Raw genomic sequence first — 52,322 nt, forward strand, 5'->3', positions numbered from 1 at the left:
CGGCCGACGGCATGCCGAAGGGGCTGCCGCCCGGCCTCGGCGGCCCCGGCGGCGCGGGCGGCGGCCTGCCCCCGGGCCTCGGCGGGCAGCTGCCCCCCGGTTTCCAGATGCCCGACCTCGGCAAACTCCAGAACCGCAAGAACAAGTGACCGCTCCCGGCGCACCGTCCTGACGGCGGTGCGCCGGCCCACGCGAGCCTCCCACGGGCCGTCCCGCGGGCCGTCCCGCGGCAGGGCGACACGGCGTCTTGCGGCAGGGCGACACGGCGTCCTGGGGCAGGGCGACACGGTGTCCCGTCGCAGCGCAATCCAGTGTTTCGCAGCAGGACAACACCGTGTCCCGCGGCGGGGCAACACGGCGTCCGCCGATTGCGCGTTCACGGTGTCGATCTGGCAGAATGACAGGCTGGAAACCCGGACCCGCGAGGCGCCCTCTCTCGTCCTGCGCGGCCGGAGTCCATCGGGCGGCGGTGAGCCGGTGTTCCCCACCTGGCACGGGCCGCCCACCCTGTAATGAAGTCTGGAGTACACCACACCCGTGGCAGTCAAGATCAAGCTCAAGCGTCTGGGGAAGATCCGGAACCCGCAGTACCGGGTCGTCGTCGCCGACGCCCGCACCAAGCGTGACGGGCGGGCCATCGAGGAGATCGGGCTCTACCAGCCCAAGCAGGAGCCGTCGCTCATCCAGATCGACTCCGAGCGCGCGCAGTACTGGCTCGGCGTCGGCGCGCAGCCGACCGAGCCCGTGCTCAACCTGCTGAAGATCACCGGCGACTGGCAGAAGTTCAAGGGCGAGCCCGGCGCCGAGGGCACCCTCAAGGTCGCCGAGCCCAAGGCCGACAAGAAGGCCGCCTTCGAGGCCGCCGTCAAGGAGTCCATGGGCGACGACGCGGCCGAGGCCCCCGCCGCCCGCGCCAAGAAGAAGGCCGAGCCGAAGAAGTCCGAGGCGAAGGCCACCGAGACCGACGAAGCCAAGAGCGAGGGCTGACGTGCTCGAAGAAGCGCTCGAGCACCTGGTCCGCGGGATCGTGGAGAACCCGGACGACGTCCGGGTCCGCGCCCGCCGGATCAGGGGCGGCCGGGTCCTGGAGGTGCGCGTGCACCCCGAGGACCTCGGCAAGGTCATCGGCCGCAGCGGTCGTACCGCCAAGGCCCTGCGCACCGTCATCAGCGCCCTGTCCGGGGGCCGGTACGTGCGCGTGGACCTGCTCGACGTCAACGAGGTCCGCTGAGTGAGCCCCTGGCATCGCGCATGCCGGGGCACGCTCGCCCCGGCGGCGGCCGTCGCGGCCGCCGCCGGGGGCGGCTCACCGGCGGGCCTGCGGCCCGCCGGTGCTCGTGCCCTCGCCCTCCACGGGCAGGGCCGATGAGCGACCCGCTGGCCGTCGGGCGCATCGGCCGCCCGCACGGCGTCCGCGGCGAGGTCACCGTCGACGTCCGCACCGACGACCCGGAAGGCCGGTTCGCCCCCGGCACCCGGATCGCGACCGATCCCGCGTCCGCCGGCCCCCTCACCGTGGAACGGGCCCGCTGGCACTCGGGACGCCTGCTCCTGCGCTTCGCCGGAATCGACGACCGCGACGCCGCGGAGACCCTCCGCGGCACCTGGCTGGTCGTCGACTCCGGTGACATCCCCCCGTCCGACGACCCCGACGACTACCACGACCAGGAGCTCATCGGGCTCGCCGTCGTCACCACCGGCGGCGCCGACGTCGGCGAGGTCGCCGACGTCCTGCACCACGGCCAGGACCTGCTGGTCGTGCGAGGCCCCGGCGGTGAGACCCTCGTCCCGTTCGTCGCCGCGCTCGTCCCCGAGGTCGACGTCCCCGGCGGCCGGCTCGTGATCGACCCGCCCCCCGGACTGCTCGACGGATCATGAAACTCGACATCGTCACGATCTTCCCGGAGTACTTCGCGCCCCTGGAGATCTCCCTGCTGGGCAAGGCCCGCCGCGCCGGGCTGCTCGACGTGCACGTGCACGACCTGCGCGACTGGACGCACGACCGCCACCGCACCGTGGACGACACCCCGTACGGCGGCGGCCCCGGCATGGTCATGAAGCCCGACCCCTGGGGCGAAGCCCTGGACACCCTCGCCCCACCCAACGCCGCATCAGCCGCCGGCAACGCCGCATCGGCCGCCAACGCCGCCGGCGCCGTTAACGCCGCGTCGGCCGACGCCGACGCCGCCAACTGCGACGCCGCCGTCAACGCCGCATCGGCCGCCACCAACGCCGCCTCGGCCGACGCCGACGCCGCCGCGGCATCGCCCGCCACCAACGCCGGCGGCGACGCGGCATCGGCCGGTGCCGCCGTACCGGCCGGTGTCGTCCCTCGCATGATCATCCCGACGCCCAGCGGCCGGCCGTTCACGCAGGCGCTCGCCGCCGAGTACGCCGCCGAGCCGTGGCTGCTGTTCGCCTGCGGCCGCTACGAGGGCATCGACTCCCGTGTCGCCGAGGAGGCCCGCACCCGCATGCCCGTGGACGAGGTCAGCCTCGGCGACTTCGTCCTCGCCGGCGGCGAGGTCGCCGTCCTGGTCATGGTCGAGGCCATCGGGCGCCTCCTGCCCGGCGTCCTCGGCAACGTCGACTCCGTCGCCGACGACTCCTTCGCCCCCGGCCCGATGGAGTCGCTGCTCGAAGGCCCCGTCTACACCAAGCCACCGGTCTGGCGGGACCGCGCCGTCCCGGACGTCCTGCTGTCCGGCCACCACGGCGCGATCGCCCGCTGGCGCCGCGACGAGGCGCTGCGCCGCACCGCCCGGCACCGCCCCGAGCTGCTGTCCCGCCTCGCCTCCGGCCCCTTCGACGAGCATGATCGCCGGGTGCTGCGGGAGGCCGGTTTTCCGGTTGACGCCGAAGATATGGCAGACTGAAGCGTCCGTGCGCTCGTACGCGCGGCACGAAGACCTACTCTCCGCGGCGCGACGCCCCCACCCATGTCCATGGGGCCTCTCGACGCCCGCGTTCGACCAAGAGGAACCGCTGCGATGCACACCCTGATCCAGGAGATCGAGAAGGCCGCCATGCGCGCCGACGTCCCGGACTTCCGTCCGGGCGACACGCTGAAGGTGCACGTGCGCGTCACCGAAGGCAACCGGAGCCGTATCCAGGTCTTCCAGGGCGTGGTGATCCGGCGGCAGGGCGGCGGCGCCCGCGAGACCTTCACCGTCCGGAAGGTCAGCTACAGCGTCGGCGTCGAGCGGACGTTCCCGCTCAACAGCCCCTCGATCGACAAGATCGAGGTCGTCACCCGCGGCGACGTCCGCCGCGCCAAGCTGTACTACCTGCGCAACCTGCGCGGCAAGGCGGCGCGCATCAAGGAGAAGCGCGACTTCTGAGCCCGCCGACCGCCGACGCCCCGGGAACCCGCTGTGGTGCCCGGGGCGTTGCCCGTTTCGGACGGATACGGCGGTCGCGGTGCATGGCGACACGCCCAGCCGACCGGTGGTCGGGGCGGCTCGCCGCTAGGCTTTGTCCCTGATGACTGACGAGGACGATCGGAGAGACGTGCGATCCGGAGCCGAGGGCGCGGTGCCCGATGAAGAGGAGACCGTGACCTCCGCCGAGGAGACGGCCGACGACGACTCCGCCGAGGACGGGAAGGACTCCTCCTCCGGCTCTTCCTCTTCCGATTCCGACGACGACGATGGCGAGAAGAAAAAGAAGAAGCCGGGCTCGTTCTGGAAGGAACTGCCCGTCCTGATCGTCGTCGCGGTCGTCCTCGCCCTCGTCATCAAGGCGTTCGCGGTCCAGGCGTTCTACATCCCGTCCGGTTCCATGGAGAACACCCTCCAGATCGGCGACCGGGTCCTCGTCAACAAGATCGTCTACCACACCCGCGACATCCACCGCGGCGACGTCGTCGTCTTCAACGGCCTCGACTCCTGGGACCCCGAGACCCACATCTCGAAGCCGACCAACCCCTTCTCCAAGGCGCTGCGCGCCGTCGGCACTGCCTTCGGCGTGGCGCCCAACGAGAAGGACTACATCAAGCGCGTCATCGGCGTCCCGGGCGACCACGTCCACTGCTGCGACGCCCAGGGCCGCGTCACCGTCAACGGCGTCCCCCTCAACGAGAAGTCCTACCTCTACACCGACCCGGTCACCCACGAGCAGAACAAGCCGTCGAACGAGCCGTTCGACGCCTACGTGAAGCCGGGCCAGCTCTGGGTCATGGGCGACCACCGCGAGCTCTCCTACGACTCCCGTTCCCACCGCGGCGACCCCGGCGGCGGCACCATCCCCACCGACCGCGTCATCGGCCGCGCCTTCGTGATCGTCTGGCCGCTGAACCGCATCGACAACCTGCCGATCCCGGACACCTTCAAGCAGACCGGCTTCAAGACCGCCTCCATGGCGGCCCCCGCCACCCCCATGGCCCTGGGCATTCTCGGCACGCTTCCCCTCGCGTACCTGCGCCGCAGACGCCACCGCCGTCCCTGATCCCCACCCGGTCCTGCCGACCAGCGCGCAGTCTGCCTGCCCGTGCGCGGGCCGGGTTTGAGAGATCGCCAGTCTCCGGTGGCATCGTGCAAGATGCCACCCTGCGGCTCCTGACATGCCGCTCCCCGCGTCCTGGGCATTTGATCTCTGCCACGGTGTCCGCGCACCCGCAGCTCCTTGTCGCTGGTCAGGGCGGCCGGGTGATCGCGGACATGCCCGGAACAGTGGCATTCGGTGAGCGGCGGGGGGTTCGGGCGACGTACCCTGCGGAGCATGAAGGGTCGTCCACTTCGTTTCACGCCACGCCGTGACGCGGGGCTGCACGCCTACGAGCGCGCCCTGGAGCACGCCGGGCTCAGTCCCGTGGCGGGCGTCGACGAGGCGGGCCGCGGGGCCTGCGCGGGCCCGCTGGTCGTCGCCGCCGTGATCCTTCAGGGCGGACGCGGCGGGCGGATCGAGGGCCTCACCGACTCCAAGATGCTGACGCCGGCGCGCCGCGAGGAGCTGTACGCCGAGATCACCAGGCGGGCGCGCGCGTGGAGCGCCGTCATCATCCCCTGCCACGACATCGACCGGATCGGCCTGCACCGCTGCAACGTCACCGGCATGCGGCGGGCGCTGGCGGCCCTGGAGACTCGTCCCGCCTACATCCTCAGCGACGGGTTCCCGGTACCGGGGCTGGAGGCCCCGGGACTCGCGGTGATCAAGGGCGACCAGGTCGCCGCGTGCGTGGCCGCCGCCTCCATCGTCGCGAAGGTCACCCGAGACCGCATCATGGTGGATCTTCATGAGCGTTACCCCGAGTACGGCTTCGACGTCCATAAGGGGTATGTGACGCGCGCGCACGGCGCGGCCCTGGCGGAGCACGGACCTTGTCCTGAGCATCGGTTCTCCTACGTCAATGTCGGGCGTGCCTTGCGTAACAATGGGGAGGTGGCCTTGGGGGAGGAGACCGAAGGGGAGGTCCCCGGCGAGGGCCGTACGGAAGGGGCACGGGCGTGAGCGCCGAGGATCTCGAGAAGTACGAGACCGAGATGGAGCTGCAGCTCTATCGCGAGTACCGCGACGTCGTCGGGCTTTTCACCTACGTCGTCGAGACCGAGCGGAGGTTCTACCTCACCAACTCGGTCGACCTGCAGGTGCGCGGCGCCGACAACGGCGAGACCTACTTCGAGGTCACGATGCAGGACGCCTGGGTCTGGGACATGTACCGCCCCGCACGCTTCGTCAAGAACGTGCGTGTCGTCACCTTCAAGGACGTCAACGTCGAGGAACTCGCGAAGAGCGACTTCGAACTCCCCTCCGACCAGTGACCCCACCCCAAGCCCCACCCGCCCCCTGAACCGCCCAGGGCAGGACCTACCTGCACGTTCGGGACGGATGTCCCACTTCAGGGGCGCGGCCCCTCTACGGGGAGAGCGCACAGGGCGTCGAGGCTCCCCATCTCCTTCGCCGTCTCTACGTGGCCGTGACGACCCCCGAGCGCGCTCATGGCCTGCCCCGGCGCGGCTGCCTCTCCTGGACGCGGCGGTGCTGCCCGGGACGCGGCGGTGCTGCCCGCGGCGCGGCGGTGCTGCCCGCGGCGCGGTGGTGCTGCCCGCGGCGCGGCGGTCCCTGGCCGGGGCGCGGTGGTGCGTGTCCGGGCGTGGTGGTGCCGGCCCGGGGCGTGGTGGTGCCGGCCCGGGGCGTGGTGGTGCCTGCCCCGGGCCCGGTGGTGCCTGGCCGGGGGCTTGGCAGGTCCTACTCGGGGCGTGTCGGGTCCTACCTCGGGCGCGGTGGTGACTGGCCGAACGCGCCAGGGCCTGGCCGGGGCGTGGTGATGCCTGCCCAGCGTGGTGGTGCCTGGCCGGGGCGTGGTGGTGCCTGTCCGGGCGCGCCGGGGCTTGGCTGGGGTGTGGTGGTGCTGGCCGGGGTGTGGCGGGTCCTACCCGGGGGCGTGTCGGGTCCTCCCCGGGGAGCGGCGGGGGACCTGGCCGGGCGCGCCGGGGCTTGGGTGGGGCGCTGTGGTGACTGGCCGAACGCGGCGGAATCTGGTGTGGGGGTTGTCTGGCTGCTCGGGATGTTCTTGGGGGGCATGGCTTCTCCTGGTGGGACGTGGGTGTTAGCGGGGGGACTTGGCGGATTTGGTGAGGCGCCAGCCGTTGGCGGCCCGTTCTATGAAGCCGGACGCGGCCAGCAGGCCGAGCTTGGCGTTGATGGCGGCCAAGTCCATGCCCGCCTTGGCGGCCAGGGCCGCAGGGCCGGTCGTGCCCCGGGCGGGGAAGGCCTCCAGGACGGCGCGGGTGACCGGTTCCAGCCGGTCGCGGGGGAGGACGGGCGTCTGCGGGGGCGGGGCCAGGTCGGCGCCCAGCCGCCCGACGGCCTCGATGATCTCCTCGGTGCGGCTCACCAGGACGGTGTCCTCCTGGCGGAGGAGCTGGTGGCAGCCGACCGATGAGCGCGAGGTGACAGGGCCCGGCATGGCCATCAGCACGCGGCCGAGCCTGCGGGCCCATGCGGCGGTGTTGAGGGCGCCGCTGCGGGCCTCCGCCTCGACGATCACCGACCCGCGGGAGAGGGCGGCGATCACCCGGTTGCGGACGAGGAAGCGCAGCCGGTGCGGATGCGTGCCGGGCGGCGACTCGCTCACCAGCAGGGATCGGCGTGCCATCTCCGCGAACAGGCCCTCGTTCGAGGCGGGGTAGGGGACGTCCACGCCGTTGGCGAGGACCGCGACCGTGCGGCCGTCGGCGGCGAGGGAGCCGCGATGGGCGGCGGCGTCGATGCCGAGCGCCCCGCCGGAGACCACCGTCCAGCCGTCGTCGGCGAGTTCGGAGGCGAAGTCGGAGGCCATCCGCTGCCCGTACGGGGACGAGGCGCGCGAGCCGACCATGGCGACCGATCTCAGGCAGGCGTGGCGCAGGTCCTCGGGGCCGCGGAGCCAGAGCGCGTAGGGGCGCTCGCCACCGAGGTCGTCGAGGGTGGTGGGCCACTCAGGTTCCCCAGGGCAGACGAGGCGGCCGCCGAACTGCGCGCAGACGGCCAGGTCGCGGTCGGGTTCGGCGGCGGCCAGGCGGATGCGCCAGTGCTCCAGCCGCTGGATCTCCTTGGGCGCGGCGGGAAGGTCGGCGGGGAGGGTGCCGGAGCGGATCACGTCGAGCGCCCCCTCGGCGCCGCAGTGGCCGACGACGCGGTTGAGGAACGCGTCGCCGGGCTCGGCCACGGCGGTGAGCGTGGCGCGGGCCTCCCGCTCCGGCGTCATGGGGATCGTGGTCATGACCGCCCCGCGTGCCAGAGCGCCAGGGCGCCGCCGATGTCGTCCGCGTCGGGCTCGTCGTGGCCGCCGAGGTCGGCGATCGTCCATGCGACGCGCAGGACGCGGTCGAGGCCGCGTGCGCTGAGCGTACCGCGCTGCAGCGACTCGTCCACCATCCGCATTGCCTCGGGGCCGGGCGTGAAGCGGCGTCGTAGCTCCGGGCCCGGGATCTCGGAGTTGGTGCGCCACGGGGTGCCGGTCAGGCGTTTCAGTGTGCGCTCCCTGGCGAGCATGACCCGGTCGGCCACCACCTTGCTGGCCTCGGCGAACTCCAGGTCGTAGCGGAGCTCGGCCCTGGTGGCGGGCGCCAGCTCCAGCTTGAGGTCGATGCGATCGAGGAGCGGCCCGGTGACGCGGGTGCTGTACTTGCGGCGCACTCCGGGGGCGCAGGAGCAGTCGACCTGCTTCGCGGCCGCGCACGGGCACGGGTTGGCCGCGAGGACGAGCGTGAAGCGGGCCGGGAACCGTGACGTGCCCTCGGCCCGGCTGATGCGCACTTCTCCCTCTTCGAGCGGCTGGCGGAGGGCGTCGAGAGTCCCCGCCATGAACTCGGGAGCTTCGTCCAGGAACAAGATCCCTCTGTGGGCGAGGGAGACGGCGCCCGGTTGCAGGACCCGGCCCGAGCCGCCGCCGACCATGGACGCCCGGCTGGCGGTGTGGTGCGGTGCGTGGAAGGGCGGCTGGGTGATCAGCGGCTGGCCGGGCGGGAGTGTCCCGGCGACCGAGTGGATGGCGGTGACCTCGAGCGCGGAGTCGGGCTCCAGCGGCGGCATCAGTGTCGGCAGCCGTTCGGCCAGCATGGTCTTCCCGCAGCCCGGCGGCCCGGTGAAGTACAGATGGTGCCCGCCCGCGGCGCTGATCTCCAGGGCGCGCCGCGCCTCCGCCTGGCCCCGGACGTCGGCCAGGTCGAGATCGGCCGGGACGTCGGGCCGCCGGATCGCCGCCCCGTCGGCGGCCACCGACTTGTCGTCGGGCTCCGCCTCCTCGATGGGCGGCGGCTCGTCTCGCAGGATGCACAGCAGCCCGCGCAGCGTCGCGGCGGAGACCACCTCCACTCCGGGCACGAGTTCGGCCTCGGCGGCGTTCGCCCGCGGGACGACGACGGTGCGGCAGCCGTAGTTGGCGGCGGCCAGGACCGCGGGCAGCACGCCCTGGATGGGCCGGAGCCGGCCGTCCAGGCCGAGCTCGCCGATCAGCACCAGCCCCGCGCACGACCGCGCAGGGACGACCTCGGCCGCCGCGAGCAACGCCACGGCTATGGCCACTGCGATAGTCAAGTTATGGCATGCTTAACCCATGCTTCAGCCACGCGAGTATGTCCTCTACCTGCGTAAAAGCAAGGGGCGGGCGGGCATCGCCCGGCAGCGGCGCGAGACCACCAAGCACATCGAGGACATCGGCGGCCGGATCGTCACCGAGTTCATCGACGAGGACACCACCGCCTACGCCAAGCCGGGCCAGCACGCCCAGCGCGACGACTACGCCCGCATGCTCGCGTTCCTGCGCGCCGACCAGCGGCGCGCGCCCTTGGGCGTCGCCGCCTGGCATACCGACAGACTGAACAGGTCAACGGCGGACGCCGATGAACTGATCGCGCTCGCCGCCGCCGGCGGGCACATCGTCGAGACCAAGGGCGCAGGGACGTATGACCTGTCGACGGCCACCGGGCGCAAGCGGTTCCGCCAGGACGCGGTCGACGCGGCATACGAAGTCGACCACATGACCGAGCGGATCGAGTCGGCGAAGCTGGAGGCCGTCGCCGAAGGCGCGTGGCTCGGCGGCCGGCGCCCGTTCGGCTTCAAGAAGGACGGGGAACGACACAAGCGGACCGAGGCCGCGGCGGTCGACGCCGGCACGAACGCCGTGCTCGCCGGGGTGTCGGTGAACCAGGTGGCGCGTGAATGGCGGGCGGCCGGGCTGACCGGCACCTCGGGCGGGGAGCTGTCGGAGGTGGTGGTCCGGCGGATCCTGCTGCGTCCCCGCAACGCCGGGTTGATGGTGCATCGCGGGAAGGTCGTCGGCCGGGCCCGGTGGCTGCCCGTGCTGTGCGCCGCGGAGTACCGGCCGCCGAAGGGCACACCGCTGGACGCCGAGACGGAAGAGGCGTGGCGGACGGCGGCGGAGGAGAAGCATCGTGCGCTGGTGGCGCTGCTGACCGACCCGGCCCGGACCACGACGCCCGGCCCGGAGCGCAGGTGGTTCGGCAGCGGACAGTACCGATGCGGGTACCCCCTGGACGGCGGCGAGTGTCAGCGGCCGGTCCGGATCGGGACCGGCTCGGGCGCGACGACCGGGACGCGGCCGGTGTACCGCTGCTCGGGAGAGGACCGGCATGTCGTGCGGGACGCGGTGCTCCTGGACGCGCACGTCCAGGAGCGGATTGTGGCGCGCCTTCAGCGGCCCGACGCGGCGGACCTGCTGCACGGCGATCGGAGCGACGAGGCGCCCAAGCTGCGAATCGAGCTGGCGGCGCTGAATGGACGACTCAACGAGCTGGAGGAGGCGTTCACCGACGGCGACCTCAGCCGCGAGGCCCTCAAGCGCGGCAAGGAGAAGCTGCGGACGCAGGTGGAGGAGCTGGAGGAGCGCCTCGCCGCGTGTGTGTCGGTGAGCGCGCTGGAGGGGCTCGCGGGCGAGCCGGACGCGGCCGGACGCTGGGAGGAGTTGGATCTGCATCGGCAGCGCGCCGTCCTGGCGGCCCTGCTGAAGGTCACGATCCTCCCGGCCCCGAAGGGGCGCCCGAAGGGGCACCGCCCCGGGGGCCGGTACTTCCATCCCGAGGCGGTGCGGCTGGAGTGGCTGGGATAGCCAGCTCACACGCAGGCCGACCTGACGCGCAGGACGGGCGGCAGGGCGACGTTGACCCGGCACAGCGACACCTCGACCAGAGCGGGCCCTGCGTCGCCCGGGCCTGCGGGTGCCTCGCTGGGGATGCGTGCCGGCGGCTGGTCGGCGGGAGGCGGCGCGGCATCGTCCGGCGGCTGCTCCTGGACCGGCACGGACGAGCTGGACGGCGCAGGCGTGGTCGCCGACGGGGTTGACGCCGAGACCTCCGGTGTCGGCATCGTCCCCGACGGGCTCGGGCTCGCCGACGGCGACATTGACGGCGAGGCGGTGCCGGACGGGGTGGTGCTCGGCGTCGGGCTCGGGGAGGGCGAGGGGGATCGCGAGGCCTTCGGCCGCGTACTGGTGGGTGCGGGCGTCGCCCGGCTCGGCGACGGTGGTGCGGGGCTGGTCGCGTGCGGCCGGTGGTGATCGGGACTCGCGTCCATCATCGGCAGCGTGACCGGCAGCGTCACCAGCGCGACGCCTCCGGTCACCGTCGCCGCGGTCAGCAGCAGGTGGTTCCGGGCGTGGTGGGCGACGGACGCGAGGGCGCTGCCCACGGCGCCGACGACCGCCAGGACGGCAGCGGGTGGTGGGAACCAGCGCTTGAGCGCACGCTGTACGGCGCTCTCTTGGGAGCGTTCCACGGCTTCGATGGCGGCGGTGATGGCGTGCAGGTCGGCGTCGGCTTCGGCCAGCGCGCGGGCGGCGCGCTCCTGGTTTCGGCGGGCCCTTTCCCTCAACTCCCGTAGTTCATCAAGGTCGGCGTGGTCTCCGTCCGGTTGAGTCATGCGCGCCCCCCGTGGGCTACGACGTCGTTGTCTGCGCGAGTGCCCCGGTATCTTGCGTCGGGCGAGGTTACGGGGAGATCACGTTAAGGTCACATGACCACAAGCGGTCACTGTCCGATTGCAGTGGGTTAGTGAGTTTCGCGAAGCATCCGATTCGCTGAAACTTTCAACCGGCCCGGCTCGCTCCGGGGTCCGTGCGGCCGAGCAGGCGCGCCAGCTCGGCGGCGATCTGCCGCTGCTCCTCGGCGTTGTCGTCCAAGCGCTTGGACAGTTCGGCGATCCGCTGATCGTGATCCTCCGGAAGGCCGGCGAGCGCGGCAGGCGTGACGGTCGCCTGCGCGCTGTCGGAGAGGGTCAGCGAATCGTGGGCGGTCCGGCCGAGCGGCTCGCCCAGCAATAAGCGGAGTTCGTCGGCGACGTCCGAACGGCCGGCCTCGACCATCTGCTCAGGTCGGACGCCCGCGACCTCGGCCATCCGCGCGACCGTCTGTACACCCCGGTCGGAGTCCATTGCGCCCGCGCGTCCGTCAACGATCTGCCGCCAGCGGGTGCCGGAGATCCCGGCCCGCTTGGCGGCCTCGTTCTGCGAGATCGCCGGGCGCTGGCGATCTCGCTCCTCGTCGATGAGCCGCCCCCATAGGGGCGTGTCCGTGGGAGCGTCCATGCGCGCCATTGTTCTTCGCGAAGCTTCGCGAAGTCCAGCGAAGTGGCGCGATCCACATCAGTTCCTTGCTTCCAGGTAAGAAGCTTCGCAAGGGTGTTCGAGAAGGTTGGCGAGAACCTTCGCGCAGGGGCTTGACCTTCGCGAAGGTTCTCGCGTACCTTCGCAGTCATGCGAATCACCCTCAACCAGGACCCCGAGGCGGTCACCAAGGCCCGCGAGGACGCGGGGCTGAGCAAGACCGCCCTCGCCAAGGCCGTGGGGCGGTCGCTGTCGCTCATCAGCGAGATCGAGGGCGGCACCCGCAACGCCAAGCCGGACCTGCTGGAGCGGATCGCCGACGAGACCCACGTGCCGGTCGAGCGGCTGATGGCGCGGGACGTGGCCTGATGGCCGGCGAGTGGCTCTGCCCGATCTGCGGGCACGCGAACCCGGCCGAGCTGGTCGTCTGCGAGAACACGGCGGACCACGACTGATGGAGATCTCCGAGGAGGCGCGCCGGTTCGCCGAGACCGCCCCGCCGCTGACCGACCAGCAGAAGGCGGCCATCCGCCAGGCATTCACCCCGCCGCCGAAGGCGCTGCGCCCCAAGACCGCCGCGAAGAAGGCCGCCTGACCCACGAACGCAGTTCGGGCCCGCCGGATGCGACCCGACGAGCCCGTACGGCCCCACCCGAGAACCCAGAGACAGGAGAGCGGGACCGATGAGCACCATCATTCCCGAAGAGGCGCCCGACACGCCACGCCGCCACCTGCTGACGCTGGCGCACCGCGCCCTCGGCTTCCCGAACATGTCCGTCGAGGACGAGGTCGCGCTCGCCTCCACGATCGGCGACCGCAAGGAGCGGGGGATCGTCTTCGACGCCCTGTGCAGCGCGCTGGCCCGGGGCGACCAGGAGAAGGCGGACGGCCAGCTCGCGAAGCTGACGGCGGTGGCCCGATGACCCCGGCCGAGGAGCTGCGCGCCGCCGAGGCAAAGGTACGCGAGACCGCGAGCAAGGCCACGCCCGGCCCCTGGGTCGCGGACGGCCTCGAGATCAGCGGGGAGGTCACCGATCCGGACGCGGACATGTACGCCAGATGGGTTGCCGAGTCTCTGGATGACAATGATCCGGACCATGGCTGCGACAACGCCGCGTGGATCGCACTGGCCTCCCCGGCGCTCGCCGAGCCCCTCGCGGGCCTGCTGAAGAGCGCAGGCAACGACCTGTCCGGCGCGGAAGCCGCCGCCGCCAAGCTGACCCATCTCGGCGAGGGCTTCGACCCCGTCGAGTTCTGCGACGAGCCCGCTTCGGTCCGCCGCGCCCTTGACGTCGCCCGAGCGATCAACGGGAGCACCCGTTGATCGCCCCGACGCTGGCCCGCCCCACCGGCCACGCGCTCGCCGACCGGCTGGAGCAGCTCGGCCACCTCTACAACACCGGCCTCACGCCCGAGGAGGAGATCTACGCCGAGGTGGACGCCCTGGCGTCCGGGCTCGACGAGCGCCAGCGCGCCGACTGGTTCGAGGAGCTGTGCGCGCAGCTCCAGGTGCGCGACGGCGAGGTGGAGCTGTCCGCGCTGCCGCCCGAAGAGCGCGACCCGGACCGGGTGGAGGCGGACGCCCGCGCCCGCGTGGACGAGGCGATCGCGCACCTGGCGGGGTGGGCGTGATGTTCCGCCCGCGCTCCTACCTTACTCCGGCGCACCGGGCCGCCCTGCGCCAGGGCGACGACCGGCTCATCGCCGATCTGAAAGCCGCCGCCCCGGGGTTGAGGCCCGGGGCGGCGGGGGCCGAACCGACTCGGAAGGACCCGGCCATGACCATTATCCGCCGCAAGGCGTTCGAAGTGCGCGCCGGTGACGTGATCCTCACCGACCCCGACCACCCCGACCGGGACGTCCGCTGGCGCGCCAAGGCGCCCGCCAAGCGCACCGCGTCCGACCGCACGCTCATCGACTGCACGGACCTCGCCGACGGGCGCGACGTCCTGGCCGTGTTCGTCAGCCTGGACGAGGTCTCCGTCGAGCCGGCGGGGGTGCGGTGATGGCGACGCCCTACTACGAAGGCCATGGCGTCCAGCTCTATCTCGGCGACTGCCGCGAGGTGCTGCCGACCCTGCCCCGCGAGTCCGTCGACCTGATCGTCACCGACCCCCCGTACGGGAAGAACTGGCAGTCCGGGCGCCGCAAGAACACCCTCGGCCCGATCGCCCACGACGATGGAACCCTCGACGTCGCCGCATGCATCACGACCGCATGCAAGGTGCTGCGCGACAAGCGGCACCTGTACGTGTTCGGCCCGGCGGACCTGTCGCCCTGCCCGTTCGGGGCGACCGCCGAACTGATCTGGGACAAGGAGATCCTCGGCGCCGGGGATCTGACGATTCCCTGGGGCCCGCAGCACGAGCCGATCACCTTCGCCGTGCACATCTCCCGCCCCTCCAACCGAGCCGCCGGGTATGGGCGCCTCGCCGCCCGCCTGCGCAAGGGCTCCGTCCTGCGGGTGCCCCGCGCGAACTCCGGCGCACTAGAAGACCGGCACAACCCACACCAGTCCGGCAAGCCCGTGCATCTGCTGCGGCAGCTCATCGAGTCGTCGTCGTGCCTGGGCGAGACCGTCCTCGACCCGTTCGCCGGGCACGGCCCGACACTGATCGCCGCCGCCTTGGAGGGCCGCAACGCGATCGGCGTGGAACTGGACGAGGCGTGCGCCGAGCAGGCCGCCAAGCGCCTGGAGGGGCTGGTATGACCCCCATCACCGACCGCCTGTCCGCGCTCGCCGCGCAGATGCGCGAGGACGCCCGCCAGGCCGGGATCAACGCCACGCAGGCCCGGCCTGCCGTCGAGAAGACGGCCGCCGACGTCGCCGCCGCCCGCAAGCTGCTCGCCGAGGCGGAGAAGGCGCACCGCGAGGCGCTCGCCGTCGTCGCCCGGCACGAGCTGGACGGCCAGGAGGCCGCCGACATGGCGGCGAAGCTGGACCGGCTCGCCGCCGAGCACCGCACCGCGCCGGAGCTGCCGACGCCGGACGAAGCGGCCGCGGCGGCGGGATGGGGCGAGTGCCCCGTCTGCGATCGGCCCGTGGCGCACAAGGGCGACGCCGAATGGACGCACAACGACGACGGCACGCCGATGTGCGAGATGCCATTCAACGTCACCCCAGCGTCCCCGCAGGCCGTCGCCGCCGTCGAGCAGGCCACCGGCGAACTCGTCGCCGTCCACGGCCCCGGCGTCACCGCGCCCATGACCGACCGGCTCGCCGCCGAGCGCTTCCCCGGCCCGCGCCACGAGAAGCCCAAGGAGCGGCCGAGCCTGCGCGAGCGGATCACCCGCCTCACCGGGCCGAACCCCACCGTCGACCCCGACGCCACCCGGCCCGACACCGTGCCGGACGCACTGCTCGCCGAAGGGCAGCGGCAGGCGCGCCCCGACGACCCAAAGGAGAACGACCGATGAGCGAGCCGCTGACCTACGGCGAGCTGCTCGGCAAGCTGACCGACGCGGCGGAGGAGATCCACCGCCTCAGGGGCCACGCCGCGACGCAGAACGACCAGATCGACGCGCTGACCCTGAAACTGAACCGGGCGGAGCGTGAGCGGCAGCACTCGGACGAACTGCTCGTCGGCGCCCACAACGACCTGTGCGAGGCGCTGGACGTCCGCCACCGCCCCCTCCTCGACGTTATCCAACACGCCGCCGTGGTCCGCGCCGATCGGGACCGGTTCGCCGGGTTCATCGGCCGCCTGCGCGAGCTGGCGTACATGGGCGGCCAGGACGGCGAGAGCGTCCGCCACTACGTGCAGCAGGCATTCGCCGAGTTCGACAGGGAGGCGAACCGGTGACCGCCCTGACCTGGTTCCTGGCGAGCCTCGCCGTGATCACCGTGACGGTGCTGGCCGCCCTCGGGCTCGCCGCGATCCTCACCTGCGTCGGCGGGACCCGCCTGCGCCGCGAGAAGCCCCGGCCCGCCTGCGACGAGCGCGACGGGACCTCCTACGCCCCGCTCGACCACGACGACGCCACCGGCCACGACCCGCGATGGGACGAGGAGCCCGCCCCGGGCGGCGGCTGGCCCACCGCGAAGGAGTCGCTGTGATGCGCTATACCGCCGCCTGCACGGCCGCCGGCGCCTACGTCGCCTCGGTCGTCGCCGCGAACGTCCTCACCAGCCACCTCGGCATGGTGCCGGTCGGGTTCGGCCTGACCGTGACCGCCGGGACCTACGCCGCCGGCGCCGCGCTCCTCGCCCGCGACGTCGTCCAGGACACCGCCGGCCGCCGGACGGTCCTCGCCGCGATCGCGGCCGGCGCGGTCCTGTCGGCGTGGCTGGCCACCCCGCAGCTCGCCCTGGCGTCCGGGGTGGCGTTCGCCGCCTCCGAGGTCGCGGACATGGCGATCTACACGCCGCTGCGCCGCAAGGGCTGGGCGCGCGCCGTGCTCGCCTCCAATGTCGTCGGCGCCGTCGTCGACACCGTCCTGTTCCTCGCGCTCGCCGGGTTCCCCGTCATGGCGTCCCTGCCGGGCCAGCTCATCGGCAAGGCGCTGTGGGCGACCGCGTTGCCTGTCCTGATCGTCACCGCCGCAAGGAGGGTGCGCCGTGCTGTATCTGGCGACGCCGTCGGGGCCTGAGGTGCGGGCCGCGATGCAGGAGGGGCTCCTCGGCTGCATGACGACGCCGGCGCAGGGCAACCGCGTCCCGGACGGCTGCCTGATCGGCGCCGACAACGGCAAGTTCGGCAAGGCGTGGAAGGGCGCCGATCTCTGGTGGTCCTGGCTGAACCGGACCGTCGAGCGGTACGGAGCCGGCCGGTTCGCCTTCGCCGTCGCACCCGATGTCCCGTTCGACGCCGTGGGCACCCTCGCCGAGTCGCTGCCGTGGCTGGAGCGCATCCGCAGGCTCGGCGTTCGGCCGGCGTTCGCCGCGCAGAACGGCAGCGAGAACGGGCTCATCCCGTGGGACGCACTGGAGGGCGGATGCCTGTTCATCGGCGGCGACGACGAGTGGAAGGACGGCCCCGAGTCGGCCGGGCTGATCCGCCAGGCGCGCGCCCGCGGGCTGTGGGTCCACGAGGGCCGCGTGAACACCTGGTGGCGACTGGAGGGCGCGCAGCGCCGCGGCTGCGACTCCATCGACGGGACGACTCTGGCGTTCGGTGCGGCACGCAACCTGCCGCAGCTCCTGCGCTGGCTGGAGACTCTGCGGCCCCGCGGCGTACAGGAGGCGCTCCTGTGATGGACACGATCCCGCTGTTCGGCGAGCCGGAGCCGGCCGAACCGCCGAAGCCGAAGAAGACGCCCGGCACCTCGAACGCCAAGCCGGTGTGGAGCAGGTACCGGCCCGCGACGCCCCGCAAATGCGACGACTGCATGGCGGTCCTCGCCGAGACCAAGGGCGCCGGCCCGCACAGCCGCACCGCGGTGTGGAAGCGCAAGACCGGCCGGGCGTTCCTGCTGCTCTGCTACCCGCACGCGCAGCAGCGGCGCGAGGCCGACGGCCTGCCGAAACTCAAGAAGGAGATCAGCGCGTGAACCCCCGAGTGATCGGCCTGGACCTGTCGCTGACCGCGACCGGCGTCGCCTGCTGGGACGGGCGCCCCCTGTCCACGATCCGCACCGTCGCCAGCGAGGGCGACGAGCGGCTCCGCCGGATCGCCGTGACCGTCCGCGCGGACGCGTTCGACTACCTCACCAACACCGGATGCGACCTCGCCGTCATCGAGGACTTGCCGACCCACGCGCACAGCGCCGGGATCACCGGCATGGTGCACGGCGCCGTCCGCTGCGTCCTAATGGAGCTGGGCGTGCCGTACGCGCTCGTCCCGCCCGCGACGCTCAAGAAGTACGCCACGGGCAAGGGGAACGCCACCAAACCCGACATGCGCATGGCGCTGTACCGGCGCGCGGGGATCGACGTCCGCGACGACAACCAGTGCGACGCCTGGTGGCTCCAGGCGGCCGGCCTGGACTACCTCGGTCATCCACCGGTGGAGCTGCCCAAGGACCAGCGCAAGGCGCTGACCAAGGCGAAGTGGCCCGCGATCCTGCCGTTCGCAGGCGTCGGCGGTGCGGCGTGAGCGACCTCCAGGCCGAGATGCTCGGCGTCATCGAGCACGCCATCGCCAACGCGCCCCGCTCGCTCCAGAAGGCCATCGGCCCCAGCGAGATCGGGCACCCGTGCGCCCGCCGCATCGCCTACAAGCTCGCCGGCGCGCCCGAGGTCAACACCGGACGCGTCCCGTGGAAGCCCGCGATCGGGACGGCGGTCCACGCGTGGCTGGACGAGACGTTCACCGCGGCGAACGCCCGCCAGCCGGACTTCGACACCACCGGCGGCCGGTACCTGTGCGAGGTCCGCGTGGACGTCGGCGAGATCGCCGGCCAGACGATCACCGGCTCCTGCGACCTGCGCACCCCCGAGGAGTCCCTGGACTTCAAGATCGTCGGGGACCCGACGCTGCGCCGCGTGAAGAAGGAGCAGCACCCCGGCCAGCAGTACCGCATCCAGGGCCACCTGTACGGCCGCGGCTGGCAGCGCATGGGCCGCCCCGTCAAGACGATCGGGGTCTGGTTCCTGCCGCGCAACCAGGAGTTGCGCCAGGCGTACCTGTGGACCGAGCCCTACGACGAGCAGGTGGCGATCGAGGCGCTGGCGCGCGCCGAGAGCATCGCGAGCCTCGTCCAGCGGTTCGGCGTCGCCGCGGCGGGCGCCCTGCCCATGACCGAGGCGTACTGCTCGGGCTGCCCGTTCTTCCGGGCCAATTCCACCGACCTCACGCAGGGATGTCCCGGCGTGATCAAGGCCAAGGACCCGGCGGCCGAGTTCGCCGGCCTCCTGGCCTCGTAACACCCACCCATCCGCATCGCAGCACGCGAGCACAGCAGCAAGGGAGCAAGGCAGCACATGAACGCCGACGAATTCCTCATGCAGGGCGGAGTCGCATCCGCGAAGTTCCCCGTCATCGGCACCACCGTGACGGGCACCATCGCCCGCGAGCCGGAGGTCCGCGACCAGACCGACTTCGACACCGGCAAGGTCAAGACCTGGGATGACGGCACGCCGCGCCGGCAGCTGATGGTCGTCCTCCAGACGGCCGAGCGGGACCCGGCCAACCCCGACGACGACGGCGAGCGCGCCGTCTACGTCAAGGGCCAGATGAAGACCGCCGTCCGCGACGCCGTCCGGAAGGCGGGTGCGCCCGGCCTGAAGGTCGGCGGCACGCTCACCGTGCAGTACATCGCCGACGGGCAGGCCACGCGGGGCAACCCGCCCAAGCAGTACGCGGCCAGCTACGTCCCGCCGGCGAACGCCGCGGCGAACGACTTCCTGAACGGCGGCGAGCCGCAGGCGGTCCCGGCGCAGCCGGTTCCGCAGGCGGTGCCCGCGTTCGTCCCGCAGGCGCCCGCGCCGCAGCCGATGCCCGCCCCGGCCCCGGCGCCCCAGCCGGTCCCGCAGGCCGCCCCGACGGCCCCGCCGGTCCAGCAGGCGGCGCCCGCGCTCTCCCCGGAGATGCTCGCGGCCATCGCCAACCTGCCGGCGGAGGAGAAGGCCCGGCTCGGCCTGGCCTGACCCGTCCACGCCCCGCCGCCGCGGTCTTCCCTCCGCGGCGGCGGGGCCTGTCCCATCGATCGACACGACGAACGTGAGAGGTGCCAGTGAACGACGAGGCGGCCCGCCTGTACGAAGCAGCGCAGGCGTTCGCGGCCAACGGCTTCTCCGTCGTCCCCGCCCGCGCCGACGGCACCAAGGCCCCCATCAGCGCGTGGAAGATTTACCAGACCGAGCGCCCGACCGCCGAGCAGGTGAACGCCTGGTTCGCAACCGAGGCGCCGCAGGGCATCGGCGTCGTCACCGGCGCCGTCTCCGGCGGCCTGGAGATGCTGGAGTTCGAGGGCCGCGCCGTGCGCGAGGGGTTCGTGCAGCGGCTCGCCGACGCCTTCGAGGACCACGGGCTCGGCGAGCTGTGGCGGCGGCTGGTCAACGGCTACCTGGAGTCCACGCCCTCCAACGGCCTGCACATCCTCTACCGGGTGGACGGCGAACTGCGCGGCAACACCAAGCTCGCCCGGCGCCCGGCGCGCGACGACGAGCTCACCGAGTCCGAGCGCGCCATCCGCGAGCGCCAGCCCGGCAAGCAGTTCGTCCGCGTGCTCATCGAGACCCGCGGCGAGGGCGGATACGTCGTCACCGCCCCGTCCGCCGGGCGCACGCACCCCTCCGGCGGCGCCTGGACGCTGCTGGCCGGCGGGCCCGAGACCGTCGCGGCGATCAGCGAGGAGGAGCGCGACGCCGTCCACGCCATCGCCTCGCTCCTGGACGCCATGCCCGCCCCCGCGGCGCCGCCCGCGCCCGCCCCGTCCTCCTCGGCTCTCAGCGGGCCGAGGAGGGCCGACGGGAAGCGGCCCGGGGACGACTTCAACGAGCGCGCGGACTGGCGGGAGATCCTCGCTCCGCACGGCTGGACGGCCATTACGTCCTACGGGCGCGGGCTCGCCTGGCGGCGGCCCGGCAAGGACCGCGGCATCTCCGCCACCACCGGCACCCGCGAAGGAGACAACCTGTTCGTCTTCTCCTCCTCGACCGAGTTCGAGCCGGAGACGCCGTACAGCAAGTTCGGGGCGTACGCGCTGCTGGAGCACGGCGGCGACCACGCCGCCGCGGCGCGCGAGCTGGCCAGGCAGGGCTACGGCGACCCGATGCCGCGCGAGGACGACGACATCGTGACCCTCATCGCCGACTACCGGCCGGCCGTGCACGGGCCCTTCACGGCCGACAACCCGCGGCCCGGTGCGGCCGGCGGCACCGAGGGCAACCTCGCCACCGTCCACGAGCTTCGCCCGGTGCCCGTGCATCCCGACTACGGGCACGAGCAGCACCGCGGGCAGCTCCGGTTCGCCCACCGGTTCACCGCCCGCTGGGGCGGCGAGTACCTGCACGTGCACGGCGTCGGCTGGCACCACTACGACGGGACGCGGTGGGCGCAGTGCCTCGACGGCGGCGAGCACCGCGCCGTGCTCGCGCTGGTCTCCGAGGCGTTCACCGAACTGCCGGAGATGACCGGGGACGCCCGGACCAACCTGTTCAAGGACATCGGCAAGGTGGAGTCCGCCAGCGGCGTGCGGGGCGTGCTCGACCTGGCCTCCAACATGCACCCGTGCACGCTGGCCGGCCGGGAGCTGGACGCCGACCCGCGGCTGCTGAACACCGCGACCGGCACCGTCCACCTGGAGGCCGGGACGCTCGCGCCGCCCGACCCGGCCGACCACCTGTCCAAGGTGACGCGGGCCGGCTTCGACCCCGACGCCCGCTCGGAGGTGTTCGAGGAGTTCCTGGAGCGCATCCAGCCGGACGGCGAGATGCGGGCGTTCCTGGCGCGCCAGCTCGGCTACGCGCTGCTCGGCCTGGTTCGCGAGCACGTGCTGTTCATCTGGCACGGGCTCGGCGCCAACGGCAAGGGCACGCTGCGCGACGCGATCCTGCACGCCCTCGGGGACTACGCCATCGAGGTCCCCGCGGACCTGCTGCTGGTGACCCGGAACGCCAACCTCGCGCCCGAGCGGATGCGGCTCAAGGGCGCCCGGATCGCGTTCTGCTCGGAGATCGGCGAGGGCGCCAAGCTCGACGAGCCGACCATGAAGAAGCTGACCGGCGGCGACCCCGTCAACGCCAAGATGCTCTACCGCAACCCGATCCAATTCGATCCGACGCACACCCTTTTCATGCTCACCAACCACCTGCCGCAGGTGCGCGGTGACGACCCGGCGACGTGGCGGCGCATCCTCGCCGTCCCCTTCGACGTCATCATTCCCGCCGAAGAACGCGACGGGGAATTGCCGGAAAAGCTCAAGGGCATTCCGGATGCCATTCTCGCGTGGCTGTGGAGAGGGTGGCAGGACTACCGCCGGCAGGGCCTCAACCCGCCCGCCTCGGTGCTGGCCGCGACACGCAAATACCAGCTCGACTCCGACGTTCTCGCGCGCTTTCTCGCCGACGAGGAGGCCGTGGTGCTCGGGCACGGATCGGTCAACTCGGCGGTGCTCTACAAGGCGTTCACGCAGTGGTGCAAGGAGCAAGGGGAGGACGTCCAGATGACCAACAAGGCGTTCACCGAGGCGCTGGAGGGGCGGGGGCACCGGAAGAAGCGCACCAACACCGGCGCGGTGTGGGAACACATCATGATCACGGGCAAAGACGCAGGTGAGAGCAGGAGTGACGGGTGGTGACGGGTTATCTAGGAATTCCTACACGAAGGAATCGTCTAGCAAAAGTCACATCAGACCCGTCACAACCCGTCACTCTTGCAGGTCGGCCTAGTTATCCACAGGCGGCCCGATGAGCATCCCCGCATGGCTCGTCCGCCGGCACGGAGGCGTCTTCCGCACCGCCTCGCTCGGCCGGTGCCCCCGCTGCGGCGCGCCCGTCCTGTCCGGGCTGGACGACGACATCGCCGCCCGCACCGCCCGCGCCGACCCGACCCCGATCGACCGGATGGGCGAGGCGCTCGCCGTTCTCACCGGGCGCGGCACATTCGACCTGGCCACCTTTGATGGAAAGCGCCAGCTTTGGCGCCGCGACCAATGGCATATCGCCGGGAAGCGCAAATGGCCGGTCCTGGCGGAGCACCGGTGCGGGGCGTCGCTCGCCGAGCACGCCGAGCCGCTGCCCGCCCGCGCCCGCCACGTCATTCCAGCCGAACCGCCTTTCTGAAAGGGAAACCCATGCAGAAGCTCGAAAGCCTCATAGCCGAAGCGGTCGCCGAATGGCAGATGAAGCACACCACCCTCTGTGAGCACACCCAACTCATCGAGTACGGGCGCCTCGGGGAGATCCTCGCGCCGAAGGTGTGCGAGCAGGTGCTCAACGCCGCCGCCGACCAACTCGACGCTCTCCCCAAGGACGGCACGGCACTCAAGGGGCCGTACTGGTATCGCGAGGGCTTCAAGCAGGCCGGCGACATGCTGCGCGACTGGGCGGACTACCCCGCCGCCCTCCACGCCCTCAAGGAGACCCGATGAGCGAAAAGCCCAACTGCAAGGTGATCCGCCTCGGCGCCGTCGGCGCGCTCCTGGAGTGCATCGCGGGCCGCGACGACCAGGCCGCCGAACTCCTCGCCATGCTGAACGGCGCCGAGCTCCAGGCGGTGGAGAACGGGGCGGTCGCGCTGTCCCTGCACGCGTCGCGGGCGCGCAAGGCGATCGAGGAGCGGGCGGAGGCGAGCGGCACGCACTTCCTCGTCGTTCACGAGGAACCGGACGACGGCATGGACATCGACCATCCGGCGTCGTGCCCCGTCGAAACGCTCTATGACGGTCGGGTCGAAGTTCGGACTTGCCTGGTCGCCGAGATGGAGATGCAGTTCGGCTTGGAGGACTACTTCCATCGCGACGGGGCGCCGGGCGAGGGCGAGGCCGTCGCCGTTGCCGTGGGCCGCCATCCGATCGAGTACTGGACGAACGGCGCCATCGACGACCGCTTCGAGTGCGGGCTTCGCCTTGCCACGATCAACGAGCCGAAGGAGTCCCGTTGAGCCGTCCGTGCCCCATCGACACCTGCGAGCGCCCCGCGCCCGGCGGCCAGCCCGTGTGCGGCGCCTGCCGGGCCGACCTGGAGCGCGCCCTGCGCGCCGTGCCCGACCTCACCCGCGAACTGGACCTCACCCTGTCCAAGCAGACGTCCAAGACGCCCGGCGGGCGCTCGGCCGAGATCCCCCTCGCGTTCGGCGAAGGCGCCAGCAACGCCAGCGCCCTGCTTCACAACACCCTCTGCAAGTGGGTATGCGAGCTGAACCGCGCCGAAACCGCCATCTGGCCCGCCAATGCCCCCGCGGCCATGGCCGGATGGCTCTCAGGGAGCCTCTCGCGGCTCTTGGGGCATCCCGGGGTCATCGAGGCGCACGAGGAGATAACCGGCGCCGTGCGGGACGCTCAGCGGATCATCGACCGGCCGCCCGGCTACGTCTACGCCGGCCCCTGCACCGCGTGCAGCACCGCCATGTACGTCAAGCCCGGCGCCGCCTACGCCCGCTGCCCGATCCTCACCTGCCGCGAATACCACGACGTCGCCGACCGCCGCGAATGGATGATCGCCCAGTGCGAGAACCTCCTCGGCTCCTCCGCCTACGTCGCCATGGTCTGCCGCGGCCTCGGCGTCCAGATCAGCGAATCCACCGTCCGCATGTGGGTCAAGCGCCGCAAACTCCAGCCCCGCACCTGGACCGACCCGCGCGGCAACGAAGCCATCCGCGAGCAGCGCAAACGCCCCCTCTACCGCGTCGGAGACGTCATCGACGTCGCGCTCGGCAACGTGCAGAAGTTCACAGCCTGAGCACTTCCGGTTGCGCAGGTCGCAAGGTGTGACGCATCATTGGAGTAACCGGCTTGAACTGTCGACAAGGCCCAGCCCAGCGCTGGGCCTTTCGCATGCTCGGAGGAGGTTCGATGTGCCTTCGAAGTGTGGGAATCGTTCAGACGGCCGCCCGACGCGCGCGCGACGACCGGTCACGCAGGCCGAGCGCACCGCCGTCGCCGAACTGCACGCGCAGGGGCTGAGCCGCGGCGCGATCGCGCGGAAGCTGAAGCGGTCGGCGGACACGGTCGGCCGCATCGCCGCCGACCAGGGGCTCACCTGGGATCGCAGCCGGACGGCGAAGGCGGTCGCGGCCAAGCAGGAGGACAACCGCGCGAGGCGCGCCCGCATCTCGGCGGGCCTGCTGGACGACGCCGAGTGGTTGCGGGAGCGGATGCGCGCCGAGTCGATCCAGGTCGTGTCCACGCCGAAGGGCCCGTCGCAGGTGCTGCTGGCGTTGCCGCCGGCGCGCGATACCCGCGACTTCATGGTGGCCGCCACCTCGGCGCTGAAGGCGCACGCGGACCTGGAGCGCATCGACTCCGGCAGCGGCGCCGACCAGGCCAAGAGCATGCTCGGCCAGCTCGGCGAGGCGCTCCAGCTCGCCGCCGACCAGATCAACACCACGCCCGGGGAGGGCTGACCATGGCCGACATCGTGTTCAACATCGCCCTCGGGAAGGTCGCCTACTACGCGGGGCTGCCGGCCGCCAATGACGGCCTGGTGGTGGTGCCGATCGAGGCGACCGGCCTGGAGACCGACGCCGTCCTGCGCGACTACGACAACCTGTCGGTGCTGCTCGCCGCGTCGAACAACGAGCAGACCACGATGGGCCGCAAGGCCCTCGCCAGCGTGACGGCGACCGTGGACGACATCAACGACCGCGTCAACATGGACGCCGCTGACGTCACCTGGACGGCCGCGGGCGGCAACCCGGTCGGCGCGCTGATCATCTGCTACGACCCCGACGTCTCGACGGGCACCGACGCGGACCTGATCCCGCTGTCCAAGCACGGCTGGTCGATCACCCCGGACGGGTCGGACGTGACCGCGACCATCGCCGACTTCATCCGGGCCAGCTCCGCCGCCTGATGGCCGCGCCCGCGTTCGTCGCGGCCGGGCTCGGCCCAACCACCTCCACCACCAGCGTCGCGATCCCGAAGCCGACCGGTACGGCGGCCGGGCACGTCCTGTACGCCCTGGTCGTCAACGGCGGCGCCGGTACCGCGCCGACGACGGTTCCGTCCGGGTGGGCGCTCACCAGCGGCACGGCGACCGGTGGCGGCGGCTGGGTCGGCGTGTTCGAGCACGTCGCCGGCGCGTCCGAGCCGAGTTCGTACACGTGGGACGGGTTCACCGACTCGTGCGCCGGGTCGATGATCGCCGTGTCCGGCGCCGACGGCACCACCCCGACGCATAAGGCCCATGCGACTGCGACGCTCAACAGCTCCACCCCGTCCGACAGCGGCGTCACCACCACCGTGGCGGACTGCCTGATCGTCGGCGGCTGCGGTGTCGGCGACAACGTCGGCGTGTCCGGCTGGGCGGCGACCGATCCCGCGGTCCTGACCGAGCGCGCCGAGGTCCAGTCCACGGGTGGCGCGGACACCACCAGCGCCCTGGCGACCGCACCGCAGACCGCCGTCGGCCCGACCGGCGCCCTGTCGGTCGTCCTGGCCGGGTCCCGCAACAGCGTGGTCGTCACGATCGCCGTGCAGCCCCCGCAGACCGGCGGCGGGACGACGCTCCCGGCCGGGACCGCGGCCGAGACCGACACGGCACAGCCGCTCGGTCGGGCCAAGGCGCGCGCGGCGTCGCCCGCGGCGGAGACGGCGACCGCACAGCCCGTCGCGCGCAGCAAGGCCCGCCTCATCGCCACGGCCGCCGCGGTGGAGTCCGCCCAGCCGATCGGCGCGCGGAAGGCCCGACCCATCGGGACCGCCACGGCGATCAGCGCGGCGCAGCCGACCGGACGCGCCAAGACCCGACCCGTCGCCCCGGCCGTCGAGACGAACGCGGCGCAGACGATCACGGCGTCGTCCGCGACCGAGCAGCCCGTCACGGCGGCCGTCGAGCACGACCAGGCGCAGCCGCTCACCGCGACCAAGCGCCGCGCGCTCGCCGCCGCGGCGGTCGTCGAGACGGCGCAGCCCATCGGCGCACGCAAGACCCGGCCGCTCGCCACGGCCACCGAGACCGGCGCAGCCCAACCGGTGGGCCGCGCCAAGCAGCGCGCGGCAGGGACCGCCTCTGAAGTCGACGCGGCGACCCCCGTGACCGCGCCCGGCTCCACGCTCGTCCCTGCCGCGCCCGCCATCGAGACCGACACCGCCCGCCCCCTCGGCACGGCCAAACGCCTGCTGATCGGTGCGGCCGGGCTGGTCGAGACGGCGCAACCCATCGGCCGGCGGAAGGCGTACCCCATCGGAACCGCACTGGAGACGGTGGAGGCGCGGACGCTCGCGCACGTGAAGGCTCGCCATCTGGGGGTGGCGGAGGAGACGGACGCGGCGAGGCTGCTCGGCGGCGGGCAGACGGTAGTGCAGGAGCTGCCGGAGCTGGTCGCCGCCACCGCTCACACTGGGCGCCTCGCCGCGGCCGTCACCGTGCCGGGCCACCTGACCGCGACCGCCGCGCCGTCCGGCCGGTTCGCCGCCCTCGTCGAGTAGGAGGTGCCCGTGCAGCGCACCAAGAGCCTCGACCTGTTCCAGGGCGACGACGAGCAGGTGACCGTCACCGTCTCCGACGAGGCGACCGGCGCCGCCTACGACCTCACCGGCGCCCTGGTGCACGTCTACCTGAAGCCGTCCGCCGAGACCCCGGACGGCGACGCGTCCGTGGTGGTCCTCGCGATCGGCGACGGCATCGAGGTCCTCGACGCCGCCGCCGGCCAGATCCGCGTCACCATCCCCTCGTCGTGGCTCGCCACGGCCGGGACGCGGTGGTGGCATCTGACGGTGGTGATGGCGGGTGCGACGCGCACGGCCGCGCGCGGACCCGTCCACGTCCTGGACACGTGAACCTCGACGCCGTCAAGGCGGTCCTGTCGCCCAAGCAGATCACGAGCATCGCCGAGTCCCGCCAGGTCCGCATCTCGATCTGGGCGGGCGCCGTCCGCTCCGGCAAGACCATCGCTTCGCTGCTGGCCTTCATGATCGCCGTCGCGCAGGCACCCGACCACGGGCTCATCGTCATCGCCGGCCGGACGCGCGAGACCATCGAGCGCAACATCATCGAGCCTCTCCAGGACGCGAGCCTGTTCGGGCCGCTGGCCGCGCACGTCCACCACACGCGCGGTTCCAACACCGCCGTCATCTTGGGCCGGACGGTGCACCTGATCGGCGCGTACAACCAGCTGTCCGAGGGGCGCCTGCGCGGCATGACGGCGTGCCTGGCCCTGGTCGACGAAGCGACCCTCGTCCCCGAGGCGTTCTGGACGCAGCTCCTCGCTCGCCTGTCCGTGCCCGGCGCGCGGCTGCTCGCCACCACGAACCCCGACGGCCCGAACCACTGGCTCCGCCAGCAGTTCCTCCTCCGCGCCCCGCAGCTGAACCTCGCCAGCTGGCACTTCACGCTCGACGACAACCCGAGCCTGGACCCGCAGTACGTCGCGGACCTGAAGGCCGAGAACGTCGGCCTGTTCTACCGCCGGAACATCCTCGGGGAGTGGGCGCTAGCCGAGGGCGCCGTGTTCGACATGTGGGACCCGGACCGGCACGTGGTCTCGGATCTGTCGGCCATCCGGCGGTGGATCGCGGTCGGCGTCGACTACGGCACGACGAACCCGTTCGCGGCGCTGACGCTCGGTCTCGGCGCGGACCAGTGCCTGTACCTCGGCCACGAGTGGCGTTGGGACTCGAAGACCATGCATCAGCAGCTCACGGACGCGCAGTACTCCGAGCGGGTGCGGGGCTGGCTGAAGGCGATCGGCGTGCATCCGCAGTGGACGATCGTCGACCCGTCCGCCGCGTCGTTCGTGACGCAGCTCCACCAGGACGGCCTGGTCCCCGCGCAGGCCGACAACTCGGTGTTGGACGGGATCCGCGTGGTGTCCTCGCTGCTCGGCCGGGGCCAGCTCAAGGTGCACCGGAGCTGCACGGGCTTCATCAACGAGATCCCCGGCTACTCGTGGGACCCGGACAAGGCGGCGAAGGGCGAAGACGCCCCGATTAAGGCCGACGACCACAGCTTGGACGCCGCGCGGTACGCGGTGTTCACCACCTCCGCCGCTTGGCGGTCCGACCTGAGGGAGGCCGCGTAACCCATGCCTACGCCAGGCCCGCTCGGCATCGCGCTCGACCTCGACGAGGGCGATCTCATCAGCGATGCCGTGCTCATCGCCAAGATCCACAAGGCGGACGGCGCTGTCATCGTCGCAAGCAAGGCCAGCGATGGGACCGACTGGGTCACCCGCCGCGGTCTCATCGCCGCGGCGGGTGACGTCGAGAGCGGCGGCTACCAGGAACGCGAGATCGACTGATGCCGCTCCCCAACGGCGGAGGCCCCTGGCCGCCCCGCGAACTCGACATGGTCACCGCCCGCCTCGACGTCTGGTCCGCGTGGTACTCCGGCGACCCCGACCGCCTCGCCCTCCTCTACGGCGGATCCCTCGCAGGCGACCCCGGACGCCCCCTCGGGTCCCTCGACACCGACCTGCGCGGCTGGCGCGGCTGGCTCGGCCGCCTCGCCGCACGCTGGTTCTGGGGCACCCAGACCCCGCCGAACGAGAAGCGGACCAAGCTGCACCTCCCGCTCGCCGGCGACATCGCCGCCACGTCCGCCGACCTGCTGTTCAGCGAGCCGCCGACGTTCAGCGTGGAGGACGACGACAAGACGCAGGCGCGCCTCGACGAGCTGGTGGAGGACGGCCTGCACGCCGACCTCCTCGAAGCCGCCGAGGTGTGCGCCGCGCTCGGCGGCGTGTACCTGCGGATCTGCTGGGACGACAAGGTGCGGGACCGGCCGTGGATCTCCGCCATGCACGCGGACTGCGCCATCCCGGACTGGCGGTACGGCCGCCTGAAGGCCGTGACGTTCTGGCGGGTGGTGAAGCGGCAGGGCAACGACGTGTGGCGGCACCTGGAGCGCCACGAGCCCGGCGTCATCTACAACGGCCTCTACCAGGGCGCGGACGCCGACCTCGGCACGCCGAAGCCGCTCGACTCCCTGGACGAGACCATGGGCATCCCGGACAGTATGCCGACCGGCGTGCAGGACGGCCTGACCGCCTGCTACGTGCCGAACATGCGCCCGTCGCGGGTCTGGCGGGAGATCCCCGAGGCGGCGCACCTCGGCCGCTCCGACTACGCGGGCACCGAGGGCCTGATGGACGCCCTGGACGAGGTGTACTCCAGCCTGATGCGGGACATCCGGCTCGCGAAGGCGAAGCTGATCATCCCGGAGACCTACCTGCAGTCCCTCGGCCAGGGGAAAGGGGCGACCTGGGACAGCGAGCAGGAGCTGATCTACCCCGTCGCCGCGCTCCAGTCCCCGAACTCGGCCGCCGGCGGCCTGATGGTGACGCCGACGCAGTTCCAGATCCGCGTCACCGAGCACCTCCAGTCCGCGCAGTCTCTCCAGGACCAGATCGTCCGGGCGTGCGGCTACTCGGCGCAGACGTTCGGCAGCGCGGCGGACGGGGAGCAGCAGGTCGCGCAGACCGCGACCGAGGTCGACTCCCGGACGCGCCGCTCCGACATCACCCGCGACCGGAAGATCACGTACTGGTCGCCGGCGCTCGCCGAGATCCTCCGCGTGCTCCTCGCGGTCGACGCCGCGAAGTTCCGCTCCGGCGTGAACGCCGTCCGGCCGACCGTGGAGTTCGGCGACCGGGTATCGGAGGACCCGCAGGCGCTCGCGCAGACGGCGCAGCTGCTCCGCGCCGCCGAGGCCGCATCGACGGAGACGCTCGTGCAGATGGTGCATCCGGACTGGGACGGCGAGCAGGTGGACGCCGAGGTGCAGCGGATCCAGGACGAGGCGGCCCCGCCCGCGCCGCCGGAGATCGTGCCCGGCCCGGACTCGGCTGGCATGGGGCCGGACTCCGGGCCGGGCGCCCCGGACGGTGGGGGAGCCCCGTCCGAGGACCAGGCCGCGCTGGACGCGCTCGGCTGACCTACAGGAGGAAGCATGCAACCGACCATCGGCCGGATCGTCCGCTACACCCTCACCGAGGCCGACGCGGACGCGATCAACCGGCGCCGCGCCGACTTCGAGGCGTTCCAGCGCACCATCCTCCCGCCGCGCGTGTCCGGCACGGGCGGCGCGACCGGCCACCAGGCGCACGTCGGGAACCGCGCGCAGGCCGGTCAGACCTACCCGGCCATGGTCGTGCGCGTCTTCGACCCGTCCGCCACCACGGCCAACCTCCAGGTCTCCCTGGACGGCAACGACACCTACTGGGCCACGTCGCGCACCGAGGGCGACGGTGAGGGCCACTGGGTCTGGCCGCCGCGCGTCTGACCATGTCCGGCCCCCACCACGCGTTCAAGAGCAAGGCGCAGTGCGGCTGTTCTTCGCCAACCCGCGCCTGCGCCGCTTCGCGCACGACAAGGCGCACGCCACACCGGGCGGCAAGGGCATCAGGTACCGGCGGCTGCCGCGCCGCAAGGGCGGGAGGTGACCCCATGGCCATCCCCGCCCCGGTGTCCCCGGCGCTCGCCGAAGGCCTGCCGCGCGTCGTCGTCGCCCTGCACGCGGGCTGGGAGGAGACGACGATCCGGTTCATGGCGGAGCAACTCGGCCCGCGGATCGGCTCGCCAGAGTGGGCCGCGGGGCAGCAGCGGAAGCTCGCCGCCATCCAGCGGGACCTGGACGCCACCGTCCGGCGCCTCGCGGCCACGGCGGGCCCGCAGATCGAGCAGATGATCGCCGACGCCTACCGGCGCGGCCACGGCGCCCCGCCGACCCCCGCGCGCCGCCGGGGGCTCGTGCAGCGCGTCATGGACGCTATGCGGCGCCTGTGGGGCCGCCTGCCGCGCCGCGTCTCGCGCGCGTACGCCCGCGCGGTCACGCTCGGCACCCGCGCGCCCGACGACCGCCGCCGCACCGTCGTCCAGGCCGAGCTGGACCGCATCGCCTCGCGCGGCCTCGTGGGCGGCGTCGACGACCACGGCCGTACCCTCTCGCTCGTCCCGCAGGTCGAGACCGCGCTTCAGACGGCCGCCGGGAACGCCGCGATGGACGGCTACCTCGACTCGGTCACCGCCGCCGGCGACGACCTGGTGATGGTGCTCCAGTCCGCGCACCCCTGCCCGCTGTGCCTGCCGTGGGAGCACCGCGTCCTATCGGTCTCCGGCCACACCCCCGGCCGCCCCTCGATGGCGACCGCGCGGGCCGCCGGGCTGTGGCATCCGCGCTGCCACCACCAGGTCGTGCGGTACGAGCCCGGCGTGTCCGAGCACCTGCCGCACGCCGCCCGCCACAAGCGCGGCTCGTACGCGGCGACGCAGCGGCAGCGCGCGATCGAGCGGCACATCCGCGAGTGGAAGCGCCGCGAAGCCGCCGCGATGGACGACACGGCGCGGCTCCTGGCCCGCCGCAAGGTGAGGCACTGGCAGGCCGCGCTGCGGCAGCACATCGCCACGCACGGCCTCCAGCGGTCCCGGCAGCGCGAGCGCGTGGACTTCGGGCACACACCGTCGATCCGGCACGGACTGGGGGACTGATGGCCGAGTGGAAGCACGGGTGGATCCCGCTCACCCCCGGCGCGATGGCGAGCAAGCAGCACCGCGGCAAGGGCGGCGGGAAGGGCTCGGCGAAGCCGAAGGTGTCCGCGAAGCCCGCAGCGAAGAAGACCGGCGGGAAGTCGAAGAAGAGCAGCCTCGCCGCCGTGCCGCTGCACGAGCTGGACCTGTCGACGTCCGCCGGGCGGGCCGAGGTCATGCGGCGCCAGCGGCTCCTGGAGGACAAGCGGTCCGTCATCCCGCGCGCGCAGGCGGGCGCTGCGGGGTTCCGGGGCGGGAAGCCGCACCGCAAGTCCGCGCTGAAGCGGAAGGGCCGCTGAGATGCCGTTCGACGAGGCAGCGCATCCGCGCGCGGCGGCCGGTGCGGCGGGCGGCGGGCAGTTCGTCGCCGAGACCGGGCCCGGTCGCACTGGGCAGAGCGTCCTCGGTCTGAAGGCCAAGGGTGCCAGCCTGCCCAAGGACGCCAAGGGCAAGGGCGGCGGCAAGGGCAAGAAGGGCGGCAAGGGGAAGGGCAAGGCGACCCCGGAGCAGAAAGCCAAGGCCGTCAAGGGCATCCAGACCCTGCTGAACCGGCTCGGCTTCAAGGACGCCGACGGCAAGAAGCTCGCGGTGGACGGCATCGTCGGCCCGAAGACCACGGCGGCGATCAAGCGGGCACAGCGCCGCTTCGGCCTCCCTGCCACGGGGAAGCTCACGCCCGAGCTGCTGAAGAAGCTCAAGGCGCCCCGCATGGCCAAGGACCACCTGAAGCCGAAGAAGCCGAAGGCGTTCACCCCGGTCCCGGCCCGTTCGGACTCCGGCAAGCCCGCGCCCGCGCGCAGGCGCCGCCGGACGCGCCGGTCCCTGCGCCGCCGCTCGACGCTGGAGCGCATGCCCTCGTTCCGCACCGGCCCGAGAGGGGGTGACCAGTGAGCAGCGCGAAGTTCGACGCCCTGGCCTCCAAGGTCGGGTCACGTCGGCTCGCCGGATGGATCACCCAGCACAACCCCAAGGTGAAGGCACGCGCCGACGCCACCCGCAAGAAGCACCGCAAGAGCGCCCTGATGAAGGGCGCCCGAAAGTAGGAGCCAGCCATGACGATGCCGGTCGAGCCCGACACGGGCACCCCGGCGCCCGACACGGGCGACCCGTCACAGCAGCCCACCCCGACCGACGACGCCGCGCAGCAGCCCGCCGGCCAGCCCGACACGGGCGGCTGGGACGAGCTGATCGAGCAGTGGAAGTCGGACGGCCTCGCACCCGGCCAGATCGCCGAGCGCCTCGCCGCGTCCCGCAAGCACGAGGGCCGCGCCAAGCGCTACAAGCAGCAGCTCGACAAGCTCAACGGCGGCGGGCAGTCGCCCGCCGAGCCCGAGGGCAGCGAGGACTGGCAGGCCAAGTACGAGGCCGAGCAGGAGCGCGCGAGCACGTTCGAGAGCGAGCTGCTCGAAACGCGCTACGAGAACGCCGTCAACCGCGCCGCCACCAACGTCGGCGCGGACGCCGAAGCACTCCTCGACTCGCAGGCGTTCCGCGACGCGGTCGCCGCCGAGCTCGACGAGGACTTCGACACCGACGACCTCCGCGAAGCCGTCAACAAGGTCGCCAAGGACTTCGCCAAGAAGCCGCGGTTCGCCGCGCAGCAGCCCGCCGCCGGCCGGTCCGGCGGGGACTTCACCGGCGGCCCGGGCGCCCGCGCATCCATCGACCAGCAGATCGCCGACGCGGAGAAGAACCGCGACTTCGCCACAGCGATCGCCCTGAAGCGGCAGCGCGCCGCACTGAAGTAGAGGAGAACGCCACATGGCCGGCATCACCGGTATGGGCACGACCTACAACCTGCCCAACTACGTGGGCGAGCTGTTCGCGCTCACCCCCGACGACACGCCGCTGCTGTCGGCCATCGGCGGCCTGACCGGCGGCGGCGAGACCAGCGCCACGGAGTTCGAGTGGCAGACCTACGACCTGCGCGACCCGTCGCAGCGGGTCCGGCTGGAGGGCGCGACCGCGCCGACCGCCGAGGAGCGCGTCCGGGCGAACGCCCGGAACGTCTGCCAGATCCACCAGGAGAAGGTGTCCGTCTCCTACACCAAGCAGTCCGCGACCGGGCAGATCGCGGGCCCGCAGGCCGCGCCCTACAACGCGCTGCCCGGCTCCAACCCGGTCGGGAACGAGCTGAACTGGCAGGTCCAGCAGGCACTGAAGTCCATTGCGCTCGACGTGAACTGGAGCTTCATCAACGGCACCTACCAGCTGCCGACCGACTCCTCGACCGCGCGGAAGACCCGCGGACTGCTCCAGGCGATCACCACCAACCGGATCGCCAAGGGCACCTCTGTGACGGGCGCGACGTCGGCGACCGACACGATCACCGCCACCGGGCACGGGCTGACGGCGGGCAACAAGATCGTGTTCACCGCGACCGGCGCCGCGACCGGCATCGTCGCCGGCCGCGTCTACTACGTCGTCACCGTGGTCGACGCCAACAACTTCAAGGTGTCGGCCAGCAGCGGCGGCGCGGCGATCACGCTGGGCACCGCGACCGGCCTGGCGTTCACCAAGCCGTGGGCGACCGCGCTGACCGGCGACGTCATCAACGACCTGCTCCAGCTCGCCTACGACAACGGCGGTATCAGCGAGCAGGCCACCGCGACGCTGCTGTGCAACAGCGTCCAGAAGCGGGCGATCACCAAGGCGTACGCGTCGGCGTACGGCCAGTACCGGGAGACGTCCCGCACCATGGGCGGCGTCAACGTCAACACCGTCGTCACCGACTTCGGCACGCTGAACCTGATGATGGACCGGCACATGCCGCAGGACACCATCGCGGTCGTGTCGATGGAGGACCTGATGCCGGTCTTCCTCAACGTGCCCGGCAAGGGGCACTTCTTCGAGGAGCCGCTGGCCAAGACCGGCGCGTCCGACGAGGTCCAGCTGTACGGCGAGATCGGCCTGAAGTACGGGGCCGAGAAGCACCACGCCGTCATGACGGGGCTGGTCATCTGATGGCCATCTACGCCCGCGGGACCGGCGCGCACGACGCCGAGCGCGTGCAGCCCGAGCCCGGCAGCGACGAGGAGAAGCGCCTCCAGGCGCTCGCCGACGACCCGGTCTCCGGGTGGCGGCGCGTGGACGAGCCCGAGCCCGAGCCGGTGGCGCCGTCCCGGCCGGCCAAGTCCGCCCCCAAGGGCGACTGGGTCGCCTGGGCGGTCGCCAACGGCGCCGAGCAGGCCGAGGCGGAGAAGGCGACCAAGGACGACCTGATCGCCGCCTACGGCCAGGACGAGCCCGACCCGGACGGCGGCGAGGGGAGCTGACGTGGCGTACGCGACGGTCGCGGAGCTGACGGCGTTCCTCGACGACCACGAGCCAGCGGGTGCATCCCGGCTCCTCGACCGCGCGTCCCGCGACATCGACCGGCTGCTGCTGTGCGCGGTCTACGACCCGGACGACGCCGACGTCCAGGCCGCGCTGAAGGCCGCGACGCTGGAGCAGGTCGCCTACCAGCTGGAGCAGGGCAACGCGAACGGCATCCGGCACGGGATGCAGGCCGGCGTCCCGACCGGCTCCAGCGCGGGCGCGGTGGACCTGTCGCGCGGCCAGTCCGTCGGCGGCAACACGTCGGGGCTGCCGTTGATCGGGGACCAGGCGTTCGCAGTGCTCCAAGCGGCGCGGTTCTCCTTCCAGGGGCCGATGCCGCGATGACCTCCCGCAGAGAGATCCGCGCCGGGATCGCGGCGTTCTTCGGCGGGCCCCTCGACCCGAAGAGCCAGATCTACCGGCCGACGCCGCTCGCCGACGCCGGGCTGGCCGGAGTGCGGCCGTACTGGACGACGCGCTTCGAGGATCCCGACTACTTCGCCACCCTGGCGGCCGGCCGGAACATGGGCGCCGTCATGTCCATCCACCTCGCCGGGGACAGCGAGCGGCGGATCGCGTTCGGCGGGCCAACGGCGGGCTTCAAGAGCCGCCCCCTGGCCGTCGAGCTGTGGATCTGGCACCTGGCCCGCACGGCGGTCATCGAGGACGCACAGCGCGACCTGGACGACCTGCTGGACGCGATCACCGACCGGATCCACGGGGACCGGACGCTCGGCGGCGCGGTGATGGAGGCCGGGGAGTCCCAGCGCGGCATCAACCGCGACACGGCCAGCGTCCCGGCGTACGAGCCGGGCGCCCTGCCGACCGTCCGCCAGGAGGCGGTCGTCAGGTTCGACGCGACCGTCTACCCGCAGGCATAGGAGCACGAGTGAAGTACACCTTCGGCGGCGACGTGGCCACCACGTACGCCGAGTACATCGACGTGGCCAAGGGGTCGACGCTGGTCGCCGAGCCCGGCCAGACCTACGAGATCCGGCAGGCCGCCGGCGTCACCCGCCCCGGCGCGAAGCGCGGCGAGGACGGCGAGCTGATCGAGACCGGCGAGCACGAGCCCGTCGAGCTGCCGCTGCCCCCGGACAGCCGCTGGACGGCCGCCCGGGTCCGCACGAGCAAGGACAAGGAGACCGACTGATGCCCGTGATGCCGGGCGCACGGAGCGCCTTCGGGATCGGCAGAGAAACCACCGCCGGCACGCAGGTCGCCGCGAGGTTCTTCCCGCCGTTCAGCAAGTTCGACCCGACCGACAAGCCCGACTTCCTGGTGGACGACGGGTACCGCGGCTCGATGGCCAGCGAGTTCGGCGGCGTCATGGGGCCGGAGTCGTGCGACATCGACTTCTCCGGGCCGGGGTTCATGGATGCGCTGGGGTCGCTGCTGCACAACATCCTCGGGGACTACGCCGTCGGCGCCGCGGTGTCCGGGGTCTACCCGCACACGTTCGGGCTGCTGAACAGCGGCAACGGCCAGCCGCCGACGCACACCCTGATCGACTCCCAGCAGCTCACTGCTACCGTCGGCGCCCGCGCGTACCCGGGCGCATGCCTGTCCGAGCTCACCCTGTCCGGGAACACCGAGGGCCTGTTCCAGATCGACGGGAAGGCCACCTCGTACCCGTCGGCGGCGGCGTCGGCGGCGATGACGAACACCCCGACCAGCGAGCAGGTCATCCCCGCGTGGCGGTCCACCGTGTCGATCGCGGGCAGCAGCGCCCCGAACATCAGCGAGTGGTCGGTCACCATCGCCCGCGAGCTGGCCCCGATGTGGACCGCGAACGGCACCCAGGCGCCGTACGTCATCGGCCGCGGCGCGATCAAGGTGTCCGGGAAGCTCACGTTCGTCGCGATCGACGAGTCCCCGCTGACCACGGGTCTGCTGACCAACCAGCAGCCCGCCCTGGTCATCACCGTCAACAACGGCGGCAGCACGGGCGCGCTGCGGGAGCTGGCGCTGACGATGACCAAGGCGGCGTACACCGACGCCGGCCAGAAGCGCGACACGCTGCTCGGCTGGGACGTCTCGTTCTCGGCCATGGCCAACTCGACGGACGCCGCGGCGTCCGGCGGGCTGTCCCCGATCAAGGCGGTACTGAAGAACGCCGTCACCGACTACTCCAGCTAGAAAGGAATCGACGAACCATGCGCGTCGACCTCGGCAAGGACAAGGACGGAAACGAGCGCTGGGCGGAGGTCACCGACCTCGACGACATGCCCCGCCGCGTCGAGACCGCCATCAACCGGATGCTGCCCCCCTACAAGAAGGGCGGCGACACCAGCGCGTTCACGCCCGCGCTGATGGACCGGATGCGGGATGCCCTGATCGCCCACCTGATCGAGGCGTGGTCGTTCGACAAGGCGCCGCCCAAGGGCAACGCCGACAAGATCGACTTCCTGCCCCGCAGCGCCTACCTGGAGCTGCTGGACGCCACCGCGCCGCACTGGGAGGCGGTGGGGTTTACCGACCCGGGCAAGAGCAAGCCCAGCCCGGCCCCGGATGGCAAGACCTCCTCCGGCTGAAGAACCACCTCAAGGGCCGGGACACCGGCCCTGAGCACACGCCGTCCCGCCGGATCCTCGACGCGCTGACGTACGTGCAGTTCGCCGACCTGTTCGGCTGGACGCCCCGCCAGGTGGAGGACGACGTCCCCGCGTGGCTCATCCCCTACATCGTTCCTGTGCTCAACCAGATCCGGGAGGTGCAGGCGGATGAGTCCCAGCGGCGACAGGCTCCGCCGGATGGCGGAGCTGGCAGCCCATGACGGCGGCCGGGCCGCGGCCGGCGCGATGGCCCGGGAGGGGCGGAACGCGATCCGGGAGGCGCTGAACAGGCGCAGCCACCGGCGCGGGACGCCCACCCCGGCCGCGCCCGGGCAGCCGCCCGCGCGGATCTCCGGCGCGCTGATGACCCACATCGTCGTCGTCCCGGCGGTCAACGAGGGCTCGTACCGCTGGGTCGCCACCGCAGGCAGCGACGGGATCCTGCCGTACGACCGGATTCAGAACCTGGGCGGCGTCGCCGGCCGCGGGCACCGCACGACCCTGCCGCCGCGGCCGTACATCGTCCCGCCGGTTCGGGACCTGCGTGCGTCCGGGCGGCTGTCCGAGGTCGGCGCGGAGGCGTTCCGGGCGGTCGTGCATGGCCGATAACACGACCGTCGAGCGGTTCGTCGCCGACGTCGAGAACTTCGTCCAGAACACCGAGCGGGCCGCCAGGTCCGCGGACCGTCTCGGTGAGCAGTCGCGCGAGGCGCGCGAGCGCGTAGAGGAGATGGGCCGCAAGGCCGCCGAAGCGGCCGAGCGCGCCGCCCGCGCGCAGGCCGCTGCCGCCGAGGAGGCCGAGAAGCTCGCCCGCGGCGAGGGCAACGCCGAGCGCGCGGCGCAGGCGGCTGCGCGCGCACAACGGGAGCTGGAGCGCGCCCAGGTCGCGCAGGCCCGGGCCGCCCGCGCGGCGGCACGCGCGACCGACGAGGAGGCCGACCAGTACCGGCAGCTCGCCCGCGAGGCCGCTGCCGCCGGCATCGCGGAACGGCTCGCGGCGCTTCGGGCGTCCGGGCAGCTCAAGGAGCACAACGAGCTGGTCCGCCGGCTCCGTGACGAGTACGGCAACCTCGGCAGGGACTCCGACCACGCGTTCCGTGAGATGGAGTCGCGCGGGCGCCGCGCCTTCGATGGCCTGTCCGGCATGGTCGGCGGCGTCGACATGAAGATCCAGGCCGCGATCGCCATCCTCCCGTTCGTCGCCGCGGCGGCGGCCGGCGCGATCACCCTGGCCTTCGGCGGCGCCCTGTCCGCCGTGGCGATCATGGCAGCGGCCAAGTCCAAGCAGGTCCAGTCCTCCTTCTCCGGTCTGAAGGACCACGTCGTCCACGACCTGGAGGAATGGGCGAAACCGTGGGAGCCGACGCTCCAGCGGATCGCGCGGGCGGTCCAGTCGACCTTCGACGCGTTCGGCCCCACGCTGAAGACGGTGTTCGCCGACCTAGCGCCGGTCGTCGAGCAGTTCGTCGGGCAGCTCCTCAACGGGCTCCGCGAGTTCGAGCCGACGATCAAGAAGTTCGCGGACGCCTTCCAGGCCGTGCTCGGCGAACTCGGCCCGAAGATGGACACGATCCTCCGGAACATCTCCGACGGGCTGAACGCCGTCGCGGACGCGGCAAAGGACAACCCGCAGGCCTTCGCTGACCTGATCGAGGATTTCTCGACGCTGATCAACATCAGCGGCCAGCTCATCGGGCTGCTGACCCGCTTGGAGAAGCTGAACGAGTACTTCCCGTCCGGCCTGCACATGATCTCGATGGCGACCGACCTGTGGCATCAGGCCAACGACGGCGCCGCCGGCTCGCTGAACGACGTGCACAACGCGGTCCAGGCGGCATCGAACGCCTACGAGCGGGCGGCCGCCGCGACGCAGGTCGCCAACGACGCGCAGACGTCCAGCTCGCGGTTCATGGACCTGGCGTCCAAGTCGGCGAAGGATCTCAAAGCGGCGCTGGACAACCTCACCGGCAAGGAGCTGTCCTCGCGGGAGGCCGCCGCCCAGTACGGCTCGGCCGTCCTGGCGCTGAACAAGTCACTGAAGGAGAACGGCTCGGCGCACGGCTTTGCGACCGCCAAGGGGATCGCCAACGAGCAGGCGTTGGACAGCCTGGCGCAGGCGGCCCAGCAGAACGCCGTTGCGATGCGAGACAACGGCGCGAGCGCGGCCGACGTCGCCAAGTTCATGGCGAGCGCGCGGGCCCGGATCATCAAGGCCGCCGAGTCCATGCACTACAGCCACGACGAGGCGGTCAAGCTCGCCGACAAGCTGCTCGGCGTGAAGGGCGCCGTCAACGCGATCCCCAAGCAGCACAACACCAAGGTCACGGCCAACACGAGCCAGGCCCGCGCGGACGTCCAGTACCTCATCGAGTGGATCCGCGCCCAGACCGCCAGCATCATCGTCCACACGATCGGCGGCCGGGCCATGGGCGGCCCCGTCCAGGGGCTCGCAGCCGGCGGGGCGCCGCGCCAGCAGCCCGGCAAGGTGCGAGGGCGCGGCACCGACACCTCGGACTCCAACCTGGTCCGCCTGTCCAACAACGAGTTCGTCATGAACGCCGCGGCGACCCGCAAGTGGGAGCCGGTCCTGGCGTGGATGAACCGGGCGGCTGGCGCCGGGTCGACGACGCTGAGCGCCCCGGCCCAGTACGCGACCATCAACAACGGCGGGACGAAGGCGGTGACGAACGTGACCGTCAACGTGACCGTCCAGGGCTCGGTCACCAGCGAGCGGAACCTCGCCAAGGCCGTCCAGTCGCAACTGCTGTCCGGCCGCCTGGCCGTGGCGCTCCCGGCGGGCCGCTGATGGCGATCACCGTCCCGCGGCAGTGGAAGCTGTCCGAGGGCGACGCCGACTGCGAGGTCATCACCAACCCCACCGCGGGGAACTGGCTGGTCGCCGTCGTCGCCGTCCGGGTCGTGAACCTCGCGACGACCGAGGAGATCCCCGAGATCACCGTCGGGGACTTCGCACGCGGCCCGTGGGAGCTGATCCACACCGACACCCAGTGGGCCGCCTCCACGCACGCGGGCGCGTTCATGCGCATGGAGGTGTGGGTCTGCCCGTCCGTGCGATACGAGGGCTGGCCGTGGCTCGCGGTCTACTCCGCGGCCCGGCAGATCCTCGCGTTCGACGCCGGCTCGCACGAGATCGTCGTCGCCGAGGTCGCCGGGATGACCGGCCGCCCGACCGTCGACTCGGTCACGCCCGTTACCGCGACCGCCGCGACGTCGCTGTCCATCCCGATCCCGGCGCCGTCCGGCGGGGCCGAGTGCTTCATGCTCGCCGGCGCCGCCATCGACGTGAACTCCGCGACCCTCACGGCGACCGGCAGTGGCTTCACCGCGCTCCAGCAGCTCGGCGTCGGCGCGCCGGACCTGAAGCTCGGCCCGCAGTGGAAAATCACCACCACCGCGCAGACGGCGACGTGGACGTCCTCGGCCGCCGCGGACTGGGTCGGCGTCGCGGTCGCGCTGCGCACCACCGGCACGGCCGTCGCCCAGCCCAACCCGAACTGGCCGGCGACGAGCCTCCAGATCGGGCTGGGTTACGACCTGTCCACGCCGCTCGGGAAGGTCGCCTGGACCGACCAGACGGCCCGGTTCCTCGGCATGGACGCCGACCGAGGTGTCCAGGCGGAGCTGGGGACGACCGAGCAGGGGTCCGGCGTCGTCGTCATCGACAACCGGGACGGCGCGTACACCACCCGGCCGGTCGCGACCGCGTCGGCAACGGCGGCCGGGACGACCACCACGATCAAGGTTCCGAGCACCACGGCGCCGCTGAACGTCGGCGACTTCTTCCGCATCGAGCTGGCCAACACCGACGGCGACCTGAAGGAGCTGAACGTCTTCCAGGTCACCGGCCTGTCCACCGCGGGCGGGACAACGACCGTCACGTTCAAGCGCGCGGACGGCACGCCCGGCGGCGCGAAGGTGGCCACCGCGACCGGGGACGTCTACGCCGGCGTGAAGGTCGACCTGTACACGCCGTGGCGGCTCGTCATGACGTGGCAGGGCACCGCTTACGTGGTGGCGTCCGGGTGGCTGCGGGACCTCGCCGTCTCCTACCGGGACGCCGCGTGGGCGCAGACCGAGAGCACCTCGGGGGACGCGGTCGAGTCCCTCACCGCGATCAACCCGAGTGCGCTGCGCGGGGAGATCCTCCGCCGGTTCCCGATGGCGTACTGGCCGCTGGATGACGCCAGCGGCTCCGGCTACGCCGCGAACGCGTCCGGCACCACCTCCGACGTGCTGATGGAGCGCACTTCGAAGTGGGGCGCGGGGCAGGCGCAAGCCGACTTCGGGCAGTCCACGCAGGACGTCGCGTCCATCGAACTCCAGCCGAACTTCAAGACCAGCGTGCGCGGCGACGACGGCACCGGCTGGGGGCAGACCGGCGGCGTCGCTGCCGACCTCGCCACCAAGGGCTACGCCCTCGTCGGCAGCAGCCGCTGGTTCCCCTCGCTCGCCAACGGGGTGACGATCACCGGCCTCGCCCTGGTCGTCGACCCCAACGCCGACGCCATCCTCAACGCCACCGCCGACCCGGCCGTGGTCACGATCCGCAACGCCAACGCGGGCGGCGGCGCGCGCGGCGGCGTGTTCCGCCTCCAGGTGTCCCGAACGACGCTGAAGGCGTCCATCACCAAGTGGGACAAGACGACGCACGCGCAGACCACCACCGCCGACCTCGGCGTTCTGCAGATCGCCGGTGCGGACTGGCGGTCCTGGGCGCTCGTCCTGACCCAGACCACGTGGGCGGTGTACGTGGACGGCCTGCTGCAGGGGTCGGGGTCCTGCAACCTGCCCGCGACCTGGACCGGCATCAACATCGGCGGCGAGGCCGACAGCTTCGGCGCCGGCCGGACGTGGGGCGCCACCCATGCGCACATCGCGGTCTTCGCCCGCGCGCTGACCAGTAGCGAGATCAACAACCTCCATAACGCCGGGACGGAGGGCTTCGTCTCCGGCGAGGAGGTCGGCTCCCGCATCCAGAAGAAGCTGTCCACGACGGGCTGGTCCGGCACCCGGATAATCGGGAACGCCTACTCGCCGTTCGTCGGGCCGGAAGGCTCGGCCGGCGGGACGGTCACCGACCTGGCGAACGAGGCCGTCGGCTACGAGGACGCGCTGTTCTTCGCCGACGCCGCCGGGCAACTGCAGTATCGGTCGCGGTCCATGGCGGATCAGCAGCGCACCCGTGTGGTGTTCGGCGACAACACCGCCGGTGGGGAGATCCCGTACCGGCCGGGATGGAAGCCCAGCTTCAATCCGAGCTTCGTCTACAACAAGATCACCGTCAGCCAGTTCGGCCCGTATGGATTGTCGTCGAACAACGTCATCGAGGACGTCCTGTCCAGCAGCAAGTACGGCACGCGCGGACCTCTCTCCCGGGAGACGCGCCTGGGGAACGGCGAACGGGCCTGGCATCTGGCGAACTGGCTGCTCGGCCGGTACGCCTGGCCGCAGCAGCGCGTCGAGACCATCACCATCTCCGCGCACGCCTACCCGGCCGCGTGGCCGACCGTCCTCGGCATCGAGGTGGGGGACCTGGTCACCGTGATGCGCCGCCAGATCGGCGCGCCCGCCCTCGCCGTCCCCTGCCGGGTGCTGAAGGTCGCCCCGAGCATCGAGTACGGCGCGAGCGTGGACGCCTCGGTGACGCTCACGCTCGGGTCCGCGCCCCCGCAGGTGCCGATCTGCTCCGACTCCGTCTACGGGACCGTGGGAGGGAAGGTGCTCGCGCTGTGACCCGCACCGACACGACCATGTACCTGCCGGACGGGCAACCGGTCTTCCAGCCTGTGCAGCCGCGAACGTGGGTTGACGCGGCGGCCACCGTGCCCGGCGACCCGGTCAAGGCGTGGTACCTGATGCACGACGTTGCTGGCGCCGTCGCGTGGCAGCGCAAGCCCGCGATGTTCCAGGGCGTCACGTCCGTCGCGCAGGGCATCAACTCCAGCACCTGGTCCCCGATCGGCGGCTATGACGAGCTGGTCGACACGCACGGCGGCCACAACGACGGGACGAACACTTCCCGCTACTACGCCCCGCAGTCCTCGGCGGTGTCCGCGGGCAGCGGCGGGGACTGGTATTTGGCGAGCGGGTACATCCCGTTCGACTCCTCCAGCGCGACGAACGTGTTCATCGCGGGCCTGCGCGTCAACGGCGGCACCGTCTTCGAGGGGCAGAAGCAACCCAGCGCGGCCGGGCACGCCGTCGACTGCATGGTGATGGACCTCGTCCAGCTCAACGGCCGGAACGACAACTACGTGGAGCTGTGCGCCTGGCAGAACACTGGCGTGCTGGTGAACACGCTGGTGTCCGGGAAGTCGCCCAGCTTCACCGTCCGGTGGGTCGGCGCGGACCCGGCCTGGGCCGGCATCGCCACGCCAGCGCTCCCGGCGCTCCCGCACACCTGGACCGACACCGACATCGTCACCGGGTCGGCGACCGGCGCCGGGAAAGTCCCGCTGAACACCGAGATCCGGGACCTGGTGAACTTCCTGCACAACCCGCCCCTGGCGCGCCTCACCTCGCAAGGCACCACCCAGACCATCCCGCCCGGCGCGTCGACCTGGACGTCCATCAACTTCACCGCCGCGGGCGAGACCCTCGACAACTACGGCGGCTGGGCGGCCGCCACGCCGTCCCGGTACGTGTGCAAGCGCGCCGGGCTGTACCTGCTGTACGGGCTCGCGGCCGTCGCCGAACCCGCCAGCCCCGCCGGATACCGGGCCGCGCGGCTGCTGATCAACGGCACCACCGCATACGCCGGCGGGAGCTGTTTCCCCGCGACGGGCACCACCGCCGGGACCGCGCTCCCCGCCGTCGCGCAGGTCCGCCTCGCCGTGAACGACTACGTAGAGGTCCAGATGCTCCAGACGCAGGGCGCCGCGCTGAGCGTGAAGGACGGCGTCGGGGACGCGTCCCGGCTCGTCGCGGTCTGGAAGTCGCGATGACCCTGCCCCCGGTGCCGTGGATCCCCGAGTTCAACGCGGGCGGCCCCGCCGTCGATCAGCTCAACACCATGGCCATGGCCCTTCAGTTCGTGCTCGACCGGCCGCGGTTCCGGGCGCGCCGCGCCGTCACGGCCTGGACGCTGACCGAGGGCGTCAACAACATCCCGTCCTGGGACACGGTCGACGAGGACAACTACGGCGGATGGAGCGCCGGCACTCCGGGCCGGTACGTGTGCCAGGCCGCGGGCTGGTATCAGGTCACCGCCGCCGTCTCCCTGTCTGGGACGGGCGCCGGCGGGCTCGTCCTCATTCCGGGGATCTTCGTCAACGGCGCCAGCCCGACGGGCGTGGGGACGGTCTGGGAGGGCCCGGAGATGCCGGTGCCGATCGGCGGCCCGAAGACGGTTCCGGCGGCGTGGAGCGTGTGGCTCGACGTCGGTGACTACGTGCAGCTCAACGTCTGGTACTCGTCCGAGTCGAGCATCACCGCGACCGACATCACGCCGGGGTTCGAGACGCGTATCGAGCTGGTCTGGGACGGGGCCTGAGATGAAACGAGAGGTGATCGGGTGTGGCGTGGCAGCGGCTGGCGACGGCGAGACTGGCTGAAGGTCGTCAGGGACCTCGCATGCCTGGGTATCGGCATGTGGGGTGTGATCCACGAGGAGCTGAGCGGGAAGGCCGACCTCGGCCGCCTGGGCTTCTTCGCGGTCCTGATGATTGCGCCGGGGGCGCTGGCGGGGCTGGCCCTCTTGCAGCAGTCCGGTACCGGTGGCTCGTCCTCTCCGCCACCGGAACCGCCGTCGCCATCGCTACCGCCGTCGGCGTCGCACACGGGGGGTGGGGCGTATGAGTAGCCTCACCCGGCGCCGCTACTACGTGACCATGGTCGTCATGACGGGCCTCGCCGTCGTCGCAGCCGTGATCATCAACATCTTCTACACCCAGCACGTCCAGGCCGAGTCCAGCCACCACCAGGCCGAACTGCGCCACCAACAGGACCAGCGGTGGTGCCCCCTGCTCGTCGCCCTGGACCAGCCGGACGTCCCGGCGACCACCGCGCGCGGCCGGATCATCCAGCAGCGCGTCCATGACCTTCGCATCGAAACGGGGTGCTGATGGACAGCAACATCGTCCTGCCCGACGTCCTGGCCGGCCCGACCGAACCGGACGAGGAGCAGGTGCTCCGCGCGCTGTACGGCCCGCCCTCGCCGGACGGCGCCTACCGGGCGTCCGCGCGCGCGGCGGCCGTCGGCACCAGCGGCGCGATGCTGGAGCAGGCCCGCCGGTCGCTCGGCATCGCCGGACGGCCCAACGTCATCACCCGCGAGTACGCCAACCGGCACGGCGCCGACTACCTGCGCACCTCCTGGTGCGACATGTCCATCACCTACTGGGCGCGCCACGGCGGATGCACGGCGGCCGTCCTGCCGGGCGGGGACCGGGCGTACACCGTCTGGCACGCGCAGGACTTCCAGAAGATCGGCCGCTGGCACGCCGGGACCACGGCGAACGTCAACGACTGCAAGCCGGGCGACATCGTCTTCTTCGACTGGAACGGCACCGACTCGGTCGGCGCGATCGACCACGTCGGCGTGGTGGAGAAGGTGCTCGGCGGCGGCCGGGTCCAGACGATCGAGGGCAATACCTCGGACTCGTGCGCGCGGCGCGTCCGTTCGGCGGGTGTGATCGCGGGCTACGGACGGCCGGCCTATGCGGGCGCGGCCTCGGACTGGCAGGAGGTCATGGTGCAGAAGCTCCCCGAGCTGAAGAAGGGTTCAACCGGCGAGCACGTGCAGAGCGTGCAGGGGCTCCTCCTCGCGCGCTCGCACCCGAAGATCAAGGTGGACGGCAAGTTCGGCGACTCCACCGACAAGGCGGTCCGCGCGGTCCAGAAGTGGGGCGGCGTGGACGTGGACGGCGTCGTCGGGCCGGTCACCTGGAGCGTGCTCCTGCGCGTGCACTGAAGTGCCTGCACGCTGCGAGCGGGGGCACCGCAAGACCTGGAACTCCGGCAAGGGCTGGTACTGCTGGCGTTGCGAAGAAGACGCCCGGCGGGCGGCCTGTGACCACGTCTTCGACGAGCCGCGCTTCGCCGGAATCCTCGGCTACCGCATCTACTGCGCGTGCGGGGAGATGTGCGTCGGCTCGCTCGGTGAGGACGGGCGCCCGCCGCAAGCCGCTCCCGCCTCAACCTGACCCCCCTCTCGACGCCCCGGCCAGCGGTCGGGGCTTTCCCATGCCTGGAGGCACGTTGTACCGACGCATCCCCGAACTGCCCGAGCCGGGGCGCCGGCTCGGCCGGCACGTCAACCACGACCCGCGCTCGCTGGCGTACCAGGTCGTCGCGGGCCCGCGCGGCGCCCTGGTGTCCGTGCGCCACGAGCGCTTCATCCCCGTGCTCAACCAGGGGTCCCTCGGAAGCTGCACGGGCAACGCCGCCGAGGGCGCCGTCGGCTCCGGGGACCTCTACCCGGCGCTCCCGGCGGACCTGCCCGCGCGCCCGACCGGCGACGCCGAGAAGGACGAAGACCAGGCCGTCGCGCTCTACAGCGCCGCGACCAGCCTGGACGGCTACGCCGGGGAGTACCCGCCGGAGGACACCGGCTCGGACGGGCTCAGCGTCGCCAAGGCGGCGCTGGCGGCCGGGCTGATCTGCGGCTACACGCACGCGACCAGCCTGGACGCCGCGCTGACGGCGCTCGCCCAGCGGCCCGTCATCGCCGGGATCAACTGGTACTCGTCCTTCGACGAGCCGGACCGCACCGGCCGGATCTCCATCAAGCGCGGCGCGTACGTGCGCGGCGGGCACGAGATCTGCCTCGACGAACTGGACGTGGAGCGGCGCCTGATCGGCTTCACGAATTCGTGGGGCGAGTCCTGGGGGCAGAACGGGCGCGCCTTCATCTCGTGGGACGACTTCGAGCGGCTGCTGTCGGAGGACGGCGACGTCACGGTGCTCGTGCCGCTGTCCGAGCCCGCCCCGCAGCCCACGCCGACCCCCGACCAGCCGACCGGCTGCGCCGGGCAGATCATCGCGATCGCCGAGAAGGCCATCGCGGACATCAAGGCCGTGCTCGGCCTGAAGTGAGGAGCCCCATGCTGCCCAGCATCCTGCGCACCATCGTCCCGATGGTCGTCGCGCTGATCCTCGGCCAGGCCGCCCGGATCGGCCTCGGGCTCGACGAGGGCGCCGTCACGACGATCGTGACCGCCGTCATCGGGTTCGCCTACTACGGCGTGATCCGCCTGCTGGAGGAGTCCTTCCCGAGCATCGGGAAGTGGCTGCTCGCGCTCGGGTTCACCAGCAAGAAGCCGGTGTACGTCCCGCACCGGTAGACTGAAGCCCTCTCGCCAAAGAGGCACCCCGGCCCAGTGCCGGACGGCCAGCGCGCTGGCCTGACTCCCTTCGGGGACAAGGTGCTCCGCACCAGCGCGACACGAACGCCCCGTCTCCTTCGGGAGGCGGGGCGTTCTTCGCGTTCGGGGTCAGCGCTTGCCGAGCCAGCCGCGCACGGCCATCCGGTCCACGTTCGCGCGCCGGGCAAAGCCGGACTCTGACTCGGCGGTAGGGATGAGCATGGTGGCGGCCTGCCGGAGCCCGGCCAGCGCCTTCGCCTCGGCGATGCGCGCGGCGAGCCGCTCGCGCCCCAGCTCCTCGACGATCTCCTCGACCTCGCCCGTCATGAGCCGGTAGGCGGTGGTCAGCGCGGCGTCGCGCTCCTCCTGGTCGCCCTCGTCGGGGTAGCGCTCGGCTATCTCGTCGGCCTCGCGCATCAGGTCGTCGATCTGCTCGTCGGTCAGGCCGTGGTCGTCGCCGAGCCAAGCCTCGATCTCGTGGCGCTGGGTGCTCATCTCGTCCTCCGTGGTCCGCCGTGCTGATGTAGAGGACTCTACAGGAAGATGTGTAGAGCAGTCTACAGAGTGGCACGATGCGGCCAGAGAGAAGGACCGCGGGCCGGGTGCACTCGCGCCCATGGCACGTCCCGGCCCGCGGTCGTCTATGGGCGGCGCCAGGCCCGTCCGGCTGCGGAGATGTACCTACCTCTCCCAACCTGTATAGCGTCAGGCTGGGAGAGGTAGCAATGCCCCCGCCTGTCTACGGTCGGGCTGTGGGCATCGACTTCGAGGGCGCTGACCCGATCTACGTCCAGGTCGCGGCGATCATCCGCCAGCGCGTCGCCGATGGCGTCTACAAGTCGAACCGCGCGATCCCGGCGGAGCACGACCTCGTCGAGGAGTTCGGGGTGGCGCGCAACACCGTCCGGGCCGCCATCCGCCTGCTGAACGAAGAGGGCGTCCTACGCACGGTGCGCGGGCGCGGCACGTTCGTCACCTGACATCTCAGCCTCTCCGTTCGCAGGTCCGGCGCGGCCCCGGTGCCGCCGCGCCGGACACCGAGGCCGCAGCTCTATCGGCGGTTCTGCGCCCGCATCAGCGCCTCGTACAGCTCTGCCGGGGACGTCCCGTGCAGGGCACCGGCCATGTTCTCGCTGAGCAGGGTGCGCGTGGCCCACCACAGGCCGTTTGCCTGCACGATCTGCCAGGTGGGGAACGCCAAGCGCAGCGAGTTGAGGTCGAACGCGTCGTCACCGGTGAATGGCGGCGGCTCGCTCGTCGGCCCGCTCATCGCCCCGCCCGGGCGTTCGTCAGGCGGCTGCCGATCCACATCGCGGCGTCTGTGACATGGCTGGCCTCGATCAGCGGTTCGCCGTCCACGTAGAACCACAGCTTGTCGCCGTCGCCGCCGCGGGGCTCGGCGGTGACGATCACCGTCCGGCGGCCCTCGCCCTGATACCAGATGAGCCCATATGCATCCGGGCGGGAGGTGGGCGCGAGGACGTCGATCAGGCGTGAGCCCTCGCGCTCCGCGGTCGGCGGCGCGATGACGAACAGCTTGCCGCCGATGATCCCGGCCTCGAAACCTTGCCCGTCCAGGCGGGCCCTGAGCTGCTGGAGCTGCGCATTGGCATGGGGGTGCGCGGAAGTCATGCCGTGACCGTAAGTACCGGCGCGATCGCCGGTCGAGGATGTAGCAGAATGTTGCAGCAGCTACTCCAGCGAACCGATCGCCCGCGTGATCAACGCGCGCGCGGCCGCCCCCGAGACCGCAACCGCCGACAGATCCGCGAACACCTCCAAGTAGTCCGCGACCTCCCGCGGCTGCGTGATCGTCAGGAACCCCGAGACCAGCTCGACGTTCACCTGGACCTCGTCGAACACGTAGAAGCCCTCCACCGGCCACAACGTCATGGGGCGGGGCGCGTCCAGCGGAATGATCGACAGCGCGACCGAGGGCAGCGACATCACCGTCAGCAGGTGCCCGAGCTGCCCGGCGACCACGGCCGGGTCACCGAGCCGGTACCGCAGCGCCGCCTCCTCCAGCACGAACGCGAACCGGTGGTCGCCCTCGTGCAGGATGTGCTGCCGCGCCATCCGCTCGGCGACCGCCGCGTCGATGTCGTCAACGGTGATCCCGCGGCGCGCCCGGACAGCCTCCAGGATCGCGGTGACGTAGGCGCGGGTCTGGAGCAGGCCGGGGATGACGTCCGGGCTGTACGACCGGTACAGCCGCGTCGTCTCGTAGATGTCCCGCACGGCCTCCTGCGCCTGGCGGAGCCCGGCACGCTCCATCCGCCGCCAGTCCATCCACGCCGAATCCGCGGCGAGCCGGTCGGCGAGCAGCTCCTCGACGAGGTGGTCAGCGCGGCAGATCCGGCACCACGCGCGGATGTCGTCGGCTGACGGCGCGGTCGTCGCCGTCTCCAGCTTCGACACCTTCGTGAAGTGCCAGCCGGCCTCGGCCGCCAGGCCCCGGCCGGTCACGCTCGCCGCGAGGCGAATCTCGCGGAGGCGGCCGGCGAGGGCCTGGCGGGCGCGCTGGGCGCTGGACGACGGCGACGACATGGCGCGGGGCGGGGCGAGGTCAGGCGGGGTGGTAGTCCTCGTGCGGGATGCCGCGCGCCCACACCGCCTCGAACGCCGACACGCATAGCTTCACCACCGACGCGTCCGAGGTGACCTCCTCGTCGCCGTCCGGCGGAACGCTACCGTCGCCGGCGAAGTGGTTGAACAGCACCACCTCGTCGTCGAACACCCAGAAGTCGTTCCCCGGGAGGGCGAGGTCGGACGCGCGGCGGCGCGGCAGCCACCGGACGTCCTCCCCAGCGGCGAGGTTCAGGCCGCGGGTCAGGTCGTACTCGTAGCGGATGAAGTCGGTGATCGGCTCGGACACGATCCGGGCGCGCCGCACCTGTACGCCGCGGGTGACGGTCTCGCGGACCTGCTCGTACCACTCCTGCCACGTCTCGGCCGGATCGACGGCCTTGCCGGCCTTCCAGTCCAGGAAGACGGGATCGTCGGGGGTGTAGGCGTCCCGCATCTCCAGGTGCACCGCGGTGCGGCGGCACCCGGCGAACAGGTCAGCGAACCCGGGCACTGGCCTGCACGGCGTCGGCGATGATCTGGGCCATGCGGGCGGGCAGCCGCACGATGGACTCGTCGTCGGCGATGGGGCTGTGCTCGGCGATCTTCGCCAGGACGTCGGGGTCGGTGACGGTCCAGCCCTGGAACAGGAAGTCGCCGGTGTCCTCGTCGATGGACACGGACGGGCACTTGTTGCCGGGGGTCGCGGGGTCGATTCCGATGAAGCGTGGCTGCATGGTGACACCCTTCCGGTTGCAATTCTCTGCTACACGACCATCACTCACCGGAGCGGGCGCGTCAACCGGGTCAGCCGATGTGGTTGTCGCTGCACCACGTCGCGATCGCCGCGGCGGCGTCGCGCAGGGTCAGGAGGTCCGGGCGCGTCCCGCCGGGGGCATACCGGATGTGGATCTCCCGCAGGGCGACCTGGTCGCTGTCGTCCGTCGCCTCCAGCGACCGGCGCATGACCGTCTCGGCCCGGCGCCCGACCGTCGTCCGAAGCTTCCGCACCTGGCACGCCTGGAGCGCCGCAGGATCGTAGGTGACGGGCCGGGTCGTGGTCGGGGCCGCGCCGGCGCGCGCCTTCCCGCCGCCGCGGGCGTACGCGACGCCTGCCACCGCGGCGCCGACGAGGAGGGCGGCGACGGCCGCCGTCACGAACGCCCAGACGACCGGGCGCCCGGGTCCGCGCTGCTGCTGATGCATGGCGGGTAGACGCGGCGGTCGGCCAGATGGAGTGCGCGGCGGCCGGGACCGGTCACCAGCACCAGTCGCTGACGCATACGGCCGCCGCCATCACGATGCACGGCCACGCCGTCCAGGCCGCGTCCCGAATGAGCTGACGCCAGAACCCTGGGCCGGTCGGCCGCTCGTCCTCCTGCTCGTAGTAGAAGAGGTAGCCGGCTGACTGTTTTCCCTGGCCATAGGGCGTTCTGGCGCGCATTTGTGGCGATCCTCCAAAGGTCGCTAGTAGCGCCTCATAGTGAGGTTCGCGACATCGAAGATCGA

General features: G+C 72.0%; 74 protein-coding genes and 1 pseudogene (1 of these 75 running past the window's edge). 63 read left to right on the forward strand and 12 right to left on the reverse strand.

The genetic code is table 11. From position 1 onward, the window contains the following. Positions 1-537: 537 nt before the first annotated feature. The 8 genes from rpsP to F9B16_RS09710 all read left to right on the forward strand — a co-directional run bounded on the left by rpsP (position 538) and on the right by F9B16_RS09710 (position 5,759). Complete coding sequence (rpsP, locus tag F9B16_RS09675) at positions 538-987, forward strand: 30S ribosomal protein S16 (protein WP_151539665.1); 450 nt, start codon at positions 538-540, stop codon at positions 985-987. A 1-nt stretch (position 988) separates the two neighbouring features. Further along, the gene (locus F9B16_RS09680) at positions 989-1,231 is read left to right on the forward strand and encodes an RNA-binding protein (RefSeq protein ID WP_021598307.1); all 243 of its coding nucleotides are present in this window, start codon (positions 989-991) and stop codon (positions 1,229-1,231) included. Between the two features lie 134 nt (positions 1,232-1,365). Continuing rightward, positions 1,366-1,878, forward strand: coding sequence for a ribosome maturation factor RimM (gene rimM / locus F9B16_RS09685; protein WP_151539666.1), 513 nt, complete (start codon positions 1,366-1,368; stop codon positions 1,876-1,878). Beyond that, positions 1,875-2,876, forward strand: coding sequence for a tRNA (guanosine(37)-N1)-methyltransferase TrmD (gene trmD, locus F9B16_RS09690; protein ID WP_151539667.1), 1,002 nt, complete (start codon positions 1,875-1,877; stop codon positions 2,874-2,876). Before rimM ends, trmD begins: the two co-directional genes overlap by 4 nt. 114 nt (positions 2,877-2,990) lie before the next feature. Further along, complete coding sequence (rplS, locus tag F9B16_RS09695) at positions 2,991-3,341, forward strand: 50S ribosomal protein L19 (RefSeq protein ID WP_067461562.1); 351 nt, start codon at positions 2,991-2,993, stop codon at positions 3,339-3,341. A 142-nt stretch (positions 3,342-3,483) separates the two neighbouring features. Next, positions 3,484-4,446, forward strand: coding sequence for a signal peptidase I (gene lepB, locus F9B16_RS09700; RefSeq protein ID WP_151539668.1), 963 nt, complete (start codon positions 3,484-3,486; stop codon positions 4,444-4,446). Between the two features lie 273 nt (positions 4,447-4,719). Continuing rightward, positions 4,720-5,448, forward strand: a complete 729-nt coding sequence (locus F9B16_RS09705; RefSeq protein ID WP_151539669.1) for a ribonuclease HII — start codon at positions 4,720-4,722, stop codon at positions 5,446-5,448. Then, positions 5,445-5,759, forward strand: coding sequence for a DUF2469 domain-containing protein (locus F9B16_RS09710; RefSeq protein ID WP_151539670.1), 315 nt, complete (start codon positions 5,445-5,447; stop codon positions 5,757-5,759). Before F9B16_RS09705 ends, F9B16_RS09710 begins: the two co-directional genes overlap by 4 nt. Positions 5,760-6,547: 788 nt before the next feature. On the opposite strand, the gene dprA is transcribed toward F9B16_RS09710, so the two are convergent. Together dprA and F9B16_RS09720 are read right to left on the reverse strand one after the other, a co-directional pair. Continuing rightward, complete coding sequence (dprA, locus tag F9B16_RS09715) at positions 6,548-7,702, reverse strand: DNA-processing protein DprA (RefSeq protein WP_225991513.1); 1,155 nt, start codon at positions 7,700-7,702, stop codon at positions 6,548-6,550. Then, positions 7,699-9,018 carry a YifB family Mg chelatase-like AAA ATPase gene (locus F9B16_RS09720; RefSeq protein ID WP_225991514.1) on the reverse strand — a complete coding sequence of 440 codons (1,320 nt, stop codon included), beginning with the start codon at positions 9,016-9,018 and terminating at the stop codon, positions 7,699-7,701. The genes dprA and F9B16_RS09720 overlap by 4 nt, the downstream gene beginning before the upstream one ends. Before the next feature lie 19 nt (positions 9,019-9,037). Here F9B16_RS09720 and F9B16_RS09725 point away from each other — a divergent pair, with 19 nt between their 5' ends. The 3 genes from F9B16_RS09725 to F9B16_RS09735 all read left to right on the forward strand — a co-directional run bounded on the left by F9B16_RS09725 (position 9,038) and on the right by F9B16_RS09735 (position 11,319). After that, positions 9,038-10,549 (forward strand): recombinase family protein, encoded by a 1,512-nt coding sequence (locus F9B16_RS09725; RefSeq protein WP_151539671.1) that lies wholly within the window; start codon positions 9,038-9,040, stop codon positions 10,547-10,549. A 123-nt stretch (positions 10,550-10,672) separates the two neighbouring features. After that, positions 10,673-10,996, forward strand: coding sequence for a hypothetical protein (locus tag F9B16_RS09730; RefSeq protein ID WP_151539672.1), 324 nt, complete (start codon positions 10,673-10,675; stop codon positions 10,994-10,996). Continuing rightward, positions 10,990-11,319, forward strand: a complete 330-nt coding sequence (locus F9B16_RS09735) for a hypothetical protein (RefSeq protein WP_151539673.1) — start codon at positions 10,990-10,992, stop codon at positions 11,317-11,319. The genes F9B16_RS09730 and F9B16_RS09735 overlap by 7 nt, the downstream gene beginning before the upstream one ends. A 205-nt stretch (positions 11,320-11,524) precedes the next feature. Here the strand turns inward: F9B16_RS09735 and F9B16_RS09740 are convergent, their stop codons facing one another. Further along, a complete protein-coding gene (locus F9B16_RS09740; protein ID WP_151539674.1) occupies positions 11,525-12,022 on the reverse strand; it encodes a hypothetical protein in 498 nt (165 codons plus the stop codon). A 168-nt stretch (positions 12,023-12,190) separates the two neighbouring features. Here F9B16_RS09740 and F9B16_RS09745 point away from each other — a divergent pair, with 168 nt between their 5' ends. From F9B16_RS09745 to F9B16_RS09985, 51 genes are all read left to right on the forward strand, one after another. Next, entirely contained in the window at positions 12,191-12,409 is a 219-nt protein-coding gene (locus F9B16_RS09745; RefSeq protein ID WP_151539675.1) for a helix-turn-helix domain-containing protein, read from the forward strand. Between the two features lie 85 nt (positions 12,410-12,494). Further along, complete coding sequence (locus F9B16_RS50765) at positions 12,495-12,635, forward strand: hypothetical protein (protein ID WP_192808699.1); 141 nt, start codon at positions 12,495-12,497, stop codon at positions 12,633-12,635. A gap of 88 nt (positions 12,636-12,723) precedes the next feature. Beyond that, entirely contained in the window at positions 12,724-12,963 is a 240-nt protein-coding gene (locus F9B16_RS09750; RefSeq protein ID WP_151539676.1) for a hypothetical protein, read from the forward strand. Beyond that, positions 12,960-13,364, forward strand: coding sequence for a hypothetical protein (locus F9B16_RS09755; protein WP_151539677.1), 405 nt, complete (start codon positions 12,960-12,962; stop codon positions 13,362-13,364). Before F9B16_RS09750 ends, F9B16_RS09755 begins: the two co-directional genes overlap by 4 nt. Beyond that, a complete protein-coding gene (locus F9B16_RS09760; RefSeq protein WP_151539678.1) occupies positions 13,361-13,672 on the forward strand; it encodes a hypothetical protein in 312 nt (103 codons plus the stop codon). Before F9B16_RS09755 ends, F9B16_RS09760 begins: the two co-directional genes overlap by 4 nt. 146 nt (positions 13,673-13,818) lie before the next feature. Next, positions 13,819-14,046, forward strand: coding sequence for a hypothetical protein (locus F9B16_RS09765; protein ID WP_151539679.1), 228 nt, complete (start codon positions 13,819-13,821; stop codon positions 14,044-14,046). Then, complete coding sequence (locus F9B16_RS09770) at positions 14,046-14,750, forward strand: DNA-methyltransferase (protein ID WP_151539680.1); 705 nt, start codon at positions 14,046-14,048, stop codon at positions 14,748-14,750. Before F9B16_RS09765 ends, F9B16_RS09770 begins: the two co-directional genes overlap by 1 nt. Then, complete coding sequence (locus F9B16_RS09775) at positions 14,747-15,457, forward strand: hypothetical protein (protein WP_151539681.1); 711 nt, start codon at positions 14,747-14,749, stop codon at positions 15,455-15,457. The genes F9B16_RS09770 and F9B16_RS09775 overlap by 4 nt, the downstream gene beginning before the upstream one ends. Next, on the forward strand, positions 15,454-15,843 hold the full coding sequence (locus F9B16_RS09780) for a hypothetical protein (RefSeq protein ID WP_151539682.1): 390 nt from the start codon (positions 15,454-15,456) through the stop codon (positions 15,841-15,843). The genes F9B16_RS09775 and F9B16_RS09780 overlap by 4 nt, the downstream gene beginning before the upstream one ends. Next, positions 15,840-16,097 carry a hypothetical protein gene (locus F9B16_RS09785; RefSeq protein ID WP_151539683.1) on the forward strand — a complete coding sequence of 86 codons (258 nt, stop codon included), beginning with the start codon at positions 15,840-15,842 and terminating at the stop codon, positions 16,095-16,097. Before F9B16_RS09780 ends, F9B16_RS09785 begins: the two co-directional genes overlap by 4 nt. Beyond that, positions 16,097-16,630, forward strand: coding sequence for a VUT family protein (locus F9B16_RS09790; protein WP_151539684.1), 534 nt, complete (start codon positions 16,097-16,099; stop codon positions 16,628-16,630). Before F9B16_RS09785 ends, F9B16_RS09790 begins: the two co-directional genes overlap by 1 nt. Next, positions 16,599-17,234, forward strand: coding sequence for a hypothetical protein (locus F9B16_RS09795; RefSeq protein WP_151539685.1), 636 nt, complete (start codon positions 16,599-16,601; stop codon positions 17,232-17,234). Before F9B16_RS09790 ends, F9B16_RS09795 begins: the two co-directional genes overlap by 32 nt. Continuing rightward, a complete protein-coding gene (locus F9B16_RS09800) occupies positions 17,234-17,530 on the forward strand; it encodes a hypothetical protein (protein ID WP_151539686.1) in 297 nt (98 codons plus the stop codon). The genes F9B16_RS09795 and F9B16_RS09800 overlap by 1 nt, the downstream gene beginning before the upstream one ends. Next, positions 17,527-18,075: a RuvC family protein gene (locus F9B16_RS09805; RefSeq protein ID WP_151539687.1), complete on the forward strand. Its 549-nt coding sequence runs from the start codon at positions 17,527-17,529 to the stop codon at positions 18,073-18,075. Before F9B16_RS09800 ends, F9B16_RS09805 begins: the two co-directional genes overlap by 4 nt. After that, on the forward strand, positions 18,072-18,845 hold the full coding sequence (locus tag F9B16_RS09810) for a hypothetical protein (RefSeq protein WP_151539688.1): 774 nt from the start codon (positions 18,072-18,074) through the stop codon (positions 18,843-18,845). Before F9B16_RS09805 ends, F9B16_RS09810 begins: the two co-directional genes overlap by 4 nt. A gap of 57 nt (positions 18,846-18,902) precedes the next feature. Further along, on the forward strand, positions 18,903-19,568 hold the full coding sequence (locus F9B16_RS09815; RefSeq protein ID WP_151539689.1) for a hypothetical protein: 666 nt from the start codon (positions 18,903-18,905) through the stop codon (positions 19,566-19,568). An 86-nt stretch (positions 19,569-19,654) separates the two neighbouring features. Further along, positions 19,655-22,222: a phage/plasmid primase, P4 family gene (locus F9B16_RS09820; protein ID WP_192808700.1), complete on the forward strand. Its 2,568-nt coding sequence runs from the start codon at positions 19,655-19,657 to the stop codon at positions 22,220-22,222. A 109-nt stretch (positions 22,223-22,331) separates the two neighbouring features. Next, positions 22,332-22,706 (forward strand): hypothetical protein, encoded by a 375-nt coding sequence (locus tag F9B16_RS09825; protein WP_151539691.1) that lies wholly within the window; start codon positions 22,332-22,334, stop codon positions 22,704-22,706. Positions 22,707-22,717: 11 nt separating this feature from the next. Then, positions 22,718-23,014, forward strand: a complete 297-nt coding sequence (locus tag F9B16_RS09830; protein WP_151539692.1) for a hypothetical protein — start codon at positions 22,718-22,720, stop codon at positions 23,012-23,014. Beyond that, entirely contained in the window at positions 23,011-23,526 is a 516-nt protein-coding gene (locus F9B16_RS09835) for a hypothetical protein (RefSeq protein ID WP_151539693.1), read from the forward strand. Before F9B16_RS09830 ends, F9B16_RS09835 begins: the two co-directional genes overlap by 4 nt. Then, positions 23,523-24,323, forward strand: a complete 801-nt coding sequence (locus F9B16_RS09840; RefSeq protein WP_151539694.1) for a hypothetical protein — start codon at positions 23,523-23,525, stop codon at positions 24,321-24,323. Before F9B16_RS09835 ends, F9B16_RS09840 begins: the two co-directional genes overlap by 4 nt. Positions 24,324-24,438: 115 nt before the next feature. After that, positions 24,439-24,987 carry a helix-turn-helix domain-containing protein gene (locus tag F9B16_RS09845; protein ID WP_151539695.1) on the forward strand — a complete coding sequence of 183 codons (549 nt, stop codon included), beginning with the start codon at positions 24,439-24,441 and terminating at the stop codon, positions 24,985-24,987. Between the two features lie 2 nt (positions 24,988-24,989). Next, the gene (locus tag F9B16_RS09850) at positions 24,990-25,436 is read left to right on the forward strand and encodes a hypothetical protein (protein ID WP_151539696.1); all 447 of its coding nucleotides are present in this window, start codon (positions 24,990-24,992) and stop codon (positions 25,434-25,436) included. After that, positions 25,436-27,013, forward strand: a complete 1,578-nt coding sequence (locus F9B16_RS09855; protein ID WP_151539697.1) for a hypothetical protein — start codon at positions 25,436-25,438, stop codon at positions 27,011-27,013. Before F9B16_RS09850 ends, F9B16_RS09855 begins: the two co-directional genes overlap by 1 nt. Before the next feature lie 9 nt (positions 27,014-27,022). Then, entirely contained in the window at positions 27,023-27,364 is a 342-nt protein-coding gene (locus tag F9B16_RS09860; protein ID WP_151539698.1) for a hypothetical protein, read from the forward strand. Beyond that, positions 27,361-28,605 carry a PBSX family phage terminase large subunit gene (locus tag F9B16_RS09865; protein ID WP_151539699.1) on the forward strand — a complete coding sequence of 415 codons (1,245 nt, stop codon included), beginning with the start codon at positions 27,361-27,363 and terminating at the stop codon, positions 28,603-28,605. Before F9B16_RS09860 ends, F9B16_RS09865 begins: the two co-directional genes overlap by 4 nt. 3 nt (positions 28,606-28,608) lie before the next feature. Further along, the gene (locus tag F9B16_RS09870; protein WP_151539700.1) at positions 28,609-28,824 is read left to right on the forward strand and encodes a hypothetical protein; all 216 of its coding nucleotides are present in this window, start codon (positions 28,609-28,611) and stop codon (positions 28,822-28,824) included. Then, positions 28,824-30,458 (forward strand): phage portal protein, encoded by a 1,635-nt coding sequence (locus F9B16_RS09875; protein WP_151539701.1) that lies wholly within the window; start codon positions 28,824-28,826, stop codon positions 30,456-30,458. Before F9B16_RS09870 ends, F9B16_RS09875 begins: the two co-directional genes overlap by 1 nt. A gap of 15 nt (positions 30,459-30,473) precedes the next feature. After that, positions 30,474-30,806, forward strand: coding sequence for a hypothetical protein (locus F9B16_RS09880; protein WP_151539702.1), 333 nt, complete (start codon positions 30,474-30,476; stop codon positions 30,804-30,806). A gap of 164 nt (positions 30,807-30,970) precedes the next feature. Continuing rightward, positions 30,971-32,011 carry a phage minor capsid protein gene (locus F9B16_RS09885; protein WP_151539703.1) on the forward strand — a complete coding sequence of 347 codons (1,041 nt, stop codon included), beginning with the start codon at positions 30,971-30,973 and terminating at the stop codon, positions 32,009-32,011. Then, positions 32,011-32,349 carry a hypothetical protein gene (locus tag F9B16_RS09890; RefSeq protein WP_151539704.1) on the forward strand — a complete coding sequence of 113 codons (339 nt, stop codon included), beginning with the start codon at positions 32,011-32,013 and terminating at the stop codon, positions 32,347-32,349. The genes F9B16_RS09885 and F9B16_RS09890 overlap by 1 nt, the downstream gene beginning before the upstream one ends. A gap of 1 nt (position 32,350) precedes the next feature. Continuing rightward, on the forward strand, positions 32,351-32,941 hold the full coding sequence (locus F9B16_RS09895) for a peptidoglycan-binding domain-containing protein (RefSeq protein WP_151539705.1): 591 nt from the start codon (positions 32,351-32,353) through the stop codon (positions 32,939-32,941). Further along, a complete protein-coding gene (locus tag F9B16_RS50770) occupies positions 32,938-33,093 on the forward strand; it encodes a hypothetical protein (protein WP_192808701.1) in 156 nt (51 codons plus the stop codon). Before F9B16_RS09895 ends, F9B16_RS50770 begins: the two co-directional genes overlap by 4 nt. Positions 33,094-33,102: 9 nt before the next feature. After that, the gene (locus F9B16_RS09900) at positions 33,103-33,798 is read left to right on the forward strand and encodes a cysteine--tRNA ligase (RefSeq protein WP_151539706.1); all 696 of its coding nucleotides are present in this window, start codon (positions 33,103-33,105) and stop codon (positions 33,796-33,798) included. A gap of 13 nt (positions 33,799-33,811) precedes the next feature. Then, complete coding sequence (locus tag F9B16_RS09905) at positions 33,812-35,014, forward strand: SU10 major capsid protein (protein ID WP_151539707.1); 1,203 nt, start codon at positions 33,812-33,814, stop codon at positions 35,012-35,014. After that, positions 35,014-35,325: a hypothetical protein gene (locus F9B16_RS09910; protein WP_151539708.1), complete on the forward strand. Its 312-nt coding sequence runs from the start codon at positions 35,014-35,016 to the stop codon at positions 35,323-35,325. The genes F9B16_RS09905 and F9B16_RS09910 overlap by 1 nt, the downstream gene beginning before the upstream one ends. Before the next feature lies 1 nt (position 35,326). Next, the gene (locus F9B16_RS09915; RefSeq protein ID WP_151539709.1) at positions 35,327-35,713 is read left to right on the forward strand and encodes a hypothetical protein; all 387 of its coding nucleotides are present in this window, start codon (positions 35,327-35,329) and stop codon (positions 35,711-35,713) included. Beyond that, complete coding sequence (locus F9B16_RS09920) at positions 35,710-36,249, forward strand: hypothetical protein (protein WP_151539710.1); 540 nt, start codon at positions 35,710-35,712, stop codon at positions 36,247-36,249. Before F9B16_RS09915 ends, F9B16_RS09920 begins: the two co-directional genes overlap by 4 nt. 8 nt (positions 36,250-36,257) lie before the next feature. Next, on the forward strand, positions 36,258-36,521 hold the full coding sequence (locus tag F9B16_RS09925) for a hypothetical protein (RefSeq protein ID WP_151539711.1): 264 nt from the start codon (positions 36,258-36,260) through the stop codon (positions 36,519-36,521). Next, positions 36,521-37,507: a phage tail tube protein gene (locus tag F9B16_RS09930; RefSeq protein ID WP_151539712.1), complete on the forward strand. Its 987-nt coding sequence runs from the start codon at positions 36,521-36,523 to the stop codon at positions 37,505-37,507. The genes F9B16_RS09925 and F9B16_RS09930 overlap by 1 nt, the downstream gene beginning before the upstream one ends. 17 nt (positions 37,508-37,524) lie before the next feature. Then, a complete protein-coding gene (locus F9B16_RS09935) occupies positions 37,525-37,902 on the forward strand; it encodes a hypothetical protein (RefSeq protein WP_151539713.1) in 378 nt (125 codons plus the stop codon). 189 nt (positions 37,903-38,091) lie between these two features. Beyond that, positions 38,092-38,532: a phage virion morphogenesis protein gene (locus F9B16_RS09940; protein ID WP_151539714.1), complete on the forward strand. Its 441-nt coding sequence runs from the start codon at positions 38,092-38,094 to the stop codon at positions 38,530-38,532. After that, positions 38,522-40,729 (forward strand): hypothetical protein, encoded by a 2,208-nt coding sequence (locus F9B16_RS09945; RefSeq protein ID WP_151539715.1) that lies wholly within the window; start codon positions 38,522-38,524, stop codon positions 40,727-40,729. Before F9B16_RS09940 ends, F9B16_RS09945 begins: the two co-directional genes overlap by 11 nt. After that, the gene (locus F9B16_RS09950; protein ID WP_151539716.1) at positions 40,729-43,677 is read left to right on the forward strand and encodes a LamG-like jellyroll fold domain-containing protein; all 2,949 of its coding nucleotides are present in this window, start codon (positions 40,729-40,731) and stop codon (positions 43,675-43,677) included. Before F9B16_RS09945 ends, F9B16_RS09950 begins: the two co-directional genes overlap by 1 nt. Further along, entirely contained in the window at positions 43,674-44,888 is a 1,215-nt protein-coding gene (locus F9B16_RS09955) for a hypothetical protein (RefSeq protein WP_151539717.1), read from the forward strand. Before F9B16_RS09950 ends, F9B16_RS09955 begins: the two co-directional genes overlap by 4 nt. Then, the gene (locus F9B16_RS09960) at positions 44,885-45,436 is read left to right on the forward strand and encodes a hypothetical protein (protein WP_151539718.1); all 552 of its coding nucleotides are present in this window, start codon (positions 44,885-44,887) and stop codon (positions 45,434-45,436) included. The genes F9B16_RS09955 and F9B16_RS09960 overlap by 4 nt, the downstream gene beginning before the upstream one ends. A 301-nt stretch (positions 45,437-45,737) precedes the next feature. Further along, entirely contained in the window at positions 45,738-46,007 is a 270-nt protein-coding gene (locus F9B16_RS09965) for a hypothetical protein (RefSeq protein WP_151539719.1), read from the forward strand. After that, entirely contained in the window at positions 46,007-46,855 is an 849-nt protein-coding gene (locus tag F9B16_RS09970; RefSeq protein WP_225991515.1) for a CHAP domain-containing protein, read from the forward strand. The genes F9B16_RS09965 and F9B16_RS09970 overlap by 1 nt, the downstream gene beginning before the upstream one ends. Before the next feature lies 1 nt (position 46,856). Continuing rightward, complete coding sequence (locus tag F9B16_RS09975; RefSeq protein WP_151539720.1) at positions 46,857-47,087, forward strand: hypothetical protein; 231 nt, start codon at positions 46,857-46,859, stop codon at positions 47,085-47,087. A 55-nt stretch (positions 47,088-47,142) separates the two neighbouring features. After that, positions 47,143-47,979, forward strand: a complete 837-nt coding sequence (locus F9B16_RS09980) for a C1 family peptidase (protein ID WP_151539721.1) — start codon at positions 47,143-47,145, stop codon at positions 47,977-47,979. An 8-nt stretch (positions 47,980-47,987) separates the two neighbouring features. Further along, on the forward strand, positions 47,988-48,227 hold the full coding sequence (locus tag F9B16_RS09985) for a helix-turn-helix domain-containing protein (protein WP_151539722.1): 240 nt from the start codon (positions 47,988-47,990) through the stop codon (positions 48,225-48,227). A gap of 150 nt (positions 48,228-48,377) precedes the next feature. Here the strand turns inward: F9B16_RS09985 and F9B16_RS09990 are convergent, their stop codons facing one another. Next, positions 48,378-48,743 (reverse strand): hypothetical protein, encoded by a 366-nt coding sequence (locus F9B16_RS09990; protein ID WP_151539723.1) that lies wholly within the window; start codon positions 48,741-48,743, stop codon positions 48,378-48,380. A gap of 257 nt (positions 48,744-49,000) precedes the next feature. Between F9B16_RS09990 and F9B16_RS09995 the strand changes: the two genes are divergently transcribed. Continuing rightward, entirely contained in the window at positions 49,001-49,228 is a 228-nt protein-coding gene (locus F9B16_RS09995; RefSeq protein ID WP_151539724.1) for a GntR family transcriptional regulator, read from the forward strand. Between the two features lie 71 nt (positions 49,229-49,299). On the opposite strand, the gene F9B16_RS10000 is transcribed toward F9B16_RS09995, so the two are convergent. The 8 genes and pseudogenes from F9B16_RS10000 to F9B16_RS10035 all read right to left on the reverse strand — a co-directional run. Then, a complete protein-coding gene (locus F9B16_RS10000; RefSeq protein WP_151539725.1) occupies positions 49,300-49,518 on the reverse strand; it encodes a hypothetical protein in 219 nt (72 codons plus the stop codon). Then, positions 49,515-49,880 (reverse strand): hypothetical protein, encoded by a 366-nt coding sequence (locus F9B16_RS10005; RefSeq protein WP_151539726.1) that lies wholly within the window; start codon positions 49,878-49,880, stop codon positions 49,515-49,517. Before F9B16_RS10005 ends, F9B16_RS10000 begins: the two co-directional genes overlap by 4 nt. Positions 49,881-49,940: 60 nt before the next feature. After that, on the reverse strand, positions 49,941-50,795 hold the full coding sequence (locus tag F9B16_RS10010; protein ID WP_151539727.1) for a helix-turn-helix domain-containing protein: 855 nt from the start codon (positions 50,793-50,795) through the stop codon (positions 49,941-49,943). A 19-nt stretch (positions 50,796-50,814) separates the two neighbouring features. Next, the gene (locus F9B16_RS10015) at positions 50,815-51,327 is read right to left on the reverse strand and encodes a DUF6879 family protein (RefSeq protein WP_151539728.1); all 513 of its coding nucleotides are present in this window, start codon (positions 51,325-51,327) and stop codon (positions 50,815-50,817) included. After that, positions 51,311-51,550 (reverse strand): hypothetical protein, encoded by a 240-nt coding sequence (locus tag F9B16_RS10020; protein WP_151539729.1) that lies wholly within the window; start codon positions 51,548-51,550, stop codon positions 51,311-51,313. Before F9B16_RS10020 ends, F9B16_RS10015 begins: the two co-directional genes overlap by 17 nt. Before the next feature lie 70 nt (positions 51,551-51,620). Then, a complete protein-coding gene (locus F9B16_RS10025; protein WP_151539730.1) occupies positions 51,621-52,019 on the reverse strand; it encodes a hypothetical protein in 399 nt (132 codons plus the stop codon). Between the two features lie 52 nt (positions 52,020-52,071). Continuing rightward, entirely contained in the window at positions 52,072-52,257 is a 186-nt protein-coding gene (locus F9B16_RS10030; RefSeq protein ID WP_151539731.1) for a hypothetical protein, read from the reverse strand. Between the two features lie 47 nt (positions 52,258-52,304). Continuing rightward, positions 52,305-52,322: pseudogene (locus F9B16_RS10035) on the reverse strand (magnesium chelatase domain-containing protein) (its annotated part continues 234 nt past the right edge of the window); the annotation flags it as partial.

Origin of the sequence: Actinomadura montaniterrae, from assembly GCF_008923365.1 — a bacterium.
Classification (GTDB): Bacteria; Actinomycetota; Actinomycetes; order Streptosporangiales; family Streptosporangiaceae; genus Spirillospora; species Spirillospora montaniterrae.

Bases quoted from the DNA above. Each gene is read 5' to 3' on its own strand.
- F9B16_RS10005 (WP_151539726.1), bottom strand. From the start codon at position 49,880: ATGACTTCCGCGCACCCCCATGCCAATGCGCAGCTCCAGCAGCTCAGG.
- F9B16_RS09870 (WP_151539700.1), top strand. From the start codon at position 28,609: ATGCCTACGCCAGGCCCGCTCGGCATCGCGCTCGACCTCGACGAGGGC.
- F9B16_RS09935 (WP_151539713.1), top strand. From the start codon at position 37,525: ATGCGCGTCGACCTCGGCAAGGACAAGGACGGAAACGAGCGCTGGGCG.
- F9B16_RS09745 (WP_151539675.1), top strand. From the start codon at position 12,191: ATGCGAATCACCCTCAACCAGGACCCCGAGGCGGTCACCAAGGCCCGC.
- F9B16_RS09835 (WP_151539693.1), top strand. From the start codon at position 23,011: ATGAGCGAAAAGCCCAACTGCAAGGTGATCCGCCTCGGCGCCGTCGGC.
- F9B16_RS10020 (WP_151539729.1), bottom strand. From the start codon at position 51,550: ATGCAGCCACGCTTCATCGGAATCGACCCCGCGACCCCCGGCAACAAG.
- F9B16_RS09960 (WP_151539718.1), top strand. From the start codon at position 44,885: ATGACCCTGCCCCCGGTGCCGTGGATCCCCGAGTTCAACGCGGGCGGC.
- lepB (WP_151539668.1), top strand. From the start codon at position 3,484: ATGACTGACGAGGACGATCGGAGAGACGTGCGATCCGGAGCCGAGGGC.
- F9B16_RS09990 (WP_151539723.1), bottom strand. From the start codon at position 48,743: ATGAGCACCCAGCGCCACGAGATCGAGGCTTGGCTCGGCGACGACCAC.
- F9B16_RS09850 (WP_151539696.1), top strand. From the start codon at position 24,990: ATGGCCGACATCGTGTTCAACATCGCCCTCGGGAAGGTCGCCTACTAC.
- F9B16_RS09950 (WP_151539716.1), top strand. From the start codon at position 40,729: ATGGCGATCACCGTCCCGCGGCAGTGGAAGCTGTCCGAGGGCGACGCC.
- F9B16_RS09910 (WP_151539708.1), top strand. From the start codon at position 35,014: ATGGCCATCTACGCCCGCGGGACCGGCGCGCACGACGCCGAGCGCGTG.
- F9B16_RS09825 (WP_151539691.1), top strand. From the start codon at position 22,332: ATGAGCATCCCCGCATGGCTCGTCCGCCGGCACGGAGGCGTCTTCCGC.
- F9B16_RS09705 (WP_151539669.1), top strand. From the start codon at position 4,720: ATGAAGGGTCGTCCACTTCGTTTCACGCCACGCCGTGACGCGGGGCTG.
- F9B16_RS10030 (WP_151539731.1), bottom strand. From the start codon at position 52,257: ATGCGCGCCAGAACGCCCTATGGCCAGGGAAAACAGTCAGCCGGCTAC.
- F9B16_RS09725 (WP_151539671.1), top strand. From the start codon at position 9,038: ATGCTTCAGCCACGCGAGTATGTCCTCTACCTGCGTAAAAGCAAGGGG.
- F9B16_RS09775 (WP_151539681.1), top strand. From the start codon at position 14,747: ATGACCCCCATCACCGACCGCCTGTCCGCGCTCGCCGCGCAGATGCGC.
- F9B16_RS09890 (WP_151539704.1), top strand. From the start codon at position 32,011: ATGGCCGAGTGGAAGCACGGGTGGATCCCGCTCACCCCCGGCGCGATG.
- F9B16_RS09895 (WP_151539705.1), top strand. From the start codon at position 32,351: ATGCCGTTCGACGAGGCAGCGCATCCGCGCGCGGCGGCCGGTGCGGCG.
- rplS (WP_067461562.1), top strand. From the start codon at position 2,991: ATGCACACCCTGATCCAGGAGATCGAGAAGGCCGCCATGCGCGCCGAC.
- F9B16_RS09970 (WP_225991515.1), top strand. From the start codon at position 46,007: ATGGACAGCAACATCGTCCTGCCCGACGTCCTGGCCGGCCCGACCGAA.
- F9B16_RS09830 (WP_151539692.1), top strand. From the start codon at position 22,718: ATGCAGAAGCTCGAAAGCCTCATAGCCGAAGCGGTCGCCGAATGGCAG.
- F9B16_RS09740 (WP_151539674.1), bottom strand. From the start codon at position 12,022: ATGGACGCTCCCACGGACACGCCCCTATGGGGGCGGCTCATCGACGAG.
- F9B16_RS09945 (WP_151539715.1), top strand. From the start codon at position 38,522: ATGGCCGATAACACGACCGTCGAGCGGTTCGTCGCCGACGTCGAGAAC.
- F9B16_RS09855 (WP_151539697.1), top strand. From the start codon at position 25,436: ATGGCCGCGCCCGCGTTCGTCGCGGCCGGGCTCGGCCCAACCACCTCC.
- F9B16_RS10010 (WP_151539727.1), bottom strand. From the start codon at position 50,795: ATGTCGTCGCCGTCGTCCAGCGCCCAGCGCGCCCGCCAGGCCCTCGCC.
- rimM (WP_151539666.1), top strand. From the start codon at position 1,366: ATGAGCGACCCGCTGGCCGTCGGGCGCATCGGCCGCCCGCACGGCGTC.
- dprA (WP_225991513.1), bottom strand. From the start codon at position 7,702: ATGACCACGATCCCCATGACGCCGGAGCGGGAGGCCCGCGCCACGCTC.
- F9B16_RS09780 (WP_151539682.1), top strand. From the start codon at position 15,454: ATGAGCGAGCCGCTGACCTACGGCGAGCTGCTCGGCAAGCTGACCGAC.
- F9B16_RS09940 (WP_151539714.1), top strand. From the start codon at position 38,092: ATGAGTCCCAGCGGCGACAGGCTCCGCCGGATGGCGGAGCTGGCAGCC.
- F9B16_RS09880 (WP_151539702.1), top strand. From the start codon at position 30,474: ATGCAACCGACCATCGGCCGGATCGTCCGCTACACCCTCACCGAGGCC.
- F9B16_RS09790 (WP_151539684.1), top strand. From the start codon at position 16,097: ATGCGCTATACCGCCGCCTGCACGGCCGCCGGCGCCTACGTCGCCTCG.
- F9B16_RS09965 (WP_151539719.1), top strand. From the start codon at position 45,738: ATGAGTAGCCTCACCCGGCGCCGCTACTACGTGACCATGGTCGTCATG.
- F9B16_RS10000 (WP_151539725.1), bottom strand. From the start codon at position 49,518: ATGAGCGGGCCGACGAGCGAGCCGCCGCCATTCACCGGTGACGACGCG.
- F9B16_RS09750 (WP_151539676.1), top strand. From the start codon at position 12,724: ATGAGCACCATCATTCCCGAAGAGGCGCCCGACACGCCACGCCGCCAC.
- F9B16_RS50765 (WP_192808699.1), top strand. From the start codon at position 12,495: ATGGAGATCTCCGAGGAGGCGCGCCGGTTCGCCGAGACCGCCCCGCCG.
- F9B16_RS09905 (WP_151539707.1), top strand. From the start codon at position 33,812: ATGGCCGGCATCACCGGTATGGGCACGACCTACAACCTGCCCAACTAC.
- F9B16_RS09930 (WP_151539712.1), top strand. From the start codon at position 36,521: ATGCCCGTGATGCCGGGCGCACGGAGCGCCTTCGGGATCGGCAGAGAA.
- F9B16_RS09920 (WP_151539710.1), top strand. From the start codon at position 35,710: ATGACCTCCCGCAGAGAGATCCGCGCCGGGATCGCGGCGTTCTTCGGC.
- F9B16_RS09800 (WP_151539686.1), top strand. From the start codon at position 17,234: ATGGACACGATCCCGCTGTTCGGCGAGCCGGAGCCGGCCGAACCGCCG.
- F9B16_RS09730 (WP_151539672.1), top strand. From the start codon at position 10,673: ATGCGTGCCGGCGGCTGGTCGGCGGGAGGCGGCGCGGCATCGTCCGGC.
- F9B16_RS09765 (WP_151539679.1), top strand. From the start codon at position 13,819: ATGACCATTATCCGCCGCAAGGCGTTCGAAGTGCGCGCCGGTGACGTG.
- F9B16_RS09770 (WP_151539680.1), top strand. From the start codon at position 14,046: ATGGCGACGCCCTACTACGAAGGCCATGGCGTCCAGCTCTATCTCGGC.
- F9B16_RS09875 (WP_151539701.1), top strand. From the start codon at position 28,824: ATGCCGCTCCCCAACGGCGGAGGCCCCTGGCCGCCCCGCGAACTCGAC.
- F9B16_RS09985 (WP_151539722.1), top strand. From the start codon at position 47,988: ATGCTGCCCAGCATCCTGCGCACCATCGTCCCGATGGTCGTCGCGCTG.
- F9B16_RS09900 (WP_151539706.1), top strand. From the start codon at position 33,103: ATGACGATGCCGGTCGAGCCCGACACGGGCACCCCGGCGCCCGACACG.
- F9B16_RS09815 (WP_151539689.1), top strand. From the start codon at position 18,903: ATGAACGCCGACGAATTCCTCATGCAGGGCGGAGTCGCATCCGCGAAG.
- F9B16_RS09885 (WP_151539703.1), top strand. From the start codon at position 30,971: ATGGCCATCCCCGCCCCGGTGTCCCCGGCGCTCGCCGAAGGCCTGCCG.
- F9B16_RS09755 (WP_151539677.1), top strand. From the start codon at position 12,960: ATGACCCCGGCCGAGGAGCTGCGCGCCGCCGAGGCAAAGGTACGCGAG.
- F9B16_RS10025 (WP_151539730.1), bottom strand. From the start codon at position 52,019: ATGCATCAGCAGCAGCGCGGACCCGGGCGCCCGGTCGTCTGGGCGTTC.
- trmD (WP_151539667.1), top strand. From the start codon at position 1,875: ATGAAACTCGACATCGTCACGATCTTCCCGGAGTACTTCGCGCCCCTG.